This window comes from Saccharopolyspora galaxeae (assembly GCF_016526145.1).
Classification (GTDB): domain Bacteria; phylum Actinomycetota; class Actinomycetes; order Mycobacteriales; family Pseudonocardiaceae; genus Saccharopolyspora_C; species Saccharopolyspora_C galaxeae.
Genome location: NZ_JADDUE010000011.1, coordinates 1 through 55,913, shown reverse-complemented (window position 1 = coordinate 55,913; position 55,913 = coordinate 1). Strand labels below are relative to the sequence as shown.

Sequence of the window (55,913 nt, the reverse complement as noted above, 5' to 3'; positions counted from 1 at the left end):
ACCTGCCGGGCAGCCGGACGGCACCGGGATGCCGAGCGTCTCGGCGAGCCGCCTCGCGCGGATCTTGTCGCCGAGCAGCTCCAGCGTCTCCGGTGCAGGACCGACCCAGGTCAGGCCCGCCCGCAGGCAGGCGCGGGCGAAATCGGCGTTCTCGGCGAGGAATCCGTAACCGGGGTGCACCGCGTCGCAGCCGGTGCGCCGCGCCGCCTCGAGCACCGCCGCGGCGTCGAGGTATCCCGCCGGGCCGCTTCCCGGCAGCGGCACCGAGCGGGCTGCCATGCGCACGTGCAACGCATCGGCATCGTCGGCGGCGTGCACGGCGACCGTGTCGAGCCCCGCCTCGTCGGCGGCGCGCAGCACGCGCACGGCGACCTCACCGCGATTGGCGACCAGCAACCTGTCCATCGACACCTTCCCACCACCCTGTGAGACCGACTGGTCGGTATGCGCGCGACGTTATGATCCGCGCCCCGCAAGGTCAACAGCCGCGCCGCAGCGCCCCACAGGGTTCGGTTCCATGTCGAACCGTCCGCGGCAGCCGCCTCAGCTGATCAGCCCGGCGCAGGTAAGCCAGATGTGTTCGCACGTCTCGGATGCCTTTTGCAGTTCCTCGCGGGATTCCTGCGAGGCGTGGTAAAAGGTCCGCTCGATCATCCAGCACAGGGCGCGCGCCATCGCTGAGGCTTGTTCGGGTTCGCTGCCGGCCTGGACGCCGGCCCGTTCCAGTGCGGCGGTGATGGCCGTGATGAACAAGTCTGCCGTGTGGCTCCACAGCTCGCCGATCTCCGGCACGGTCAACGACAGGTCGATCGCCGTGCGCATGACCAGGCCGTGCTCGTTCCACAGCTCGACGGTGCGCTGCATGGCTGCTGCGATGGCCTGGCGCGGGTCGTCGGCTTCGGCGGTGGCCCGGGACCGCTCCCACAGGTGCGCAACGGTCCGGGCCACGAGTGCCGTGACCACTTCTGGCTTGGAGCCGAAGTAGAAGTACAGGGCGCCGCGTGTGATGCCGGCGCCCTGGGCGATATCGCCGACGGTCATGGCGTCGTAGCCCTTTTGCGCCAGCAGGACTTCGCAGGTGTCCAGAATGGCCCGCTCCCGGACATCGCCCTTGCGTTCGGTGCTGCGCCGACTCCGCGCGGGGTGCTGGCCGGGCATCAGAGCGCAGCGCCCTCGGCGAAGTCGGTCGTACGGGAGAGCGTCTCCCATGCGCGGATGTCCTCATCCACGGCCGTGCGCGCGTCGGCGACCAGCCGCAGCGCGTCCGAGCCCAGGACCAGGTGAGCCGGCGGCTGCTCGACCGAAGCGATGTGCACGACGGCGTCCCCGGCTTTGGCCGGGTTGCCCAGCTGCTTCCCGCTCGCCTTCCGCCGCGCTTGCCGGATGGGGGTGAACAGCTCGTCGTAGTCGTCGACGGACTGCGCGGCGCGTGTCATGGACCGTCCGGCCCAGTCGGTGCGGAAGGAGCCGGGCTCGATCGCCGTCACCTGGATCCCGAACTGCGCGACCTCCTTGCCCAGTGCCTCGATGATGCCTTCCAGGGCGAACTTGCTGCCGCAGTAAGCGGACATGCCGGGCACTGCCATGAGCCCGCCCATGGAGGTGACGGCCATCAGGTGTCCACGGCGTCGCCGGCGCATGTGGGGCAGTGCCGCCTGCAGGGTCGCCACCGCCCCGAAGACGTTGACCTCGAACTGCCGCCGCACCTCGGCCAGTGGGGTTTCCTCGAAAACGCCCTCCAGGCCGTAGCCGGCGTTGGCGACGACGACATCCAACGGGCCGACGCTCTGCTCCACCTCCGCGACCAGGCTCGAGACGGCGTCGCCGTCGGTCACGTCCAGGATCCGGCCGTGCGCGCACCCGGGTTCGAGCCCTTCGAAAGCCTGCAGGTCCTGCTCGGAGCGGACCGTTCCGACGACGATGTGACCGGCGGCCAAGGCGGCCTCGGCGAACGCGCGCCCCAGGCCGGTGCTCACGCCGGTGATGAGCCACTTCTGCTTCTGCATCACTTCTCCACGGATGAGTCGGAAGGAACCGGACCGCTCCCTCACCGCAAACTCTACACCGTGTCGATTTTTATCGTCGCCATGCAGATTATGGTGGTCGGCACGGGCTGCTGCGGCCGGTTCTCCGGAGCCGCGTGGTTGCCGCCCGCGTCGGGGTGGGAACAGTGGTGGTGCAGGTCGGCGGCCTGCCGACGCGGACACGACGCAGACGAGGTGGCGCGATGAGCGAAACGATCGCGGGCGTGCAGATCCCGGACAGCGACTTGGCGCGGGAAGCGACCGAGCTGGTGCGCGAGTCCGCTGCGCCGCTGCTGTTCGACCACTCCCGGCGCGTGTTCCTGTGGGGATCGCTGCGCGGCGAGCAGCAGGGCCTGGGCTACGACCCGGAGCTGCTCTACGTCGGGGCGATGTTCCACGACCTCGGGCTGACCGAGCGGTTCCGGCGCACCGACCAGCGCTTCGAGATCGACGGCGCCGACCAGGCGCACCGTTTCCTGCGGGCGCACGGCATCGCCGACGAGCGGGCCGACCGGGTCTGGACTGGCATCGCCCTGCACACCACACCGGAGATACCGCTGCACATGGCCGCCGAGATCGCGCTGGTGACCCAAGGCGTGGAACTGGACGTGCTGGGCGTGGGCTACCACGCGGTCTCCGAGCAGCAACGCGAAGCCGTCGTGGCGGCTCACCCGCGCCCGGACTTCAAAAACCGCATCCTGGCCGCGTTCACCGAAGGCATCAAGGACCGCCCGGACACGACCTTCGGCAACGTCAAGGCCGACGTGCTCGAGCATTGCCTGCCCGGGTTCGAGCGCGGTGATTTCGTCGAAGTCATCAAAGGCTCCGACTGGCCGGAGTGACCGCGGCGATCATCCGGCTCAGCGCAGGGCGCCCACGCTGACTCGCAGCGGCCAGAAGTCGGCCTCGGCGCGGATCCCGGCCGCGCGGGTGCGCAACTGCTCGGCCTCGGCGGCGTCGGTGGCGCGCCCGGCCAACCGCTCCAGGTAGCCGGCGAAGTCCTGCTGCTGGTCCCGGTACCAGCCGATCTGCTGCTCGTGCAGCACGTCCGGGGCCAGCGTGCCGATGCGCTCCGGGTAGCTCTTGGCCAGCCGCCACGCCAACCTCGCGGCCCCGAGCGCGTCCCCGGCCGAGTCGTGCGCCTGCTCCAGCCGCACCTGGTAGTGCTCGCACAACGCCGCCAGCGTGCGCTTGCCCTTGCGGTACCGGTCGAGGTGCTTGTCCAGGCACATCGGGTCGACCACCGGGCCGGGCAGGGCGAACTCGCGGCCGTGGTGCCGCAACAGCTCGGCCGCCAGCAGCGACAGGTCGAACGAGGCGTTGAACGCGCACAGCGGCGTGCCCGCCGACCACACCTCGTCGAGGTGCTCGGCGATCTCGGCGACCACCTGCTCGGCCGGAATCCCCTTGTCGCGGGCGTGTTCGGTGCTGATGCCGTGCACCTCGGTCGCCGCGGGCGGGATCTCGACGCCGGGATCGGCCAGCCAGTCGCGCGACACCGGTTTCCGGCCGGGCGTGATCGTCACGACCGTGGCGGTCACGATCCGGTCGTTGGCGATGTCGGTGCCGGTGGTTTCCAGGTCGTAGGCCAGCAGCGGCCCGTCGGCCCACGACGGCGCAGGAGCGATCATCCGCGCACGGTATCGATCACGACCGTCGAAGTGGTGCGCGACCGGCCGGGATCAGCCCACTCGGCGCAGTGCCGGGGGCCTGGTTCGGGCGCGAATCCCCCGGTGGCGCAGCGCTATTCGGTGCGCGGAAGCGGTGGCAATGGCAGCGGCAATCCCGGCAGACCGTCGATGCTGGTTGCGATGTGCTCCTTCTTCTGGAAGTAGGTGTCGAGTGACTCGTCGTCGTCGCGCGCGAAGCGCGACGAGTGCAGCGTGCGGTCCTGGTCATAGGTCATGAACGGGACGGCGAACCCGCAGGTGTCGCGGATCTTCTCTGCGGTCACGACGACGATCGCGCGCAGGCCGTGCACGGTGGCGTCGATGTCCGGGAAATACCCCATCAGTTCCGCCCATCGCACGTCATCGCGGAATACCGGCTCTCCGCGGCCGTGCACGCGCACGATGTTGGGCGGACCGTCGAAGGCGCACCACATCAGGGTGATGCGGCCGTTCTCGCGCAGGTGGGCGATCGTCTCGGCGTTGCTGCCTGCGAAATCGAGGTAGGCGATGGTGCGTTCGTCGAGCACGGCGAACGAGCCGCTCAAACCTTTCGGAGAGATGTTGACGGTGCCGTTGCCGTCCAGGGGCGCAGTCGCGGTGAAGAAGATGTGCTGGGCCTCGATGAAGGTACGAACTTTACCGTCTATTCGCTCGTAGCTTTTTCCCATGGCTCGATTATCACGAGTCTTCGGTCCCCCTCCAATGCGATACGAGGCGGCGATCGCGCACCGAGGCGCCCGCGATGAGTTTCGCCCGCGACCGCGGTCCTTCCCGTGGGCCTGCAGGGAGGAGAACACGATGAGACAGATCGTTGCCGCCGAGCAGTGGCGCGCCGCGCACGAACGGCTGCTGGCCGAGGAGAAGGCCGCCACCCGCGCCCGGGACGCGCTGGCCGCCCGGCGCCGCCGGATGCCGATGCTCGAGGTGACCAAGCAGTACCGGCTGCGCGGCCCGGCGGGCATCGTGGGGCTGCCGGAGCTGTTCGACGGGCGGCGGCAGCTGATCGTCTACCGGCACATGCTGCAACCGGGCGATCCCGACCCGTGCTCGGGCTGCTCGATGTTCGCCGACAACATCGGCCACCTCGCGCACCTGCACGCCCGGGACACCTCGCTGGTGCTGGTCTCGGCCGCACCGTTCGACGAGATCGAGCGGTTCCGGACGCGGATGGGCTGGGAGCTGCCGTGGTTTTCGGCCGCCGGCAGCGACTTCGAAGCCGATTTCGACGTCGCCGACGGGTTCGGGCTCAACGTGTTCCTGCGCGAGGGCGAGCGGGTCTTCCGCACCTACTTCACCAGCGGCCGCGGGGTGGAGGCGCTCGGCAGCACCTGGACGTTGCTGGATCTGACCCCGCTGGGCAGGCAGGAGACCTGGGAGGACGCCCCGGAAGGGACGCCGCAGACGCCGCCGTACGAGTGGTGGCGGCTGCACGACGAATACGAGTGATCAGCGCTTTCCGCTCAACAGGCGGGTGAATCGGCGCCACCGGCTCATCGGGCGCGCGGGAGCGGGCTCGGTGGCCGGAGGCGGCGGGGTGCTGCGCTCCCCGCGCCAGCGCTCGACGACGTCGTCGACGCGGACCGTGCTCAGCGGCACCCGTGGCCCGGACGGGCTGCGCAGCCACTCCACGATGCGCCGGTTGAGGTCGCTGACCGTCTCGCGCACGGCCTGTTCGGTGGGCAGCTCCTGCACGGTCTCCGGCAACCGTTCGATCTCCTTGCGCAGCTGCAGCGGCGTCGGCAGCAGCGCCTCGCCGGAGAGCCCTTCGCGATCGATGTAGCCCTTGACCCACCACTGCTCCTCGAGCGGTTTGCCCGCGCCGGGCAGCGGTTCGCCCGCGCCGTCGAGGTCGTCGAACTCGCCGCGCTCGTGTGCGACGCGGATCTGCCGGTCGATCCACGACTCGAAGGTCATGCCGAGCGGTTTGCGTTCGGTCACAGCACGCTCCCCCGGGCGAGGCGGTGCGGCCCGTCGCGAGCAAGGCGCGGGCCCGGGCACTCCGAGGATAGCCGCCCGCCTGGTTCGGCGGACCCGGTGCGCGCCGCGTTTCGAGCCGGCCGCGCTTGGCCCGCGGGCGGCGCCTCGGTGCTGTTTCGCCAAGCGGCGGAGCCGCTCGCTGGTGGGCACCTGAGCGACCGGCTCCGCAACGCTTCCTGCCGGCGGCTCAGCCGCGGGTGCTTGCCAGCAGCTCGATGACCTCGGCGGTGGTGCCGGTTTCGCCGAGCTTCGGGAAGATCCGCCCGACGCTGTTGTCGTGCGCATCCGCGGCGAAGTCGGACATGGCGTCGGTGGCCAGCGTGACGTGGTAGCCGTGCTCGTGCGCGGCGCGGGCGGTGGATTCCACGCCCATGCTGGTGGCGATCCCGCCCAGCACGATCTGGGTGACGCCGCGGCGGCGCAGCTGCACGTCGAGGTCGGTGCCGTGGAACGCGCCCCAGTTGTGCTTGGTCACCACGATGTCCTCGGGGTTGCCCGCCACCTCATCGACGAGCACGTCCCAGCCCTCCGGCGCCGGGTGGGCGGCTCCTTCGGTGCGGCCCGGGGGCGCGTCGGCCCCGTCGGCGGCGAAGCTGACCCGCACCAGCACGACGGGCAGCCGGTTGGCGCGGAAGGCATCGGCGAGTTCGACGGAGCGGGCCACCACCTGCGCCGAGGTGTGCGGCTCGGCGGATCCGCCGACGATGCCGTGCTGCAGGTCGATCAGCACCAGCGCGGTGCGCTGGTCGAGCGTGCTCAAAGCCATGGATATCGCCTTTCTCGCCGGATCGCCGGTGATCGTGCACCCGCGGGGTGCCGCCCGGCGCCGCGGGGGGCACGTTGCGGGTCTGCCCTGCGCTGTCGGACGCGTGAACGGTTCGGCACCCGGAACTGCAAAAGTGATCTCCGCCCGGTACTACGGGTGATCGCGGGCGGGCCGCGCGGCCGGTGATCCACGCCTGTTGATCGTCACCGTCGGCGACCGGGCTCCGGGTGTGTCCGGGAACGCATCCCGCTTCCGGAGGCTTCCCAAGCAGTGATCGTCCCTGTTGAGGGCGCTGATGGTGACGGTGCGCGGTGAGTCGGCCACGTGCCAGGCCCAGCAGGGTGGTGCTTTACCGGTCCGTTACCGGTAGGGTCTGCTCCGCTGGTGGGGTCACCCACTGGTGAAAGTGGCCGTTTGCTCCCCGCAGAGTCGATACGGATGACGATTCAAGACGATCTTGTTCGCCCTTGGTTCCAGCCGGCGGTGCCGCCCGAGCAGCAGCCGGGCCGTCCGCGCCCCGACGCCGGGCCGGTGACCACTCGCTTCGCCGGTGAGCTGCCCCTGGACGCGGCACCGCGCCCGGACACCGGACTCGGGCGAGCCGGTCCGCCCGCACCTGCCGATCGGGTGGAAGTGACCCAGCCCTACATCCCCGCGATCCGCGAGGAACGGCCCGAGTTCGCCAAGCGGCTCAACCCGGACCCGTCCCCCGCACCGGCGCCCGGCGGCGCCCCGCCCGCCCCGCACCGGCCCGAGGCCCCGGCCACCGGCGGCACCGTCGCCGACCTGGCCCCGGTCTCCCCGCCGCAGCAGCCGGTGCGCCCGGAACAGCCCGCCATGCCCACACCGGCTCCCCAGCAGGGGCCGTCCACGCAGCGTGATCCGTCCACGCAGCGGGCTCCGGCGAAGCGCCGCAGCTTGGCCCGCCGCGTGGTGCGCCGCATCATCGGCCCGGACCTGCTGCGCAAGGACCCGCCGAAGAAGAAGGGCTGACCCGGCCCGGATACCGTCTTCGCGTGCCGAACCCCGACGCCGGGCGGCCCGCGGACGGCGTGCTGCCGCGCTCCGAGGTCGTCTCCCGCCTGCGCGCGGCCGGGTGCGTCTTCGCCGAGCAGGAGGCGGAGCTGTTGTGCTCCGCGGCAGGCGACGCAGCCGAGCTCGCCGACCTGCTGCAGCGCCGCGTGGCCGGATTGCCGCTGGAGCACCTGCTGGGCCATGCGCACTTCGCCGGGCGGCGGGTGGTGGTGCGCCCCGGGGTGTTCGTGCCGCGGCGGCGCACCGAGCTGCCCGCCACCCGCGCGCTGGAATTGGCCGGGCAGGCCGGGCAGCACCCGGTCGTGGTCGAGTTGTGCTGCGGCGCCGCGGCGGTGGCGGCCGTGGTCGCGGCGGGCGCACCGCACGCGCTGGTGCACGCGGCCGACATCGACGATGCCGCCGTGCGCTGTGCGCGGGAGAACCTCCCGGGCGGTCACGTGCACCACGGCGACCTCTACGCCGCACTGCCCGACGGTTTGCGCGGCCGGGTCGACGTGCTGGTGGCCAACGCGCCCTACGTGCCGACCGAGCGGATCGCGACCATGCCGCCCGAGGCCCGCGAGCACGAGCCGCGGGTGGCTCTCGACGGCGGCGCCGACGGGCTCTCGGTGCAGCGCCGCGTGGTGGCCGGCGCGCCGGAATGGTTGGCGCCGGGCGGGCACCTGCTCATCGAGACCAGCAGGCACCAGGCACCGCACACCGCCGAATGCGCCACCGCGCACGGTCTGCGTCCCGACATCGAACAGTGCGACGAGCTCGACGCCACCATGGTGCTCGGCCGCGCCTAAGCACCGTCCGCGTGCTCCCGCCGGATCCGCCTACGCTGGCCCTGACAGGCGAAAACATGCGCATGTCCGGGTCTCGCGATCTGGAAGGTGTTGCGGCAACGCAGGCGATGGCGCCTAGCCTGGCCGCAGCGCGGAGCCGATCTTGGCGCGGCCCTGTCCCGCGCCGCCCGACCACCCCTTTGCCGAAGGACACCGATGCCGCTGACCACCCGATCTCCCGCAGCCCCGCTGCTGGCCGACAGCGTGCGACCGGCCGAGGACGGGGTGCACCTGCTGGATCGCCGGGTGTTCCCGTTCGAGCACCGGTGGGTGCACGCCCGCAACCTCGAGCAGGTCGCCTGCGCGATCGAGCAGATGGTCACCCAGTCCAGCGGCCCGTACTTCGCCGCGCTGTGGGGCATGGTGCTGGCCGCCCGCGACGCCGCCGAACACCGTCCGGGCGAGTTCTCCCAGCGCCTGTCCGCCGCCGCCGACCGGCTCATCGCCACCCGGCCCACCAACGACCACCAGCGGCTGGCGGTGGCGTGGGTGCTCGGCGAGATCGACGCGGCCCGCGCCAGGGGCGAAGACTCGCCTGCCGAGCTGGCCGCGGCCGCGCTCGCCGGGGCGCGGGCCGGTGACGCCGACTACCGCGACCGCAGCCGCGCGATGGGCGAGGCGGCCGCGGCGCTGCTGCCCGACGACGGGGCGGTGCTCACGCACTGCTGGGGCGATCTGTACTTGACCGAGACGGTCGCCGCGGCGCAGCGGGCGGGCAAGCAGCTGCGGTTCTTCTGCACCGAAACCCGCCCGTACCTGCAGGGCGCGCGGCTGACCGCCGAGACGCTGGCCGAGATGGGCGTGGCGGCCACGCTGGTCACCGACGGGATGGGCGCGGCGCTGTTCAGCCAGGGCGAGGTCGACGCGCTGGTGACCGCCAGCGACCGGATCACCCTGGACGGACACGTGATCAACAAGGTGGGTACGTTGCAGCTGGCGGTGGCCGCGCACGCCTTCGGGGTACCGTTCCACGCGCTGTGCCACGGCCCGGACCCCGCGGCGGCCACGGGCGCCGACGTGCCGATCGAGCACCGCGACGGCGACGAGGTGCTGCACACCCTCGGGCAGCGCACGGCGAGCCGGCGGGTGCGCGGGCACTACCCGGCGTTCGACGTGACGCCGCCGCGGTTCGTGTCCACCGTGGTCACCGACCGCGGCCCGTTCGCCCCCGGTGAGCTGGCCGCCTACGCCGCGCAGGATCGACAGGAGGTTGTGTGAGCTCGCCGGTACCGGCCCGCTGGGTCGTGCTCGACATCGAAGGCACGCTGACCGCGACCAGCCAGGTTCACGAGGTGCTCTACGACTACGCCCGGCCGCGGCTGGGACCGTGGATCGACGCGCACCCGCAGGACCCGCAGGTGTCCTCGGCGGTGGCTCAGGTGCGCGACGAGGCCGGGCTCGCCGCCGACGCGGGCACGTCGCAGGTCGTGGCGGTGTTGCACGAGTGGATGGACGCCGACCGCAAAGCCACCCCGTTGAAGACGCTGCAGGGTCTGATCTGGCAGCGCGGCTACGCCGACAAGGAACTGCGCACCGAACTGTTCGCGGACGTGCCGGGGGCGTTGCTGCACTACCGCGAGCAGGGCGCGGGCCTGGCGGTGTTCTCGTCGGGTTCGGTGGCCGCGCAGGTCGCGTCGTTCTCCAACACCGATCACGGGGATCTGCGGGAGTTGTTCACCCACCACTTCGACACCGTCAACGCGGGCCCGAAACGCGAAGCCGCCTCGTACCGGGCGATGAGCGACGTGCTCGGCGAGCCGAGGCAGGTGCTGTTCGCCTCCGACGTGCCCGCCGAACTGGACGCGGCCGCCGAAGCCGGATGGCGCACGGTGGGCCTGGCACGGCCCGGCGAGCCCTACGCGGCGGCCGATTTCGGCACGCATCCGGCGGTGGCGACGTTCGGCGACATCAGCATCGAGGTGCCCGCATGAGCCCGGCGACCGCTGCCTCGCAGGTGAGCACGGCCGAGCTGCACCGCGCCGGGCAGGCGCTGGCCGCCGAGTCGGCCAGGTTCGCCGCGCTGGGCTGGATGCGCGGCACCTCCGGGAACCTGTCGGTGCGGCTGCGCGACGACCCGCTGCGGCTGGCGGTGACCACCAGCGGCCGGGACAAGGGCGAACTCGGCGCCGAGGATGTGGTCGTGGTCGATCAGGCCGGTGCGGCCGTACCGGACCAGCCGCGCCCGGACGTGCGCCCCTCGGCCGAAGCCGGGCTGCACGCGCGCATCGCGGCGCGTTCCGGCGCGGGCGCGGTGGTGCACGTGCACGTGCTGGCGCCGGTGCTGGCGGCCGAGCGCTGGCCGGACGGGGTCGTGCTGCGGGACCTGGAGATGCTCAAAGGACTCGGCCGCGCCGCCCACGACGACGAAATGCGGGTGCCGGTGGTGCCCAACAGCCAGGACATGGGGGTATTGGGCGCGGCGTTCGAAGCCGGCTTCGACGCGGCGACCCCGGCGTTGATCGTGGCCCGCCACGGGCTGTACGTGTGGGGCGGCGACCTCGCCGAGGCGCGGCACCGCGCCGAATGCCTGGAATGGCTGGTCTCGTTCGCGCTGGCCGCGGATCGTTGAGCGGCGACGAACGCCGAGCAGACCGGACCGATCGAAGGGAGAGCCGCGATGACGTTGCTGACCGTCTGGAACGACACCGACCCGCAGCAGGAGACCTTGCGCACCGAGGACGCCGGTGAGATCGCCGATGTGCTCAAGCAGCTCGGCGTGCGGTTCAACCGCTGGCAGCTGCAGGACCTGCCGGAGCTGCCGTCCTCCGAACAGGTCCTGGACGCCTACCGCGCCGAGGTGGACCGGGTCATCGACGCGGAGGGCTACATCAAGGTCGACGCGATCTCGATGAAACCCGAAGACACCCAGGAATGGCGGGACAAGGCGCGCGCCGCGCGGGAGAAGTTCCTGTCCGAGCACACCCACGACGATGACGAGGACCGCTTCTTCGCCCGCGGAGCAGGGGTTTTCTACCTGCACGTGGACGGCAAGGTCTACGCGGTGCTGTGCGAGGCCGGCGATCTGCTCAGCGTGCCCGCGTACACCACGCACTGGTTCGACATGGGCACCAGCCCCGACTTCGTCTCGATCCGGTTCTTCCACGACGACGACGGCTGGATCGGCGAATTCCTCAACACCGACACCGCCGAGAAGTTCCCCAGCTTCGACAAGCTGATGGCCTCCCGCGGCTGACACCCCGGGTTCGCCGGTGGCCGCACCCGCGGGTGCGGCCACCTTTTCGCGGGTGTTCGCGTCGCCCGCTACGCCATCGGCAGCCGGTCGCTGCTGGCCGAACCGTCGCGCGCAGCTCGGGATACGGGCAGGGCGGGCTGTGATCGACCGCGCCACCCGGAGACGATCCGGGGCGTACGACGGGTCAGCGTGCTGATTCGTCGAGGGCGAGCAGGGATTCCGCGTCGAGTTCCCAGTCCTCGACGTCGGCGAGCCCGCCGTCGAGTGGGACGAAGCGGTCGTCGAGCGGTGCGCCGGCGCGCACCCGCTCCGGCCAGTTGCGGTTGGCCAGCCCCGACTGTCCGAGCGCGACGAGGTCGGCCGGGCCCTGCTCGAGCAGGACGCCCGCTTCGTCGGGGGTGTCGATGTGGCCGTTGGCGATGACGGTGGCGTCGGTGAACTGGCCGGCCAGCGCCGCCAGCGGCCGCGGATCGTCGGCGAACGCCGGTGCCGAGGCGATGTGCTCGGTGGTGTGGACGTAGTCGAGCCCGGCCCCGTCCAGCTCGGTGAAGATCGCCTCGGCCTCGTCGGCTCCGCCGGCCCACTTGTGCGCGGAGTCGCTGACCTTGCCCTGCGAGATGCGCACGCCGACGACGAAGTCCGCGCCCACGGCCTCGCGGACGGCCCGGCAGACCTCGGCGGTGAGCCGCACCCGGTTGCGCGGCGAGCCGCCGTACTCGTCGTCGCGGTCGTTGAGGTAGTCGGTGAGGAACGCGTCCAGGAGGTAGCCGTTGGCGCCGTGCAGCTCCACGCCGTCGAAGCCGGCCTCGCGGGCGCGCAGCGCCGAGTCGACGAAGGCCTGGCGGACCTCGCCGATGTCGGCGATGGTCATCGCGGACGGGACGGGGAAAGGCCCGGATCCGCGGTAGAACGGCAGCTGTTCGCCGCGCGCGGGCTTGTCGGTGGGGCCGAGCGGCCCCAGTCCGAATGCGTTGCCCTGGACCTGCGGTCCGGCATGCATGAGCTGGGCGATGATGGTCGACCCCTCGCCGCGCACGGCCTCGGTGACCGGGCGCCACGACTGCACGTGCGCGTCGGTGGCGATGCCGGGCTGGCCGAAGTAGCCGGCGCTGTGCGCGGTGTCGATGTAGAGCCCCTCGGTGATCAGCGCGGCGAACCCGCCGGCCGCGAAGATGCGGTAGTACTCCCGGATGCGGTCGGAGACCGTGCCGTCCGGTGCTGCGCTCACCCGCGTCATGGGGGCCAGCGCGGTGCGGTTGCGCAATTCGACGCTGCCGAGCTGGTAAGGCTCGAACAGCCGCGCACGGGTGCTGGTCGACATACCGCCTGCTGTCTCCTTCCCGGGAGGTTCGGGGCCGTCCTGCGGAGCAGGCGCGGACTGGGCATCGTTCGCTTCAGTTCGGCAAAACGCGCCAGCCGCGCCGAGTTGTACGATCGCTGTCGTACCAACCGCGCAACGACGGGACGGCTTGTACGAATTCCGTCGTACAATGTGGGCATGGTCACCACGCGGCACCAGCGCGGCGCTCGAAAGATGCTGCCCCGTCCGGATCTGGGCGAGGTTCGGGTGGATCAGGTGCTGCGCGCGCTCGGCGAACCGGTCCGGTTGGAGATCGTCCGCGCGCTGGCGCGCGCGGAGCAGCCGATGAGCTGCGGGGCTTTCGGGCTCACCGTGTCCAAGTCGACCTCGACGCACCACTTCAAAGTGCTGCGCGACAGCGGCATCATCGCCCAGTACGACGAGGGCACGGCGCGCTACAGCGAACTGCGCACCGCCGAGCTGCAACGACACTTCCCCGGCCTGCTGACTGCCGTGCTCGCGGCCGAGTAGCGCTGCCGGGCGCCGAGACGCCCCGGCAGGCTGCCGCGAACGCACGACCTCGGCTCAGCAACAGACGAGTTCACACGCGCGATGACCGGCATCAACGATCTCGCTGATCCGTTCTCGATCGGCAGCGCCGAGGGCCCACCGGATCGCGCCATGTTCGACGCCGCGAACGCGGCGAACCGGCCGACCGGCGCAGTCGTGCTCGCTGTCGGCCGGCACCGGGCGCCTGCGTCGCCGGTAACCTCGCCCGGGCAGGTCGCGGCGGGACCTGCTGCCGACAAGACCCTCGGTCAGGCGGCTTGGTTCTCGATGATGTCGGCGCCTGCGATGGGGCCGCCCGCGCCGCGCACGTGTTCGCGCATCTCGGCGAGGTTGTCGCGGACCTGCTCGTCGGCGGCGAGCTGCTCGACGGCCGCGCGCAGCCGGTCGGCGTCGAGCAGGTTCTCGTCCAGGCGCTTGCCGAGGCCGAGTTCGGCGACGCGGTCGGCGTTGGCCTCCTGCTCGGGCATTTGCGGCAGCCCGAGCTGCGGCACCCCGTAGTACAGCGCCTCCATCGTCGAGCCCATCCCGTTGTGCGTGATGAACGCCGAAGCGCGCCGCAGCACCCCGGGCTGCGGGAACGACGGGCGGATGTCGATGTTGCCGGGGATGGTGCCCAGCTCGGAGGCCTCGACGGTGCCGCCGATGGACATCGCCACCTGCCAGCGGCTGTCGGCGAACGCCTCCAGGCACAGCCGGTAGAAGTCCGGGCGGTGGTTGAACGCGGTGCCCAGCGAGACGAACAGCAGCGGGGCCTGCTCGTCGGCCGGGTGGTAGTCCTGCTCGGCGCGGCGGCCCAGGCAGGGGCCGATGAAGTGGTAGCGCTCGTCGAAGGTTTCGGCGGCCGGTTGCAGGCGGTTCGGCAGGAACACCAGGTTCACCGGCGCGGGCTCGCTGCGCATCGACATCAGCTCGGTGCGGACCCCGAAGCGCTCGCCCAGCGCGGCGAACTCCTGCTGGCTCTGCTGCATCCGCGGATCGGTGAAGTCGACGTGCTGGGCCATCCGGTCGTGCAAGTCGAAGTGCTCGTTGGCGGCGAAGCTGGGCAGCAGCGCCACGTCGCGGGTGCCGAGCTTGTCGGCGAGCATTCGCCCGACCACGCTCATCATGTCGGTGCAGATCACCTCCGGCGGGTCGGCGCGGAAATGCTCCTGAAGCACCGGGAACGCATCGGTGACCTGGTCGCGCATGAAGCTCATCATCGACAGCAGCGTCTCGATCGACATCGCGCGGTTCTGCACCAGCGAGACGTCCGGCAGCTGCGAAGGCATCCGCACCGGCGCGGCACCGGCGGCCTCGACGGTCTCCAGCATGGTCTCGCCGGTGGCGTAGCTGACCCGGTGCCCGCGCCGGGTGAGTTCGTCGACCAGCGGCAGCGTCGGGTTGATGTGCCCGTGGGCCGGGACCGAGACCATGGCGATGTGCTTTTTCACGACTCCCCTTCGCGCTGTCGATGCGGGACTGCCCTGCCATGATTCTGCCCGCCGCGCGGGGCGCGGTGTGTCCGCGATCCGGTTTTGCGGCGATGCTCACGATCGCGCTGCGGCACTCGACGCACGCGCGGAGCTGCCCTCTCGACGGGGTCCTGATCGCAGCGACGGCACCAGTTCGGGCACAAAGTCCCGAGTCACCGCCCGGCCGCGGCGGGAACGCCCGGTGGCGCAGGCGAGACGTTCGCCTGCGGATGCCCGAGGCAGGAAGGACTCCGACCATGCCGATGATCACCACCCGCGACGGAACCGGCATCTTCTACAAGGATTGGGGAGCCGGCCCGCCGGTCGTGTTCAGCCACGGCTGGCCGCTCAACGCCGACGCGTGGGACGAGCAGCTGAACCTGGTCGCCTCGCACGGATTCCGCGCCATCGCGCACGACCGGCGCGGGCACGGGCGTTCCGGGCAGCCGTGGCGCGGCCACGACATGGACACCTACGCCGACGATCTCTCCGCGCTGCTGGACTCGCTGGATCTGCGGGAAGCGGTGCTGGTCGGGCATTCCACCGGCGGCGGCGAGATCGCCCGCTACATCGGCAGGCACGGCGGTTCCCGGGTGGCCAAGGCGGTGCTGCTGGGTGCGGTGCCGCCGCTGATGCTGCGCACGCCGAACAACCCGGAGGGCACGCCGATGGAGGTCTTCGACGACATCCGCAAGAGCGTGCGCGGGGACCGTTCGCAGTTCCTCTGGGACTTCTCCGCGTCCTTCTACGGCGCCGACCGGGCGGGTTCGACGATCACCCACGGGGCGCGCAGCGCGTTCTGGCTGATGGGGATGCAGGTCGCGATCAACGCGGCGCTGGAGTGCGTGGCGGCGTTCTCCGAGACCGACTTCACCGACGATCTGCGCCGCTTCGAGATGCCCACGCTGGTCGCGCACGGCGACGACGACCAGATCGTGCCGATCCAGGCCGCGGCGAACAAGTCCGCCCAGTTGATCCCGCATGCGACGTTGCAGGTGTATTCCGGGGCGCCGCACGGGCTGGCGGGGTCGTACCGGGACGCGTTCGAGCGCGACCTGCTGAGCTTTTTGACCTCCCGCGTCGCGGAACCGGCCACCACCGGCTGAGCCCGTTGTGCCGTCGGTGAACGCCCACCGGTGCCGCGCGCGTGCCGTGGCAGGGTCGGTTCCATGCGAGTTCTGGTGCTGGGCGGCACGCGGTTCCTCGGCCGCCGGGTGACCGAGCGGCTGCACGCGCGGGGGGACGAGGTGCTGCTGGTGCACCGCGGCAGGCACGAACCGCACCCGTGGCTACCGGTGGCGCACTTGCGCACCGATCGCCGCGAGCTGGCCGCGCGCGCCGAGCGGGTGCGCGAGTTCGCCCCGCAGGCCGTGGTGGACACCAGCGCGCTGACCGGGTCCGATGTGGACGCGGTGCTGCCGGTGCTGCCGCGGGTTCCGGCGGTGGTGCTCTCCAGCCAGGACGTCTACGAAGCGTTCGCGGCGTTGCGGGCCGGTCGCCACCACAGCGACGGGCCGTTGACCGAGGACTCGCCGGTGCGCGCCGAGCGCTACCCGTACCGCGGTCTCGGGTACGACTCGGTGCCCGAGGACTACGAGAAGCTGGATGTGGAGCAGCGGTGGCTGGCCCGCGGCGCGGTGGTGCTGCGGTTGCCGTTGAGCTACGGCCCGCACGATTGGCAGCGCCGCGAGGACGTCGTGCTGCGGCGGCTGCGGGCCGGTCGCCGCAGCATTCCGGTGGGTCCGGGTGAGTTGCTGTGGACGCGAGGTCACGTCGAGGACCTGGCGACCGGTGTGCTCGCGGCGCTGGATCGGCGCGCCGCGGACGGGATGGTGCTCAACCTCGGCGAGACCGGCACGCCGCCGCTGCGGCAGTGGTTCGAGCAGATCGTGGCCGCGGCAGGCTCGGACGCCCGGCTGGTGCGCGTCGCCGACGAGGTGTTGCCGCCGGATGTGGCGCTGACCGCGCAGCAGCCGCAACACCTGCTCGTCTCGGTCGAACGCGCCCGCGCCGTGCTGGGCTGGAACCCGGGTGAACCGGCGACGCGGGTCGCCGAGTCGGTGCGCTGGCACCTGGCGCACCCGCCCGATACGACCTGGACCGACGCCGACACCGCTGCCGACGAGGCCGCGCTGGCGCACCGCTGATCCCGGTTCGGCCCGGAGACGCCAACTCATTGGAGACGCCCCGAGGCGCGGATCAAGATCGTCTCAAATCGAAATCCCCGATGGGCGCTTCGGGCGACGCCGGGCGGCCTGTCGGTCGAGGTGCTCGGCGTCGACGATCCTCGGCGATTTCCTGCAGCAGCTGCACGAGCTGTCCCTGCCCGGTGCCGCCGGAGCGCCACCGGTCGTGCCGGTTCCGCCCGCCTCGCGGGACTGGGGAGGTTCCCTGGGCGAGGAGCAGCGGATCAGCGTGCAGTGCAACGACAGCAGCAACCCCCGCGACCCTGGGCGTGGTCGGACTACGCGCGGCGGGCCGACGGGGTCGGGCGCGGCGCTCGCGGTCACAGCGCCTGCATCGACGGGGCGTTGAACGTCTACTCCAGCGACGGCGCACTGCCCGCCGAGGGCACGGTCTGCGAGCCGGACCGGGGCCCGTTCGACCCGATGCCCTAGGCGGATTGCCGTTCGCCGCCGGCGTTTTCGGCGTCGCTGGTCCGCTTCATCGACCGGGTCAACGCACTGGTCAACGCCTGGTACCCGACCGGGCTCAGCCGGGCGAGCGCGTCGCCGAGGTAGGCGTCGGCTCCGACCAGCACCCTGCCGCGGTCCTTGCGGACCGCGCGCACGACCTTGTCGGCGACCTGCTCCGGGGTGGTGCGCACCCACCGGTCGACGACGTCGCCGAGCGCGGCCGCGTCACCGTCCCCGGCGGCCTGGCCGGAGCGCACGAAGTCGGTGCGCACGAATCCGGGGTGGACCACGGTCGCACCGACGCGGTGCCCGGCCACGCGCATCTCCTGGCGGACCGATTCGGTCAGCGCGCGCACGTAAGCCTTGCCCGCGCAGTAGGCCGATTGGGCCGGTACTCCCAGCAGCCCGAACAGGCTGGAGATGTTGACCAGGTGCCCGTCGCCGGAGTCGACCAGTTCCGGCAGGAACGCCCGGGTGCCGTGCAGCACCCCGTTGACGTTGATGCCGTGGATCCAGTCCAGCTGCTGCCACGACAGGTCGACGAGGTCGCCGATCGCGGCCACCCCGGCATTGTTGATCATGACGTTGGCCGGGCCCAGGTCGGACCGCACCTGCCGCGCGTGCTCGGCGACCGCGTCGCGGTCGGTCACGTCCAGCGCGTAGCAGCGCGCGCCGTCCTCGCCGCACGCCTGCCGGGCGGTCTCCCTGGCGGCCGCGGGGTCCACATCGGACAGCGCGAGCACCGCGCCCGCCGCGGCGAACCGCTGCGCCAGCGCACGGCCGATGCCGCCGCCCGCCCCGGTGATCACGACTACTTTTCCGGTCAGCTGCCGCACGATTCTCGTCGCCTCCTGGTCAGTGGGAACGATCGGGGAGGTCAGGCCGGGGTGCTCGCCCGCTCGCGGCGGCGCAGCGCGACCGGTGCGCCGTCGGTCGGGAACGGCAGCGAGTTGTAGTTCAGCGGCATCTCGTAGGCGGGGTCGACGGTCCAGGTGAACCGGCGCAGCAGCTGCGTCATGATCGCCTTGACCTCCATGGTCCCGAAGTACATGCCGATGCACTTGTGCACGCCGCCGCCGAAGGGCTGCCAGGCGAAGCGGTGGTTGCGGTCCTCCCGCCGCGGTTCGGCGAACCGGTCCGGGTCGAACCGCGCCGGCTCGGTCCAGACCTGCGGATCGTGGTGGACCTGGTGGGAGGCGACCGCGACCGGAGTCCCCGCGGGCAGGTGGTGCCCGCAGACCTCGGTCTCGGCCACGGTCTGGCGCATCAGCGATGGGACCGGGGTCACCAGCCGCAGCGACTCCTTCATCACCAGATCCAGCGCTTCGAGCCCGTCGAGTTCCTCGCGGCTGGGATTGTCCGAGCTGAGCCCGTCGGCCTCGGCGCGGCAGCGCTGCTGCCACTCCGGGTGCCTGCCGAGGAAGCTGACCATGCTGGTCGCGGTGATCGTGGAGGTGTCGTGCGCGGCCATCAGCAGGAACACCATGTGGTCGACGACCTCGTCGTCGGTGAACCGCGCCCCGTCGTCGTCGGAGGCGGTGCACAGCTGGGAGAACAGGTCCTCGCCTGCCGAGTCCTCGGCGCGGCGCCGGGCGACCTGCGGGCGCAGCACCTGTTCCAGCAGCGCCCGCCCGCGCAGGCCGCGCCGCCACCGGGTGCCCGGCAACGGCAGGCGCACCAGCGACGTAGCGGCCTGCACGCAACCGATGAACGCCTGGTTGACCTCCTGCTTGCGCCGTCCGAAGTCCACTCCGCCCATGAAGATGTCGCTGGCGAGGTCGAGCGTGAGCGCTTTCAGCGCGGTGTAGACGGGGAAGTCCGCGCGCGGTGACCACTGCTCGACCCCGCCGGCGATGGCGCCGTGCAGTTCGGCGAGGTAGCTGCGCAGCCGGTCGTTGGTGAACGCCTGCTGCAGGATGCGCCGGTGCGCGAGGTGGTCGTCGAAGTCGCGCAGCATCAGCCCGCCGTCGAAGAACGGCCCGATCAGCCGGCGCCAACCGGGACCGTTGGCGAAGGCCTTGTCCCGGTTCTGCAGCGCGGTGCCGGTCGCCTCCGGCCCGAGCAGCAGCACCGTGCGGGTGCCGAACGCGCTGAACCAGGACACCGGGCCGTACTGCTCGTAGCGCTTGCGGTGGAACGCCAACGGGTCGCTGGTCGCCTGGAGCGCGTAGCCGAGCACGGGCGGTCCCGCATCACCGCGCACGGGTCGCAACCCGGCATCCGCGCGGTCCGCGGGCACCGTGTCGAGCACGCTGCTTCGTCGCTGCATGGCGAGCACCTCTCGTCGTCTTTGACAAGGTTGCTGACAACGTACGTTGTCAAAAATGGGTGCGGCAAGAGCGATCGTCCGGCCGGAGCAGTCCCGGCCCGCACGCCCGGTGGCGGGCGCGATGTTCGCTACCCGGAAGCCACCGGAATGCGCCTGCCGGGTCGCAGTTTCCGGCCGCGGCGGCCTTCGAATATGTCGCGGAGTGCGCCCGAAAAGGCACCACCGATGCGGCGAGCTCGCTGTTAGCATCGCACCATGGAACCCGCGGAAAACGTGTCGGAATCCTGGGAGGAAAACGCCGAAGATTGGATCGCGTGGACCCGCGCTCCGGACAACGACGTGTTCTACCGGCATTTCCAGCAGCCCGCGTTCGCGCGACTCGTGCCGCGGCCGGGCCGGCGCACCGTGGAAATCGGCTGCGGAGAGGGCCGGGTGGGCCGCTGGCTGGCCGGGCGGGGCCACTCGGTCGCAGGCATCGACAGCTCCCCCACCCTCGTGCAAAGCGCGCGCGCCGCCGGCGGCTACGACGAACTGATCTGCGGCGACGCCGCCCACTTGCCCTGGGAGGACGGGTCGTTCGACGCAGCGGTCGCATTCATGGTCCTGCACGACATGCCCGTCATGCCGCAAGCGATCCGCGAACTGGCGCGCGTACTCGAATGCGGTTCGCCGTTGTGCATCGCCATCGTGCATCCGATCAATCGGCCGCCCGAGCAGCTGGCCGACTACTTCACCGAACACCGGATCAGCGACGAGGTCGCCCAGAACGGTCTGCGGATGAACTTCGTCGGAATCAACCGGCCGTTCGAGGACTACGCGCGAGAACTGTGCGAGGCGGGTTTCGTCATCGAAGCGCTGCACGAACCGCGCCCGGATCCGGCCGCGATCGAAGCCGCCCCCGCCCTCGCCGCCGCGACGCGGAGCCCGTTCTTCCTGCACCTGCGCTGCCGCCTCTTCGGGCAACGATAGCGATCAGCGAAGATCCGTGTCGCTGACGCGAGGGATCACTCCGAAGATCCGTTTTTCCGACCGGTGACGAGCGCGAAGGTCAGCAGTTCGCCACGGTCGGTGTCGAGCATGGGTATCTCCGCGCGGGAGTGTTGCCTGACGAGCTCGTCGGGAGAATGTTCGGCACAGACCTCGCACCACAGCTTCCAGTCGAGCCAGCCATCGGATTGCGCGCGGCTTGCAGTGACCTCGACCAGTCCGGTCTGCTCCCACTCGAAGCGCCACCACTCGGGTGTGTGAAAGGCCAGGATCTCCCAGCCCACCCCGGATCGTAGATGCGCCGGGGCACCACCGAGTTCGCGCAATTCGCGGTGCAGTGACGGCACGGCGATCGACAGCTGACCGCCTGGCTTGAGGAACCGGCTGAGGTAGCCGAGGTAGAGATCATCGGTGCCGAAGTAGTGGTAGCTGTCCACGGACAGGACCGCATCGAACTGTTCCGGTTCGAACGGCAGGTCATGCGCTTCGGCACGCACGGCGTGGACCTGGTCGCCGACTCCTGCCTGATCGAATCGCGCGGCGTTGTCCTCGGCCGGGAACCACAGTTCCGATGCCCACACTTCGACGCCGTACTCGCGCGCCAGGAAGATCGAGGTCATGCCCGTTCCACAGCCGAGATCGAGGACCTTCATCCCGGGCCGGAAGGTGCAGTCCCGACTGAGGTCCTCGAGCAGCCACAGCGGGTTCGGACCCATGCAGTTGTCGACCATCCACTGCGGATCGTAGGTCGCCGCACGCGGGTATTTATCAGGTATGACGAGTGCATCCAGCGAAGTCATTGCATCTTGGTAGCAGCCCGCCGCACGACCCGACAACGGAATTTCCCGTGCAGGACCCGGCAACTTGTCGGCTGGGCGAGATGAGGTGTGCGGCTGTTTACCGTCCGCAGCGAATGGCAAGCTGCGCGGCTCTCACCGAACTGTTCTTCCTTTGTCGGCCGGGCAGTTTCTCACGACTTTGCCCCAGCCCCGACGAGGAATCCTTTCTTCCTGCACCCGCGCAGCCGGTTGGCGGTCGATGCTCGCCAACCGTGCAGCCGAGCGCCGTTTCGATCCGCGCCGGTGCACCGCCACCTCCGGCTCGCCGCCCCGGGCGGTCACGCCGCTGCGGCCGCTCTCGGGGAGACTCTGCCCATGAGCACCCAGCGGGTCTGGAAAGGTGAAAGCGTTGCGCAGCGGCGCGCCGATCGGCGCAGCCGCCTGCTGACCGCGGGCACCAGACTGCTCGGCTCCGGCGGCGGTTCGGCCGTGACCGTGCGCGCGGTGTGCCGGGAAGCGGGCCTGACCGAGCGCTACTTCTACGAGGCGTTCACCGACCGCGACGAACTCGTCGTCACCGTCTACGACCGGGTCGCCGCGCAAACCCGCGAAGTCGTCGCCCGAGCCGTCGCCGACGAACCCGGCGACCTCGAAAGCCGCGCCCGCGCCACGGTCCAGGCACTGGTGGACTTCCTGGCCGAGGACCCGCACCGCGCCCGGATCCTGGTGGCCGAAGCCCTCGTCGACCCGGTACTGACCCGCGAAGGCATCCGGGTCGCACCCGAACTGTTCGGCCTGCTCGTCGACGAAGTCCTGCCCGCGCGGACCGCGGACGCGCGCGGGCGCACGCTGCTGGCCACCTCGCTGGCCGGTGGCATCGGCGCGACGATCCTGGCCTGGTGCGCAGGCGAACTCGACATCGGCCGCGACCACATGGTCGAACACGCCGTGACGTTGATCAGCACGATGGTCCGCGGCTCCACGACCGGTGAACATCCCTGATCAAACCCGGCAGCGGGCCGATTCGCCGGGTGTGCCTAGCACCCGCACGAGCGGGCGGCCTGCGACGTGCTGGATGCTCATCGCATGGATCAGCGCATCAGTCTCGTGACGCTCGGCGTGTCCGACCTCGCTCGAGCCCGCTCATTCTACGAGTCGCTCGGCTGGGGCGGGCCGCAGCAACCGAGCGATGAGATCTGCTTTTTTCAGACCGGTGGGATGGTCTTCGCGCTATGGACGGCGCTCGGCGGGCACGGCGCGCCCGGGATCGAACTCGCGCACAACGTCCGCTCGCCCGGGGAAGTCAGCGCCGTACTGGCCGAGGCCGAACGAGCAGGTGCCACCATCGTGCGCCCGGCCGCTCGTGCGGAGTGGGGCGGTACCTCCGGAGCCTTCGCCGACCCCGACGGCTACGTGTGGGAGGTCGCGCACAACCCGCACTGGACGCTCGCCGAAGACGGCAATGTCCACATCTAGCCATCCGGGCCGCGCCGTTTCGTGGATCGAATACCGGGCGAAGCGCGGCGGCGGGCCTCGGGCCAACCGCCATCAGCCCTTCACGCACACCACCTGCTTGAGGTGCGCGACGACCTCGACCAGGTCGGACTGGGCGCGCATCACCGCGTCGAGGTCCTTGTAGGCCGCCGGGATCTCGTCGACGACCCCGGAGTCCTTGCGGCACTCGACCCCGGCGGTCTGCGCGGCCAGGTCCGCCTCGGTGAACGCCTTGCGGGCCTTGTTCCGCGACATTCGCCGCCCGGCGCCGTGCGAGGCCGAGGTGAACGACTCCTGGTTGCCGAGCCCGCGCACGATGAACGAGCCGGTGCCCATGCTGCCCGGGATGATCCCCAGCTCGCCGCTGCCCGCGCGGATCGCGCCCTTGCGGGTCACCAGCACATCCACCCCGCCGTAGGACTCCTCGGCGACGTAGTTGTGGTGGCACGAGATCGGCTCGTCGAACCCGGTGCCCGGCACCACCGACGACAACGCCCGCCGCACCAGCCCGAGCATCACCGCCCGGTTGCGCCGGGCGTACTCCTGGGCCCAGAACAGGTCGCGGCGGTAGGCCGCCATCTGCGGCGTGCCGGAGACGAACACCGCCAGGTCGCGATCGGGCAGATCAGCGTTGTGCGGCAACGACTTCGCCACCTCGATGTGCCGCTCGGCGAGCTCCTTGCCGATGTTGCGCGAACCGGAGTGCAGCATCAGCCACACCCGGCCCGCGTCCGCACCGCCCTGCTCCAGGCACACCTCGATGAAGTGGTTCCCGCCGCCGAGGCTGCCCAGCTGCCGCAGCGCCCGATCGCGCCTGTCCCGCACCCCCTCGTGCAGCTCGTCGAACCGCCGCCAGAACCGTTCGAAACCGGGCTCACCGGCCACCGAGGTGTCCACCGGATCGCCGTGCATCGCGAAACCCACCGGCACCGCCTGCTCGATCCGCCGCCGCAACCGGCCCAGATCGTCCGGCAGGTCCGCCGCCGACAGCGACGTGCGCACCGCGCTCATCCCGCAGCCGATGTCCACGCCCACCGCCGAAGGCGAAACCGCATCCCGCATCGCGATCACGCTGCCGACCGTCGCGCCCTTGCCCAGGTGCACGTCCGGCATCACCGCCAGCCCGTGCACCCACGGCAGGTCCGCGATGTTGCGCAGCTGCGCCATCGCCGCGTCCTCGACCTCGCGCGGGTCCGCCCACATCCGGATGGGCACACCGGCGCCCTCGACGAGCCGATGCACGGGGACCACCTCCTCACCACACGGCGCAGGCCCCCAACCGTGCACCGCGCGACGGCGAAACGCCCGCACCGGCAAACCAGCCTGCACGCACGGGCGTTCATCGACGAGTCCGGCACGTCAGCACACCGGACGGGACGGGCCGTCATCACCGGTGGCGCGGCGCACCCGCCCGCGACCCTCGGCGCTCCCCCGAGCGCGGCCCGACCCAACGATCATGACCGGCGCCCGGCCACCCGGGCAACGGGATTTCCGCGGCTACGGCGATCGCCGGAACCGGGTGGTCAACGTGTGCGCCTTCGCAGGACCCGAGACCCGCCAGCACTGCCACCACCGATCCGGACCCTCGACGCCGAACTCGCCGCGGTAGAGGTCGTCCCGGCAAGGATGGCTCGCCTGCCAACGACCCGTGCGCAGATCCAGGTCGTGGAAGAAATCGCCGTAGTCGAACCACACCTGCGCCTGCCCCGGCCCGATCACCTGGTAGTGCAGCGTGCGCTGCGCAGGCCCGCGATGCGCACCCAGTTCGAGCACCCCGTCCTCGCGGTAGACCAGCAGATCGCCGGGCTCCGCGGTGAACTCCGCCCGGCCGCTGAACTCCCCCAGCCGCCCACCGGCATCATCGGTGATCTCCCGGTGCAGCTCCCACCGGCCACCGAAGTAGGCGGCCACATCGGTGACCGCGAACCCCGGCTCGGTCACGCCGCACCGCCCGGGGCGCCCGTGGAACCGCCGACCACGGCATCCGAGGACTGCTGCTCGGACTCCTTCGGCGGCAGCAACGCCGACACGTCCGAACCGGTGTCGTTGATCTTCACCACGAACGGCCGCGTCTCGGTGTAGCGCACGACGCTCAACGAGCACGGATCCACCACGATCCGCTGGAAACCGTCCAGGTGCAGCCCCAACGCATCGGCCAGCACCGCCTTGATCACGTCCCCGTGCGAGCACGCCACCCACACCGCGTTCGGCCCGTGCTCGGCCGAGACCCGCGCGTCGTGCTCGCGCACCGCGGCCACCGCGCGGGCCTGCACCTGCGCGAGCCCCTCACCGCCCGGGAACACCGCCGCCGACGGGTGCTGCTGCACCACCGACCACAACTTCTCCTGGGTCAGCTCGGAAACCTTCCGGCTCGTCCAATCCCCGTAGTCCACTTCGGACAAGCCAGGTTCGGCGACCGGCGTCAACCCGCGCTCGCCCGCCAGCGCCCGCACGGTGTCCTGGCAGCGCTGCAACGGCGAAGCCACGATCGACGAGATCGGCACCTCGGCCAACCGCTTCGACAGCCCCGCGACCTGCGCGCTGCCCGCATCGTCCAAACCGACCCCGGGACTGCGCCCGGCCAGGATCCCGGAACCGTTCGCCGCCGACCGCGCGTGCCTGAGCAGGATGAGAGTCGCCACGAACGCGAGGGTAAGCCCCGCCGCACCGACCCCGGCACGACGGCCCCGCCGCAGCAGAACGGCCCGGCGCCGAAAAGGCACCGGGCCGTTCTGCAGGAGACCGCGATCAGGGCTGCATCACGCCGAACCCCAGCAGCGCGAACACCGCCAGCCCCAGCACGATCCGGTACCACACGAACAAGTACACGCTGTGCCGCTCCACGAACCGCAGCAGCCACGCGATGCAGGCATAACCGATCACACCCGCCACCAGCGTCGCCACGATCATCTGCGCACCCGTCGGCTGCAACCCCGGACCGCCGCTTTCGAACACCTCCGGGATCTCCGAGAGCCCCGCCGCGAACACCGCCGGAATCGCCAGCAGGAACGAGAACCGCACCGCGGTCGGCCGGGTCAACCCCAGCGCCAGCCCCGCAGTGATCGTCCCACCGGAACGCGACACCCCCGGCACCAGCGCCAACGACTGCGCCAAGCCCATCAGCGCACCATCCCGCAACGTCAACCGGTCCTGCGCGCGCTGCTGGCGCCCGAGCCACTCGGCCAGCCCCAGCAAAATCCCGAACAGCACCAGCGTCGCCCCGGTCACCCACAGGCTCCGCAACGCGCCCCGGATGTAGTCCTGGAACAGCACCCCGAGCACCCCGATCGGAAGGCTGCCCACGATCACGTACCAAGCCAGCCGGTAATCCTGCGTCCGGCGCACCTCGGCATCGACCAGACCGCGGAACCACGTCGCGATCAACCGCACGATGTCGGTGAAGAAATAGATCACCACGGCCAGCTCGGTACCGATCTGGGTCACCGCGGTGAACGACGCACCAGCGTCATCCCCGAAGAACAACTGCGACACGATCCGCAGATGCCCGGACGACGAAATCGGCAGGAACTCCGTGAGCCCCTGCACAACGGCCAACACCATGGCCTGCAACCACGACAACGAAATCCACTCCAGCACGTCGAGAGGTGATCCGGTGCAGCGGCGGCACCGGCGCCTGGCTCCCCCTGTGACCGGAGATCTTGCAGCATCGCCAACCCCCGAACGGTGGCCCCCCGCGCAGTCGCCCCGCGTTCACCACGACGCCGCCGAATCGTGATCAACATCCGCCGCGGAACCGCTCACACCTCCGGATCGGACCGCCGATGCGGACCCCTCGGCGGCTCCGGCACGTTGAGCCCATAACGCACACCGAGCATCCGGATCGCGAAGCACACCGCCGCAGCCCCCAACGCCACACCGATCCCATAAACACCGGTGCGCACCGCCAGCACCGTCAACCCCGCCGCCACCATCGCCGGAATCGCATACAACTCACTGCGCAGCACACTCGGAATCCGGCGGATCAGCACATCCCGGATCGTGCCGCCCCCGACCGCCGTGATCACCCCAAGCAGCACCGCCTGCACACCACCGAACCCCAGCTGCAGCGCCTTGCTCGCCCCCAGCACCGCGAACACGCTCAACCCCACCGCATCCAGCACCGTGATCAACGGCAACAACCGGTGCAACGGCTTGCTCAACCCGAACGCCAACAACCCGCCGCACGCCGCCACCAGCAGGTACCGGCCATCGACGAACGTGGCGGGCGGCAACGAATCCAGGAACACGTCGCGCACCGTCCCGCCACCCATCCCGGTGATCATCCCCAACGTGACCACCCCGACGATGTCCAGCCGCGTCGCCCGCACCGCCGTCAACGCCCCATTCACCGCGAACGCGAACGTGCCGGTCAGGTCCAACGCGAGCAACAGCGGCGATTCGGCGACCATGCCCCATGCATACACAACGACCACCGGGCCGCACGGAGCCGGGACGCACCCGCGTCACCAGCATGATCACCACCGGCCGCGGCGCCGAAGGGAAACGACGCGCACCGCCACCCTGGCCCGCCCCCACCGACCGGTGACATGCTGGACGTTTCCCCATTCCACCAGGGGTGGCCGGTCCGGCAGCCGGAGACATCAGGAATCCTGGAGCGGTCACCGCCCGACAGCGGGCGCACCCACAAGGAGGTCCTCGTTGCGCCGACTGGTCGCCGTCTGCATCGCCGCCACCGCCGCGCTCACCGGCTGCGGCTCGGTCGGCACCGGCGACCCGCTGCAAGTCACCGACAAACTCGTCGCGGCAGGCCCCGCCGACTCACCCCCGCCGACGACCACACCGGCAGGCACCGTGCTGCCCGCACCCGCCAGCACCCACACCACCTTCGTGCCCGGCACGCTGGCCACCGTCCACGAGCGCACCGTGAAACTGCGCGACGTGCGCGAACCCGACCGGCCGCCCCGCACCGTCGAACTGCCCGCGCCGCCCGCCTCCCTGCAACCCACGCCCGACGGCAAACTGCTCGCCGCCGTGCCCGACGCGGACCTCGTCGCACGCATCGACCCGGCCACCGCCACCGCCGAACGGCTGCACTACCCCGGCGGCCCCATCGACGCCACCACCGCCCCCGGCGGCGGACTCGCCGTAGCCCTGCGCAACAGCGTCCTGCTACCCGGCGGAGCCCGCGCCGACGGCTTCCAGTCCCCCGCCCAACTGGTCACCACCGGCGGCCAACTGCACGTGCTCGACACCCTCAGCACCTCGCTGACCCCGCTCGACCCCGCCACCGGCGAAAAACAACCCGCCCTGCGCGCCGGAACCGGCGCCACCCGCGCCGTCGCCGACCGCTACGGACGAGTGCTCTCGCTGGACACCCGCGGCCAAGAGCTGCTGGCCTTCTCCACCAGCCCGCTGATCCTCAAACAGCGCTACCCCGTTCCCGGCACCCCCTACGGCCTGGCCTACGACCCGCACCGCGACCTGGCCTGGGTCACCCTGACCGCCACCAACGAACTCGTCGGCTACGACATCGCAGGCGGCGAACCGCAAGAGAAGCTGCGCCTGCCCACCGTCGACCAACCCGACTCGGTAGCCGTCGACCCCACCAGCGGAAACGTCTTCGTCGCCTCGGCGACCGGAGCAGGAATACAGGTGGTGAAGCCATGATCGAAAGCACCGACCCGGAAAGCGATCCCCGCCGCGCCCGGGCGCGGCAAGTGGCCACCGAAGGCGAATGGCACCGCGAAGGCGACTGGGAATACCGCCCGCTGCGCCTGCCGCCCGGGATCACCCGCCCGAGCGCGACCACCCAGCTGAGCATCCACGCCGAATTCGCCGGATGGGAACTGTCCCGCGTGCTGCTCTACTCCGACGGCACCCGCAAGGTCTGGCTGCGCCGCCGCACCACCACCCCCGGCGTGCCAGGCCTGCTGACCTGACCCGGCACGCCGCCGAAACGCCCGCGCCCGCTCACGGCACCCGGTGCGTCCAGCCCGGAGTGGCGAACTTCGACTCGATCAACCGCTGCGCCGCCGCCTCCTCGTCCTCGGTCACCGCACCGCCGGACAACCCGAACCGGCGCCGGAACCCGCCGGACAACCGCTCGATCACCGTCTCCCGCGCCAGCCCCGTCTGCCTGCGCAGCGGATCCACTCGCCGCACCGCACTGGTGATCCCCTTGTCCGAAAACTTCTCCTGCCCCGTGCGCAGCACCTCGCCCAACTTCGCCGCATCGACGTCGTAGGACATCGTCACGTGGTGCAGCACCGCACCGGCAACCCGCTTCTGCGCCGCACCACCGATCTTCCCGCCATCCGAGGCGATGTCGTTCAACGGCTCGTACCACACGTTCAAGCCCAACTCGCCCAGCACACCCAGCACCCAGTCGTCCAAGAAGGCGTAGGAATCCGCGAACGACATCCCCGCCACCAACGACTCCGGCACGTACAGCGAATACGTCACGGTGTTGCCCGGCTCCACGAACATCGCCCCACCGCCGGTGATCCGCCGCACCACCTGCACCCCGTGCCGATCCGCCCCGGCCAGATCCACCTCGTTGCGCACCGACTGGAAACTCCCGATGATCACCGCCGGATCCGACCACTCCCAGAACCGCAGCGTCGGCGACCGCCTGCCCGCAGCGACCTCCCCGGCCAACACCTCGTCCAACGCCATGTGCTGCAACGGCGTACGCGGACCGTCCCGCACCAGCCACCACTCGTGATCGAGCCAATCGCTCGCCCGAGTCACCGCCCGGCGCACCGCGACACCCACCGCCTCCGGCCCGAAACCGACCATCCGAGCCTCCGCGGGCAAACCGGCGCGCACCGCCACCGCCAGCTGCTCGGCATCGGCCTCCGCGGGCATCCCGGTCAGCGCAGCGTTGATCTCCTCCAACGCCTCATCCGGCTCCAGGAAGAAATCCCCGCTGATCCGGACCTTCACCAACCGTCCGGCCGCAACGTCCACATCGGCCACGACCAGCTTCCCGCCGGGGACCTTGTACTCACCGTGCACCGCGCACTCCCTTCCACACCCGTGCGAACACCGGCCGCCACGACCTATTCCCACCAGCAGGGGCATCGCCGCCACACCCCGCACCGGGCAGGATGATCCCCGGACACCCGACACCGGGAGACCCCGTGACCCCCAACAGCCAGCTGCTCACCGGAGCGCAGCTCGCCGACGGCACCGGCAGCGCCCTGCGCCGAGCCGACGTCCTGATCAGCGACGGCACCATCGCCGCCGTCGAACCACCCGGCACACTGTCGCACCGCCTCGGGCGCGACCTCCCCGGACGCGACCTCACCGGCCTCGTGCTCGCCCCCGGATTCATCGACGCGCACTCGCACGCCGACAACGCCCCGCTGCTCGACGAACCCGACACCACCAAGATCCGGCAAGGCGTCACCACCGAAGTCGTCGGCAACTGCGGCTTCAGCCTCGCCCCGCGCAGCACCGAACACGCCGACACCCTGCCCGCTTTCCTGGAACGGCTGTTCCCGCCGATCAGCTACACCTGGACGAACTTCCACGAGCTGTTCGCCCGCACCGACGCCGCAGGACACGTCACCAACCACTGCCCGCTGGTCGGCCACGGCACGCTGCGCATCGCCGCGATGGGCATGGCCGGGCGAACCGCCGACGACACCGCGCTCGCCGCGATGCGCGCCGCCCTCGACGAAGGCATGGCGGCAGGCGCCTTCGGCCTCTCCAGCGGGCTGATCTACCCGCCCGCGCTGTTCGCCGGCACCGCCGAACTGCGCTCGCTGGCCGAAGTCCTCGGCGGCGACGGCATCTACGCCACGCACCTGCGCGACGAAGGCGACCACCTGCTCGAATCCATCGACGAGGCACTGCGCATCGGCCAGGTCGCCGGCCGCACGCACGTCTCGCACCTGAAAGCCGCAGGCGTTGCCAACTGGGGCAAGATCGGCGACGCGTTGACCCGCATCGCCCGGGCGCGACACCTCGGAACGCCCGCTGCGCAGGACGTCTACCCCTACACCGCCTCCTCGACCATGCTGACCTCGGTGCTGCCCGCCGACTTCCTCGGCGCGGGCGCCGAAACCCTGATCGCGCGGCTGGGCAGCCCCGCGGGCCGCGCCGAGCTGCGCGCCGAGCTCGGCGGCCGGGACGACTGGGACGACATCCGCATCGCCACCACCGCGAGCCACCGGCACGAAGGCAGCACGCTGCACGAGATCGCCGAGTGCACCGGCAGCGAACCGGTCGACGCGCTCGCCGACGTCCTCGTGCAAGAACGCCTGCGGGTGGCGATGGTGCACTTCTCGATGCGCGAAGCCGACCTGGAACTGGCGCTGGCCGACGACCACACGATGATCGGCTCCGACGGGTTGCCTCCCGGAACCGGCGGCAAGCCGCACCCGCGGCTGTACGGGACGTTCCCGCGAGTGCTCGGCCGCTACACCCGCGAACGCGGCCTGCTGCACCTGCCCGACGCGGTCCGCCGGATGACTGCACTGCCCGCCCGTACCTTCCGCATCCCCGGACGCGGCGTGATCGCCCCCGGAAACGCGGCCGACCTGGTCGCGTTCGACCCGGCCGGAGTGCGCGACGTGGGCGACTACGAATCCCCGGCCCGGCGCCCGGAAGGCGTGCGATGGGTCTGCCTCGCCGGACGGACCGTCGTCGAAGACGGCAACTACCTCGGCGGCAAGCACGGTCGGCGGCTCACCCCTGCTCCTTGAGTTCTTGGGTGCCGTACGAGCTTGTGCGGGGCTGAACGGTTGATTTCGGTCAACACTGAACACTTAGAGGTAGTTGACTGATGACCTGGGCGGACGCGCTCGTTCCGGGTGACTGGATGTATCAACCGGGTGGCGCGAGTGCGATCTAAGCCACTCCCCAGCATCATCGGCCGTACCCTCCCGACACCCGATACGACAAAGGAGATGACTTTGGAACGCGCAGACCACGATCCGGACGAGGGCCAGTCCGCGACGGTCAGCACCCTGTCCCCCGATGCGGAGATCCCCGCGCAGCACCGCTACCCGCGCAGCATCGCGCCCGGGTTCGACGGATTCGACATGGACGACGAAAGCCACCTGATTCGCGGCTACGACTGACCCGTCGCCCGCAACCGCAAGAACTCCGGACGCGGTAGCTCCGGAAACGCCGTTTCGATGCAGCACATCCCAGCTCGTCGCCCGCGACAGCACGGGGTCGCCGCGGAACTCGGCCCATCGGCCGAACTGCCGTCCGCGTGCCCGGAAGCCCAGCCGGACCTGATCGGTCCCGCAGCGGCCGTCGCGGGCATCGGTGCCCCCACCGCGCGCCCTCGACGCAGTCGGTGAACGCCGCGGCTTCCCCTATCGGGCCGCACGCCCTTCCGCCAGGCAAGCTCCACTCGCATCCGAGCGAGATCTGTGCAGCGAGTGTCGGAACCGCGATGGGTTCGAGAAATTTCGCTCGTCGCTGAAACGGCGAATATTTTTAAAACGGCAGTTCGGCACCGGTTCGGTGACACTCAGTGCCGCAGAAGGTGCGTTCAGGCGTGCGGAGATTCGCCCGGAAGATCGCGCAGTGCGGTTTCGAGCTGCTTGAACACGGTCGCCGCGGGCGCCCCGGTGCGCACCACGCCGACGACCACGTCCTCCTGCTCGCCCGCACCACCGGCCCACGACTCGGACAGGCCCCGGCGCACCACGCGCAGCGCCGCGCGCAGGCGGTGCATGGCGTCGATCTCGGCACCGCTGCGCAGCCAGTCCCGCAGCACGTGGTTGTGCGCGGCCACGACCGCCGCGGCCGCCACCGCCGCCTGCAGGCCGCCCTCGTCCTGCTCCCGGTAGCGCTCGCGCAGGTAGCGGGCGAACACCCGCTGGTAGCCGTCGATGCTGGCGATCTCCTTGTCCCGCAGCGAGGAAACCTGCCTGGTCAGGGCGAACCGCTGCAGCGAGACCGCGGGCTCGGCCAGGTACGCCGACAGCACGGTTTCGGCGACCCGGCACACCACCAGCAGCGGATCCTCGGCCGGATCGGCTTCCTCCAGCCGTTCGACCACGTCGGCCAGCCGTTCCTCGTGATCGCCGAACACGGCGTCCTCCTTGGACCGGAAGTACCGGAAGAAGGTGCGCCTGCCGACTCCGGCGGCCTCGGCGATCTGATCCACCGTCGTCGCCTCGAAACCCTGCGCGGCGAACAGGTCCAGCGCCGCCAACGACACGGTCCCGCGGACCCTGCGGCGACCCTGCGCGGTGCGGCCTTCGCGCGGCCTCGGCTGCTCGGGCATGGCCGAAATATACCCGGCCGATTGCCGGTGGCACTCCGTGCCGTTAGGATTCTCCGCGACGTGCGCAGCCGGGTCCGTCCGCGGCCGCACCTACCTGGCGATCACGACGAGAAACGGGAGGCACGCGGTGAACCCGGACTTCGACACCTACCGGCTGGCCGACGAGCACGACGCGCTGCGGGAAGCCGTCCGCGCGCTGGCCGAGAAGGAAATCGCACCGCACGCCGCCGAGGTCGACGAGCAGGAGCGCTACCCGCGAGAAGCGCTCGATGCGCTGGTGAAGTCCGGCTTCGCCGCGGTGCACGTGCCCGAGCAGTACGGCGGCGAAGGGGCCGACTCGGTCGCCACCTGCATCGTGATCGAAGAGGTCGCGCGGGTGTGCGCCTCGTCCTCGCTGATCCCGGCGGTGAACAAGCTCGGCACCATGCCGATCCTGCTGTCCGGCTCGGAGGACCTCAAGAGCAAGGTGCTCGGTTCGATCGCCTCCGGCGAGACCACCGCCTCCTACGCGCTGTCCGAACGCGAAGCCGGCTCCGACGCGGGCTCGATGAAGACCCGCGCGCACCGCGACGGCGACGACTGGGTGCTCAACGGCACCAAGTGCTGGATCACCAACGGCGGCGAGTCGAGCTGGTACACCGTCATGGCCGTCACCGACCCGGACCAGGGCGCCAACGGCATCAGCGCGTTCGTGGTGCACAAGGACGACCCGGGATTCGTGGTCGGGCCGAAGGAGAAGAAGCTCGGGATCAAGGGCTCGCCCACGGTGGAGCTGTACTTCGAGGACTGCACCATCCCCGGCGACCGGATCATCGGCGAGCCCGGCACCGGGTTCAAGACCGCGCTCGCCACGCTGGACCACACCCGCCCGACGATCGGCGCGCAGGCCGTGGGCATCGCGCAGGGCGCGCTGGACTCCGCGATCGACTACGTCAAGGAGCGCAAGCAGTTCGGCAAGGCCATCTCGGACTTCCAGGGCGTGCAGTTCATGCTCGCCGACATGGCCATGAAGATCGAGGCCGCCAGGCACATGGTCTACGTGTCCGCGGCGCGCGCCGAGCGCGGTGAGGGCAAGCTCGGGTTCATCTCGGCGGCCGCCAAGTGCTACGCCTCCGACGTGGCCATGGAGGTCACCACCGACGCGGTGCAGCTGTTCGGCGGCGCCGGCTACACCAGGGACTTCCCGGTCGAGCGGATGATGCGCGACGCCAAGATCACCCAGATCTACGAGGGCACCAACCAGATCCAGCGCATGGTGATGGCCCGCGCGCTGCTCAAGGGCTAAAAGCCCGCACGCAGCTCCGGCCCGTTGGCCCCCGGTCGCGCGCACCGGGGGCCAACGGCGTTCCGGCCGGGATGCCCCGCACCGGCCGCGCCCGCACACTGGCCGCACCTCCCCCGACGCCGCAACAGCCGCCGCGAACACCGGGAGAGCGACATGCGCCACCTGCGGGACCTGCTCACCTTCATCGCCCGCCTCGCGATCGGCATCGTGCTGATCGCGCACGGTGCGCAGAAGGTCTTCGGGATCGGCATGCCCACCGTCGTGGACGCGTTCCGGCAGATCGGCATCCCGCTGCCCTCGGTGGCCGCCTGGTTCACCGCGATGGTCGAGCTAGTCGGCGGGTTGCTGCTGATCCTCGGGTTGCTGCTGCCGCTGGTGGGCATCTGCATCGCGATCGTGATGGCCGGAGCGATCTTCTTCGTGCACGCTCCCTACGGGCTGTTCTCCCCGCAGGGGTACGAACTCGTGCTGGTCATCGGGGTTTCCGCGCTGATGCTCGGCTTCAACGGCGGGCGCTGGGCGATCGACCACGGCCTGTTCTCGCAGTACCGCAAGCGCAAGGTCCGCGTGGCCGAGCAGCCGACCACGTCGGAATGACCGCCGAGCGCCCGAGTCGCTCGCTGCGCCGCGGCGCCCGGAGCCGGGTGGTCAGTCTTCGGCGGCGTCGCCGGACCGCTCCCCCTGCCGGGCCAGGTGGTTGCCCGCTTCGGCGTACAGGCTGGTCAGCAACCACGCGCCGACCCCGATGTCGTCGGTGAAGCCCAGCAGCGGCAACAGGTCAGGTACGAAATCGACCGGCCACACGATGTAGATCAACGCCAGCAGCCACAGCACCGTCTGATATCGCGGGACCGCCGCACCGGACCCGCGCCACGGCGCGGCGACCATCGCCGGGACCGCCCGCGCGCGGCTGATCGGGCCACCGCTTTCGGGCGCCGACGTCGCCGCCTTCTTCGCCGCCCGCAGCGGGGCCAGCCTGCGGCGCACGGCCGCGACGACTCCGGCGATCAGCACGCCGATGCCCGCCGCGATCAGACCGCTCGGCAGCAACCACTGCGAGCCGGTCCAGTCCCCGGACACGGCGGTGATCACTCCGGCCACCACGAGCAGCACACCGACGACGAGCACGAACGCCTCCTCCGCTGAGCACGACCAGCCTGCCACGGTCCGGTTTCGGCAACGCAACCCCCGGCCATCCGTGACACAGTCGCCGAGGACGGCGCGCGAGGGGGCATTGAGTTGGTCGAACAGGCCGAACCGACAGCACACCGGCCCTCACTTGCCCGCGCCAGCGGCACGATGGCCGTGGCCACCATCGTCAGCCGCATCACCGGCCTGGGGGCCAAGGTGCTGCTGGTCGGCGTGCTCGGGCTCGGCATGGTCAACGACTCCTACACCGTCGCCAACACGCTGCCCACGGTCATCAACGAGCTGCTGCTCGGCGGAGTGCTCACCAGTGTCGCGGTGCCGCTGCTGGTTCGGGCGCAACAGGAGAGCCATCGCAACGGCGAGTCCTACGCGCAGTGGCTCATCACCACAGGCGGGGTGCTCATGGCCGGGGCCATGCTGGTGTCGGTCGCCGCCGCCCCGCTGCTGACCAACCTCTACCTGGGCTCCAACAGCAGGGCAAACACCGAGCTGACCACCGCGTTCGCCTACCTGCTGCTGCCCGCGATCCTGTTCTACGGCCTCTCGGCGCTGCTCTCGGCGGTGCTCAACGCGCGGCACGTGTTCGGTCCGCCCGCGTGGGCTCCGGTGGTGAACAACCTCGTGGTCATCGCCACCACAGGTGTGTTCGCGCTGCTGCCCGGGACGATCTCGCTCGACCCGGTCCGGATGGGCCAGCCGAAGCTGCTGGTGCTCGGCATCGGCACCGCCCTCGGCATCGTGGCGCAAAGCCTCGTGGTCGCGGTGGCGTTGCGCCGCGTGGGTTTTCGGTTCCGCTGGCGGTGGGGCTGGGACCGCAACCTCGGCGAGTTCGCCGCACTCGCGGGCTGGGTCGTGCTCTACACCGGGATCAGCCAGACCGGCATGATCGTCACCACCCGGGTCAGCGCGCAAGGCACCGAAGGCAGCGTCGCCACCTTCACCTACGCCTGGCTGCTGTCCCAAGTGCCCTACGGCGTGCTCGGGGTCTCCCTGCTGACCGCGCTGATGCCGCGGATCAGCCGCGCCGCCACCGAGCACGACTCAGCGAACTTCGTCGCGGACCTGTCGCTCGGCACCCGGATGAGCGCGGTGCTGCTGCTGCCGATCAGCGCGCTGATGCTGGTCGCGGGCGGTTCGCTGGGTGTCGCCTTCTTCTCGCTGGGCAACAACGGGGTCGCCGCCGCCGACCGGCTCGGCGCCACCATCGGGGTCTGCGCGGCGGGAATCGTGCCGTTCGCGATCACCATGCTGCAGCTTCGCGCGTTCTACGCGATGAAGGACGCGCGCACGCCGACGGTGATCAACGTCGTGATGGTCGGGGTACGGGCCACGTTGTGCTACCTGTTCCTGGCCACCGCCGACCCGCGCGACCTGGTGGTCGGTGTCGCGCTGGCGATGTCGCTGAGCTTCGTGGTCGGCGCGCTGCTCGGGCAGGTGTGGTTGCGCGCCCGCGTCGGCGGGATGCGCAGCGGGCGCATCGGAGTGAGCCTGCTGCGCGCCGTCGTGGTCACCGCGCTCGCCTGCGGTGTCGCGCTCGCCGCGGACGCGGTGCTCAGCGGTGTGTTCGCCGCGGTCGGCGTGGTGGCCGGGGCGTGGCTGCGACTGGCCATCGACGGACTGCTGATCCTGCTGATCAGCTTCGGCGGTCTGCTGCTGGCCCGCGCTCCCGAGCTCGACCCGGTGCGCGCGGTGCTGCGGCGGCGGTTCGCCCGGCGCTGAGCGCCGGGTTGGTCACTTCGCCGCGCGGCTCCGGCTGGTGCGCAGCTGCTCCAGCTCCGGCGGCTCGGCGACCCGCGGCAGCTCGGCACCGATCGCCCACTCCAGCAGCAAGTCCGCCAGCCGCGGGTTGCGCGCCAAGATCGGCCCGTGCAGGTAGGTGCACACGACGTGCCCGCGCACCGCGCCTTCGGCCCGGTCGTGCCCGTTGCCGGTGCCGCGGGACACCCGGCCGAGCGGCCGGCCCGCCGCGCCGAGCCGGGTCCGGCCGAGGTGGTTCTCGAAGCCCGTCAGCATCCCCACTCCGGGCAGTGCGGCATCCGCGACGACCTCGCCGATCGCCCGCTCAGCACCCGGCTCGGTGACCGCGTCGACCAACCCCAGTCCCTCGTGGCGCACCCCGTCCCCGGTGGTGAAAGCGGTGCCCAGCAGTTGCAGGCCGCCGCAGATGCCCAGCACCGCAGCGCCGCGCGCAGCCGCCCGCTGCAACCCCGGTGAACGGGCCAACACGCGCATCGCCGCGGTCTGGGCGACGTCCTCTCCCCCGCCGAGCAGGTACACGTCGCAGGACTCCGGCACCGCGGCCGAGGACGACAGCACGGTGACCGACTCGCACGCGATGTCGCGCCAGCGCAGCCGCTGCTCCAAGACCAGCATGTTCCCGCGGTCCCCGTAGGTGCCCAGCAGGTCCGGCAGCACCAGCGCGATCCGCACGGCGCTCATCGCGGCACGCTCCGGACCAGCAGGTCCCGGAACGCCGTGTAGTTGGCGATCACGTCGGGTTCCTCCCCCGCGTTCGGCAGTGCGTCGCGGACCGTGGGCACGACCTCGCAGCCCACGTCCGCGTAGCGCAGCCGCACCGCCAGGTCCAGACCGCGCTCACCGGTGACGGTGACCGCGCGGCCGCGCAACGACTCGAAGTCCACGTCCCACAGCCAGGACACGTCGTGGCCGTCGGGCTCCCTGCTGTTCACCGCCAGCACCAGGTGCCGGTCGTGCGCAGCGACGAGGTCCAGCATTTCCAGCCAGCTCGCCGGGTTCTTCGCCAGCAGCAACCGCACGGCCCACCCGTCCAGCCGAACCGCGGAGTAGCGGCCGCTGGCGTGGCGCATCGCGGAGATCCGGCGCAGCACCGCGTCCGCGTCGCAGCCGAGTTCGGTGGCCGCGGCCACCGCGAACGCGGCGTTGATGCGGTTGACCTGGCCCGGCAACTGAACGGCGAGCCGGCGGTCCAGCCCGTCCGGGCCGGTGAGCCCGGCACCGGTGACGGTCCAATCAGCCGGTGGGCGCGCCAGCCCGCACCCGCAGCGCCACTCCCCCTCGACGTCGTCCAGGAAGGAACCGCAGCGCGGGCAGTTGAGCGCGTCCCTGGTCCAGCGCGCACCACCGGAAACCCAGGTCACCGCGGGGTGATCGGCGGCGACGGACACGACGTTCGGATCGTCGCGGTTGGCCACGACGCGGGTCTGCGGCGCGCGCGCCAGCGCCCGGCGCAAGCTCTGCTGCACGGTGCGGACCTCGCCGACCCGGTCGAGCTGGTCGCGGCTGAGGTTCAGCAGCACCACCACGGCCGGGGTGAACTCCGTGACGACCCGGTCCAGGTGCAGCTCGTCGACCTCCAACGCCGCGAACGGCGCGGACAGGTCGGTCATCAGCGCCGCGACGTGCCCGTCGAGCATGTTCGCGCCGGTGACGTTGCTGGTGGCCGCGCCGCGGCTGCGCAGCGCCTCGGCGACCAGCTCGGTCGTGGTGGTCTTTCCGTTGGTGCCGGTGATCAGCACGATCCGGCGGCCGGTGGCGAGGGTGCCCAGCAGGCCCGGCTGCAGGCTCTGCGCCAACCTGCCGCCGATCATCCCGCCGCTGCCGAGCCGCAACCGGCGGGACATCCCGGCCACCGCGCGGCCGGCACCGACCGCGAACGAGGTGCGCAGCGGACGTCGGGCGGGTTCGACCGGCGGAGCCACGACGCGCCACGGCGCGGTCACCGGGTTCCCGCGCGCCACCGCGGTCGTCTCGTCGGGCCGGGAATCGGCTTCCTGCTCGGCGCCCGGCCGCGGCTGCGCCGCGTCGTCGATCTCAGTACCGTCCCGGCCGTCCGGGCGCGCGGCCCGGTCGCCGTCTTTCCTGATGCCGGTCATTCGCCACTCCCCCTGGACGAATCACGGTGTGCCGCCTGTCCGCCCGGCGGGCGCTACTGCCGCGGGAACAGCGCGCTGATCTGCGGTCCGCTGCGCATCGGCCGCGCCCGCCGCCGCTTCGCCAGTGTGGCCCGGGCACGGCGATACAGCGCGACGAACCCGAGCAGGCCACCGGCCGCCAAGGTCGTCACACCGACCCACCCCTGAGTGGTCGCCGCCTCCGCCAGCACGGCGTGCTGCACGAGGAACATGGCTGCGCACCACCTCCTTCCTGCTGCCTGCGAAGACGCCAGGGAGATCCGGCCATGGTCGGGGCCGCAGCGGCGCACGGGAGAACGGACATGCCGACGCATCACCCGGCAGGGCGGCGTCGCCGAGCGGCACCGGAGATCACGAAGCAATCGCGCCGCCCGGCGATCAGCGCTCGCGGCACTAGGCTTCGAGGAGTCCGTTCCGGTACCGAGCCGGCGCCGACACCGGACCGTGCGCAACGCGGGAGCCCTGCCATGACCGAATCCGTCGTCCTGTTGCTGCTGGGCGTGCTCGCCATCGGCGGTGTCGCTTGGACGTTGTGGGACATCGGCACGGAACTGCGCCGTCGGAAGCTGAAGTAGCCACTCGCCTTCGCGATCTTCGCCCGCACGTGATCGCTAAGGTTGATTTCGATCGACGCTGAAGTGATCGTGACAACGATAATGCAGAGGTGCGAGCGGGCCGCCCCGACGATCGAGGCGGGAGTTCAGCCCGTGCGCAGCTCCTCCGGGCGCAGGACCCGGGAGATCGTGGACGCCGTCAACGCGGTGACCACCAGCACCAGCACCACGGCCACGCCGATCACCAGCCCCATCCCGGGCAGGTCGATCGCGAGGTCACCGCCCATCGCCCCCGAGGTGATCCAGCCGAGCACCAGGCCGGACGGGACCGCCAATCCGATCGCCAGTGCCAGCGGCACCGCGTTCTGCAGGAACGCCGACCACATCAAGGTGCTGCGCGGTGCACCGACCGCCCCCAGCACAGCCATCGGCCGGGCACCGTCCTGGATCTGCTCGACCGCGCTGACCAGCAGACTGCTGCCGACCAGCAGGACGGTGAGCAGCCCGCCCAGCAAGCTCGCGTAGCGGACGAGGTTCTGGGCCAGCTCTTCGCCGGAAACGCTGCCGTAGGTGTGATAAGCGGTGCTCTCGTCGAACCAGGCCGCGGCGATGGTGCGCACCTGCTCGATCACCTGCGGTGGCGCGTCGGCGGCGACATCTACGTCGATGTTCGCACTGCGCGAGTGCTGCGGTACCTCGGCCGCGGCCGCCGGAGTGGCCAGCAGCGCCGAGCCCGAGGCCAAATTGCGATCCGCGCCGTCCGGCAGCTCGCGCATCGGTCCGAGCGTCCACCTGCCCTCCGGTGCACCCACCGCCGAGTCGCTGACGTCCCAGCTGGTGCCCGGGGCAAGCGCGGCGTCGCGCTCGCCCCGGACGACGAACAGGTCACCGTCACGGCAGTCCCGTACCGGGCTGAGCCGCTCGATCCGCGCGCAATCGGCCACGCTCACCGACACGTTGTCGCCGCCGCGCAGCAGGAAGGACTGCCCGCCGCCCGCGGATTCGACACCGGGCAACGAGGTGATCTCGCCGATCGCCGCCGCCATCGCGGACGGTCCCGATTCCCGCTGCTGCCCGCTGACGCTGAGATCCCGGCGATCGCCGTCGCGCGTCGCAAACCCGCTCACCCCGGGAGCCAGCATTGTCTGCAGCGCGACGACCCCGGTGACCACGACCGCGACCGTGCTGACCGAACGCGCCGCGGCGCCGCCGTTGGCCTGGAGCCTGCGCAGCGCCAGTTGCCACGCGACCGGCCCGCCGGTGGCCTTGCCGCCGGTGATCTCCACCAGCCACGGCAACAGCAGCGGGACCGTCAACAAGGACAGCGCCATGGAACAGCCCAGCAGCACCGTGTAATACACCGAGTCCACCGAGGTGCTGCTGAGCGCACCGGACGCGACGATCCCGGCCACGCCGACGACCGGTGGGACCAAGCGCCACCACAGTCGCCTGCGCTTCGACGGACGGCCGCGCACCACTCCGAGCGGGTCCATGACCGTGCTCCGCAGCGACAGCAGCACGATGCCCACCGTCACCACCGGCACCCCGAGCGTGACCAGCAGCGCGCTCCACCACACCGGTTGCAGGTCGGACGGGAAGTACGTCCCGGTGATCGGCGTGTACCGCACGAGCATGTCGCGGGCGAGCAGGTAGGTCGTCCAGCCGAACAGCACACCCATGACCGCGCCGACCAGGTTCTCGCCGGCCGCGATGCGGCGGACCTGCCGCTTTCCCGCCCCGATCAACCGCAGCGCGGCGAGCCTGCGCTGCCGGGCGACCTCGGCCAGCCGTGCGGTGCTCAGCACGAACACCACGACCGGCAGCAGCAGCACGCAAACGCCAAGCGATATCAGTACCCAGGTGGCATGGGACGCGTCACTGCGGTCCGGCTGCTCGCCGAAGTGGTCGGTGATCGCCTTGACCGAGCCGTTCGGGCTGATCCGGTCGGTCCCGGAGTAGTAGAGCAGCTCCTGCTCGCCGCCCAGTCCCTCCGGGCCGATCACGCCGACCACGTGTCCCGGCATCCGCGCTCGCAGCGAGGCACCTTCGGGGCTTTCCAGGATGTGCCGCAGTGCCGGGGACACGACCAGCTCGCCGGGCGCCGGGATCCGGTCCACGCCGGGTGGCGCCGGAGCGTCCGGGCGCAGCGGTTGCAGCTTCGTGCCGGTGACCGATTCGTCGTAGAAGTTCTCCTGGACGGTCTCCCCCAGCATCGAGACCGACCCCGGCGAACGGTCCCCCAACGCGGGCATCTGCCTGCCCGAGACGCGTTCTTGCAAGGTGGACACCGCATTGGGCACCGTGATGCCTCCCAGCAACACCGCGGTCCCGAGCGCGATCCCCACCGCCATCAGCACCAGCCGGCCCCACGGCGCGTCGCGGTCGCCGAGGACCAGGCGGACCCCCAGCACGAAATCGGCTGCCCGGTTGCGCAGCCCGCTCATCAGCACGTCCCCTCGACGTCGCCGCTTCCGCTGCTTCCGGGCGGCTCGTTGTCACCTGCCGTTGTCCGGCCGCCGGTCACCTTAGCGATCTGCGGTGCGCCGCGGGGCGCGGGCGGGCGGCTCATCCGTCGACGGCGGTGCTGCCGTCGTGGATGGTGACCTCGCGGTCGGCGTAGGCGGCCACCGCCGACTGGTGGGTGACCAGCAGCACCGCGCTGCCCGATTCGCGTGCCGCGGCGGTGAGCAGGCTCATCACGTGCTTGCCGCCGGCGGAGTCCAGCGCGCCGGTCGGCTCGTCGGCGAAGATCACCGCGGGGTCGGCGACCAGCGCGCGGGCCAGCGCCGCCCGCTGGCTCTGGCCGCCGGAGATCTCCCCGGGCCGCTTCTGCCGCTCGCCCGCGACCTCCAGCCGGTCGATCCACTCCAGCGCGCGGGCGTGCGCGCGGCGCCGGGAGACGCCGTTGAGCCGCAGCGGCAGCGCCACGTTCTCCAGCACGCTCAGCTCCGGGACCAGCTGGCCGAACTGGAACACGAACCCGAACTCGGTGCGCCGCAGCGCGCTGCGCTCGTCGTCGGACATCGCGGTGAGCTCGTTGCCGCGGTAGCGCACCTGCCCGGACTCCGGCAGCACGACCCCGGCCAGGCAGTGCAGCAACGTGGACTTCCCGGAGCCGGAAGCGCCGACAACGGCGACCAGCTCGCCGGAATCGACGGTCAGCTCCGCGCCGCGCAACGCCGGGGTCGGGCCGAACGAGCAGACCAGCTCGGTTCCGCTGAGCAACGCTTCGGTGCCGGATCGCGGCGCGGTCATGCGGGCAAACCTCCACTTCGAGCACGTCGCCGGGCGACCGTGCGGCGTGCTCCCGCCGGTCTTGCCCGGGCTCGGCCGTGCGCGGGTCGCCCCTGCGGCCGATCGGCACGCGGGAACCATACCCAGCGCGATCATGGAAAGTTCGACGGGGACCGCGGTCGCGCCCGGATCACCGCGCGGCGGGCGGTTGCGGACGACGTCCGGTCGCGAGCCGCTGCGCACCGGAAACCACCTCGTGCAAGGACGAGGTGTCGATGTCGGCGAGCACCGTGTCGGCGCGAGCTCGCCAGCGCGCGGCCGATGCCGCCGGCCGCTCCCGTCACGGCCGGCGTGGTGCCGTTCACGGGCATGTACCGCCTCCGCCGCGAAGAAACCTCCGCACATTTGGCACGGGCGGCCCGCGCGATCAGCCGGACTTCTGCGCGTCTTGTTCCTTCTCGGCGAGCCGCTGCCGTTGCGGGACGACGGTGTAGCGGGGGTCGCGCGCCGAGACGCGGCCGGCCTCGAAGATGCCGTAGCGGGTGGCCGCACCGGCCGCGCTCAGGCACAGCCCGGCGACGGCGCCGATCGCCCGGTGCCGCCCGGCGAAGACCGACGCCGCGGCTCCGGTCCAGGTCAGCGCTCGTGCGGCGCGAAGCACCCGGCCGGGGCGGCCGGTGCGGTAGACCTCGCCGACCATGCCCGCGGTGTGCTCCATGCGGCGTTCGGCGGCCAGTTCCAGTGCCGAACCCGCGATCGCCATCCGCCGCGCCGGGGCGGTCTGCCCGGTCGGAGTCGTCAGCATCGCCACCGCGCCCGCGCTGGAGACCGCGCTGCCCGCGAACACGAACGGCAGCTCGCGGTACACCTCGTGCCAGCCCGGAACGGCGGTGTCGGCCAGCAGCACGGCGGTGTAGGTCGTCATCGCCGGGGCGAGGACCCCGGCCGCGCCCGCGCTGAGCCTGCCCAGCAGCGGGTACCAGCCGGTGAGCGCGCTCGCCGCGGACGCACCGGTCAGACCCGAGAACGGGGCGAGGATCCAGGAACCCACGCTCAGCGGCGAGGTCGGCTTGAACACCCGCAGCATGTTCAGGAACCGCATCGGGCGCCCGAGGTCGTGGATCAGCGCGACCACGCTGGCGGTGGACCCGGCCGCGGCGGCGATCCGGCCGTTGCGGGCCAGCTCCGGGCGATCGGTCAGCTCCGCCAGCACCGCCATCGTGGCCGAGGCACCCGCCATGCCGCCGAGGTACAGGTAGGCGGGGACGTCCGGGACCTTCCAGGTCGGTTCCTTGATCACCGGTTGGCCGTAGTAGGAGCGGAACTCCTCCGGCGCCTGCCCGTTCGGTACCTGCCCGCCGTTCGGCGCCCGATCGTTCGACACTGCGTCGGCGCTCACCGCGACCTCCTGCCCGCGAAGCAGGCCGCGATCACCGCTGCGGCGGTGCCCGCCGCAGCCGCAGCGTGCTTCCACATGGACGGCAGGTCGCGGGTGGTCACCACCGGGTCCGGCGGCAGGCCGTAGACCTCGGGCTCGTCCAGCAGCAGGAAGAACGCGCCGTCGCCGCCGACCCCGTCGTCGGGTTCGTGGCCGTAGAGCCGGGCCTCCGGCACGCCCTGGGCGTGCAGTTCGTCGACCCGCATGGCGGCCCGCTCGCGCAGTTCGTCGAGCGGGCCGTACTGGATGGACTCGGTCGGGCAAGCCGTGGCGCAGGCGGGCGCGAGCCCGGAACCGAGCCGGTCCTGGCACAGCGTGCACTTGAACGCCCGCCCGTCCCCGGGCCGGATGTCGATCACCCCGTACGGGCAGGCGGGCACGCAGTAGCCGCAGCCGTTGCACACGTCGTCCTGCACCAGCACCGTGCCGTGCTCGGTGCGGATCAGCGCGCCGGTCGGGCACACGTCGAGGCAGGCGGCGTGGGTGCAGTGCTTGCACACGTCCGAGGACATCAGCCAGCGCACGGTGCCGTCGCTGGTCGGCGTGCTCTGCCCGCCGGGCGGTGCCATGCCGGGCATTCCGAGGTCGACCTCGGCGGCGCTGCGTTCCACGTGCTGCTCGATGAACGCCACGTGCCGCCAGGTGCTCGCGCCGAGGTCGCCGGTGTTGTCGTAGGACATGCCGGTCAGTTCCAGGCCGTCCTCGGGCAGCAGGTTCCATTCCTTGCAGGCGACCTCGCACGCCTTGCAGCCGATGCACACGCTGGTGTCGGTGAAGAACCCGACCCGCTCGGGGTGCTCGGCGTAGCCCGCTTCGCCCGCCGGGTCGGCCAGCGGGCCGCTGAGCCGGTTGGCCGGTTCGTCGGCCACGGGTGTCACTCCCCTCGTCCTTGCTCGTCGCCCCTGCTTTCCTGGTCCGGGCTGCTTTCTTGATCCGGGCCGCTTTCCTCGTCCCCGCTGCGCCGCGGATCGTCGGCGTGCTCGGTGCCGGTGAGCTCGGTGATGCCCGCCCGCCGCCGGTACTCGGCCACGTAGACGGCCAGCGAACGGCCGCGCGGGCGCCTGCCGGGATTGATGTCGCAGGTCCCGGCCTTGGTCTCCATGATGTGCACGTTCGGGTCCAGCGCGACGCCGATCAGCTCGTTGGCGGCGTCGCCGGTGCTGAGCCCGTTCGGCCCCCAATGCCACGGGAGGCCGATCTGGTGGATCGTGCGGTCGCCGAACCGCAGCGGCCGCATCCGGCCGGTCACCAGCACCCGGGCCTCGATGGCGCTGCGGGCGGTGACGATGGTGGCCCAGCCGAGGTGCGCCAGCTTCCGCTCGGCGGCCAGTTCCGGCGAGACCTCCACGAACATCGCCGGTGCGAGTTCGGACAGGTGGTGCAGCCAGCGGCTCATGCCGCCCGCAGTGTGGTGCTCGGTGAGCCGGAACGTGGTGAACACGTACGGATAGACCTCGGCACCGCTCTCGTAGCCGCTGGGCTGGTAGCGGTTCTCCGGGCGCGCGAAGACCTGCCGCGCCGGATTGCGCTGCTGATGGTCGTGCAGCGCGTTGGCCAGCGGCGATTCCTGCGGCTCGTAGTGCGCGGGCAGCGGCCCGTCCACCAGCCCGGACGGGACGTAGAGCCAGCCGCGGCCGTCGCTTTGCATGATGAACGGGTCGGTGCCCGCGATGCCCGCGGGCCCGGTCGCGTCCGGGTCCGGTTCGTAGTCGGGGCGCTTCGCCTTGTCGAAATCCGGGATGTCGTGGCCGGTCCACTCGGCCGCGTCCGCGTCCCACCACACGTAAGCCTTGCGCTCGCTCCACGGGCGGCCCTGCGGGTCGGCCGATGCGCGGTTGTAGAGGGTGCGCCGGTTCATCGGCCAGGCCCAGCCCCATTCCGGCGCTACCCAGGTCTGTTCGCTGCCGGGTTTGCGGCGGGCGGCCTGGTTGACCTCCTCGGCGTAGACACCGCAGTAGATCCAGCAGCCGCACGAGGTGGAACCGTCGGAGCGGAGCTTCGAGTAGCCGGGCAGCGCCGCGCCGTGCTCGTCGCTGCCGTTGATCTCGCGAAGCACGGCGTCCGCGCTGGGCTCAGCGATCTCGCCCTCGGTCGGGTAGTCCCAGGTCAGCTCGAGCAGGGCGCGGTCGTTCTCGCGCTGCTGCGCCGTGCGTTCGGTTTGCCGCGCGGCGAGCTTCTCCCGCAGCTTGCGGCCCAGGTGGTAGTAGAACCACAGGTCGCTGCGCTGGTCCTCGCGCGGTTCGACGGCCTTGTGGTGCCACTGCAGCAGCCGCTGGGTGTTGGTGAAGGTGCCGTCCTTCTCGGTGTGCGCGGCGGCGGGCAGGAAGAAGACCTCGGTGCCGATGTCCTCGGTGGCCAGCTCGCCGCTTTCGATCTCGGGGCCGTCCTTCCAGAAGGTGGCCGTTTCGATCATGTTGAGGTCGCGGACCACGAGCCAGTCCAGGTTCGCCAGCCCCATCCGCTGCTGGCGGGCGTTGGCGGTGCCCACCGCGGGGTTCTCGCCGACCACGAAGTAGCCCTTCACCAGCCCGTCGATCTGGTCGGCGACGGTCTGGAAGCTGCCGTGATCGCCGGTGAGCCGCGGCAGTCGCCCGAAGCCGTAGTCGTTGTCGGCGGTGGCGTGCTCGCCCCACCACGACTTGAGCAGGCTGACGATGTAGGAGCGCATGTTGCCCCAGTAGCCGCGGGCGTACTCGTCCTGGGCGACGAACGAGTCCAAGTCGGCGTCGGTGTGCGCGTGCGGCATCGGAATGTAGCCGGGCAGCAGGTTGAACAGCGTCGGGATGTCGGTCGAGCCCTGGATGCTGGCGTGCCCGCGCAACGCCAGGATGCCCGCGCCCGGCCTGCCCACGTTGCCCAGCAGCAACTGCAAGATCGATGCCGCGCGGATGTACTGCACGCCGACGGTGTGGTGGGTCCAGCCCACGGCGTAGGCGATCGTGCTGGTGCGTTCCCGGCCGGAGTTGGCGACCAGCGCCTCGGCCACCCGCCGGAAGTCCTCCTGCGGCACACCGCAGACCTGCTCGACCATCTCGGGGGTGTAGCGGGCGTAGTGCCGTTTGAGGATCTGGAACACGCAGCGCGGGTGCTGCAACGTCGGGTCGGTCTCGGCCTTGCCGTGGTAGACGGGACCGCCGGAACCGCTGCGTTCGGGTTTGCTCGCCGCGCGCTCGCGGCCGTGCCTGGTCGAGTTCCCGTCGACGTCGGAGTTGTCCTCCGGGCCGCCCACGTGGTCGCTGGTGGCACCTTCCGGGCCGTGCCCGCCGACCGACGGCACCGCTTCGGTGCCCTCGTACTGCCACGTGCTCGTGTCGTAGCTGCCCTCTTCGGGATCGAATCCGGAGAAGATGCCCGCCAGATCCTCGGTGTCGGCGAACTCCTCGCCCACGATCATCGCGGCGTTCGTGTAGTTGACCACGTAGTCGTGGAAGTACGCGTCGTTGGCCAGCACGTGGTGGATCAGCCCGCCCAGGAATCCGATGTCCGAACCCGCGCGCAGCGCCACGTGCTGGTCGGCCATCGCCGAGGTGCGGGTGAACCGCGGGTCCGCGTGGATCACCGTGGCGCCGCGGCGCTTGGCCTCCATCACCCACTGGAATCCGACCGGATGCGCCTCGGCCATGTTCGAGCCCTGGATGAGGATGCAGTCGGCGTTCGCCAGATCCTGCTGGAAGGTCGTGGCCCCTCCGCGCCCGAAGGAGGTCCCCAGACCGGGAACCGTGGAGGAGTGTCAAATGCGGGCCTGGTTCTCCACCTGGATCGCGCCCATGGCGGTGTAGAGCTTCTTCATGAGGTAGTTCTCCTCGTTGTCGAGGGTCGCTCCTCCGAGGCTCGCGATGCCCATGGTGCGGTGCAGCAGCCTGCCCTGATCGTCGGACTGCTGCCAGGTGGCGTCGCGCGTGTCCAGCACGCGCTCGGTGATCATGTCGAGTGCGGTCTCGAGGTCGAGGTCCTCCCACTCGGTGCCGTGCGGGCGGCGGTAGCGGACCTTGCGCTGACGTCCGCCGGAGGTCACCAGCTCCCGGCTGGCCGAGCCCTTCGGGCACAACCGCCCGCGGCTGATCGGTGAGTCCGGGTCGCCTTCGATCTGGGTGACCTCGCCGTCGCGGACGAAGACCTGCTGCCCGCAGCCGACCGCGCAGTACGGGCAGATCGAGCGCACCACCTCGTCGGCCTGCTCGGTGCGGGCCTGGATGGCGTCGGTGCCCCGCGAGCGCGCGGCCGCGCCGCGGCCCAGCGGATCGCGGCCGGTGAGCTGCCGCAGGACGGGCCAGCTGAGCCATTGGGGCATCGCGGACCTCCTCGTGCGGCGGGCTTCGGCTCCCACCCGGTACCCGCGATGCGATCACTTGAAACGGGGCGGGGCAAATCTTTCGCCCCGCCCCGGATCCGCGAACTCGCGATCAGGTGTTCTGCGCCTGCGCCTCCTGCTGCTCGGGCTGCGCCTGCGGCTCGGCCGAGGCGGTCGTGCGCGGCAGCCACACCCAGGCGACCACCGCGGCCAGCAGGATCAGCCCGGCACCGGCGAGGTTCGCCACGTGCATGCCACTCATCCACGAGGTCAGCACCTGCTGGGCGAACCCGGCGCCCTGCGGGCCGAGCTGGGCGGCGGCCATCAGCCCGCCGGGCAGCGACTCCTTGGCCATCCCGGCCAGCTGCTCCGGCAGCTGCTGCACCGCCGGGTCCAGGTAGCCCGCGTAGGCGCTGCCCAGCACGCTGCCGAGCACCGCGACGCCGAGCGAAGCACCGACCTCGCGGGTGACGTCGTTGGTGGCCGAGCCCATCCCGGCCCGCTCGCGCGGCACGTTGGCCATCAGCTGGTCGGTGGCCGGTGCCATCGCCAGCGACATGCCGCCCGAGGTCAGCGCCAGCGGGAGCAGGAAGTGCAGGTAGCCGGAGTCGGCGGTCAGCGTGCTCAGACCGGCCATGCCCGCCGCGGCCAGCACCAGCCCGGACGCGATGGTCGCGCGCGGCCCGAACCGCCCGACGATGCCCGCGACCTGCGGGGCGATCAGCACCATCATCACCGACATCGGCAGCATCGCCACCGACGAGCCCAGCGGCGAGTAGCCGAAGACCAGGATCAGCGTCTGGCTCAGCGAGAAGAACACGCCGATCATCGCGAAGAACACCAGCGTGAGCGCGACCGCCGAGGCCGCGAACCCGCGGTTGCGGAACAGGCCCACGTCCAGCATCGGGTCCTTCGCGCGCCGCTCCCAGAGCACGAACAGCGCCACCACGACCAGCCCGATCGCCACCAGGATCCAGGTGCGCGCCGCGGTCCAGCCGACGTGCTGGGCGTCGATCAGGGCGTAGACGACCAGGGTGATGCCGACGGTGGACAGCACCGCGCCGAGGATGTCGATGCCGCCGTGGCCGCCTTCGCTGGTGTCGGCAGCGGAAGCCTGCTGCGGCACGTACCGGATGCTCGCCAGCACGCCGACGATCACGACCGGGATGTTGATCGCGAACACCGCGTGCCAGGAGAAGTACTCCAGCAGCAGTCCGGCCAGCACGGGCCCGAGCGAAGTGCCCGCGCCGGAGACCGCGGCCCAGATGCCGACCGCCCTGGTCCGCTCGGCGCTGGGGAACACGCTGGTCAGGATGGACAGCGTCACCGGCATGATCATCGCGCCGCCGAGGCCGAGCAGCCCGCGCGCGGCGATCAGCTCCGCGTTCGAGTCCACCAGCACCCACACGTAGGCCGAGACCACCCCGAACAGCACCAGCCCGGCCTGCAGCATCGCCTTGCGCCCGTAGCGGTCGGCGATCGTCGAGGTGGTGAACAGCAAGCCCGCGAACACCAGCGCGTAGGCGTTGCTGAACCACTGCTGGTCCGACAGCGAGGAACCGAGTTCCTGCGACAGGAACGGCAGCGCGACGCCGAGCGAGGTGTTGGCCAGCATCGTCGCCGACAGCGCCAGGCACAGCACCACCAGCGTCGCCCAGCGGCGGCGGTAGACCGGTAGCGCGATGCCCTCGGCCGCGGCGCGGCGTTCACCTTCCGTGCGGGGCTGGCCTCCAGCGCGTGGCAGGCCGCCCCCCGCAGCCTTCTCGGTGTCCGACACCGCGTCTCCTCACTTCCCCGTCGTGCGCATCCACCCACCAGGTTATGTCAGCACTGCCAATTGTCACTCGTGACACCTGCCACCGTTGACGTTCCGGTGCGCTGCGACGAACCTGGAGCGCATGACCGCCGCTACCGTGCGTGGGGACTCCGGATCCCGGGGAACCGGGACCGCTTCCGGCGGCCGTCCGGGTGAGCCGGCGGACCGCAGGCGGCGGCGCACCGCGCGGACCCGGGCGAGCATCGAGCAAGCCGCGTTGAAGCTGTTCACCGAGCAGGGCTTCGACGCCACCACGGTCGAGCAGATCGCCGAGGCCGCCGACGTCGCGCCGCGCACGTTCTTCCGCCACTTCCCCAGCAAGGACGCCGTGCTGTTCGGCGACACCACGCACGAGACCGAACGGATGCGGCAGGTGCTGCATTCCCGGCCGATCGGCGAGCACCCGATGCGGTCGCTGACCGCGGTGCTACTGGACACCGCCGAGCGGGTGGAGCTGGATCGCCAGCAGCACCTGCTGCGCGCGCGGCTGCTGGAGTCGCTGGAAGCGACCGGGGACTACGAGTTCCACATGCTGCACCGGCGGTGGGTGCACGACGTCGTCGACGAGCTGATCCAGCACTGCGATGCGGCGGACGGCGCCGATCCGCGGCTCTACACCTGGGCGATCGTGCTGATGAGCTGCTTCGGCTCGGCGATGCGGACGTGGCTGGCGCGCACCGACGGCACGCCGCTGCGCGAGGTGTTCACCGCGCTGCTCGACGAAACCGCGGCCGGGCTGGGCGGGGCGGCCGAACTCGCGGGCGGATGATGCGCGGGAGGCGCAAGAACGCGGGCGGCTGAGCCCGGCGGCCGCCGGGACGCTTCCCGCCGGATGGTCGCCGACCGGGACTGGTCTGCCGGGAATGCCGCCGAGTTGCCCGGGCCGGGCCATCGGCGGCTGAAACGGCGGGAGAACGCCAACCGCCGGCTCGACCCGCCGCTCAGCGCACGGTGATGAGGTGTTCCTCCCGCGGGGCGAGCTCACCGATGACCGGTGCGCCCGGGACCTCTCCGGCCACCAGCAAGCCCCCGGAGGTCTGCGCGTCGGCCAGCAGCAGCGCCTCGTCCTCGGAGATCGCCGAGAGGTCGGCGTGCGGCCGCACCCAGTCCAGGTTGCGCTTCGTGCCGCCGCTGACGAAGCCGTCCCGCAACGCCTCCCTAGCTCCGTCCAGATAGGACACCGCTGCCGGATCGAGGTGCGCGGACACCCCGCTGGCGCGGGCAAGTTTGAGCAGGTGACCGAGCAGGCCGAAACCGGTCACGTCGGTGGCGCACCCGATCCCGGCCCGCACCGCAGCGTCGGCGGCGCCCGCGTTGAGCTCGGTCATCGCCGCCACCGCCTGCGGGAAGACCTCGCCGGTGGCCTTGTGCCGGGTGTTGAGCACCCCGATGCCCAGCGGCTTGGTCAGCGACAGCGGCAGGCCGGCACGCCCGGAGTCGTTGCGCAGCAAGGTATCCGGCGAACCGACGCCGGTGACGGCCATGCCGTACTTCGGTTCCGGGTCGTCCACGCTGTGCCCGCCCGCGACCGGGCAGGCCGCCTGCCTGCCGACGTCCATTCCGCCGCGCAGCACCTCACCGGCCAGTTCCACCGGCAGCAGCTCGCGCGGCCAGCACAGCAGATTCACCGCCACGACCGGCCGTCCGCCCATCGCGTACACATCGGACAGTGCGTTGGCCGCGGCGATCCGGCCCCAGTCGTAGGCGTCGTCCACGACCGGGGTGAAGAAGTCCGCGGTGCTGATCACCGCGCTGCCGCCGTCCAGGCGCACCGCGGCCGCGTCGTCGCCGTCGTCGAGCCCGACGATCAGCTCGCCGTCGGTGCTGCCGCGCAGACCCGCGACCATGGATTCCAGTTCGCCCGGCGGGATTTTGCACGCGCAGCCCCCTCCGTGCGCGTACTGGGTCAGGCGGTGGGCGGAATTCGTCCGAAGCTCGGTCACCCCTGCGAGCGTAGGTCACCGAGCAATGACCGGCCGCCCGCGCGGCGCGGCATCCCCGGTGCGTAATGTTGTTCCGCGCCGTGCGGCGAGGGAGGCGTATGGGTGCCTGGTGGCCCCCGCGGTCTTCAAAACCGACGTGGCCGAGCACCTCGGCCAGGCGGGTTCGATTCCCGTCCGCCTCCGCCGGTCGGTCGAGGCGCACGCCTCCCGATTCATCGGTGACGTGCGAAGTTCCCGAGCACGAGTTCGGTGAACTCGTTGGTCGTCGCGTTCCCACCGAGGTCCGGGGTGCGCGCGTCGTTCGTGGCCAGCGCGCTGGTGAAGGCGTCCGACACTTCCGCAGCCGCTTCCGGATGGCCGAGGTGGTCGAGCATCATCGCGGCCGACCAGATGGCGCCGAGCGGGTTCGCGATGCCCCGCCCGGCGATGTCCGGGGCGGAACCGTGCACCGGTTCGAACATGGACGGGAAGTTGCGGTCGGGGTCGAGGTTCGCGGCGGGAGCGATGCCGATGCTGCCCGACACCGCGGCGGCGAGGTCGCTGAGGATGTCCCCGAACAGGTTCGATCCGACGATGACGTCGAACCGGGCCGGGTCGAGAACGACCTTGGCGACAAGGGCGTCGATGTGCTCCTGGCGCCACGTCACGCCCGGGTGCCGGGCGCCGACTTCCTCGGCGATCTCGTCCCAGAACGGCATCGTGTGGACGATGCCGTTCGACTTCGTCGCCGAGACCAGGTGTCCGCGCCGCTGCTGAGCGGCGTCGAAGGCGTACTGCAGGATGCGCTCGGTGCCCGCTCTGGTGAAGACCGCTTCCTGCACGGCCATCTCCTCGGGGAAGCCCCGGTTCAGCCGGCCTCCGATCTCGGAGTACTCGCCCTCGACGTTCTCCCGCACGACGACGAAGTCGACGTCGCTCGTCGCCTTGGCGACGGGGCTCGGCACGCCATCGAGGACCTTGATCGGCCGCAAGTTCACGTACTGCCGGAACCGGCGCCGGATGGGGATGAGAAGTCCCCACAGCGACACGTGGTCCGGCACCCCCGTCCAGCCGACGGCGCCGAGAAGGATCGCGTCGTGGTCGCGGATGCGGTCCAACCCGTCGGGCGGCATCATCGCGCCCTCGTCCAGGTACCGGCGGCAGGACCAGTCGAAGACGTCGTAGCCGAAGGCGAGGCCGTGCCGGCGGCCGACCGCGTCGAGAACGGCGCAGGCGGGCGGCAGCACCTCGGTGCCGATGCCGTCGCCGGGGATGAGTGCGATGCGGTAGCTGGTCGTCATGCCGTTAATGGAACGAGGCGACGACCGTTAGCGTCCAAGACGAGTTTGCAGGCCGGTCGATAGGCGTTGCTTATCAGGGAGCGGCGGACGTCCCGCTCGCCGGCCCGTCCGTTCCACCGGCCACCGCTACGAATGCCGCAGGCGCCGGGCCGAGCCGGTGGCGCTGCCACACGAGCGCAACGTCGAGCCGGTCTTCCACCGCCAGGCGGCGCACCTGCAGACCGACGGCATCGGCCAGCGGGCGCCACGAGTCGGCGACGACCGCGACTCCGACTCCGCTCAGCACCAGCGGCAGCAGCCCCTCGCGGTGCTCGATCTCCACGGCGATGCGGCAGTCGGTGGCGGCCACGATCGCGTCGGCGACCCGCCGCATGCCGGTGCCCGGCTGACCTGCGATCAGCGGCAGCCCCCGCAGATCGCTCATGCGCAGATCATCAAGACCGGGAGGGAGCAGGGCGTCGTCGCGGGCGACCAGCACGAAGGACTGGACCTCCAGCGGCAGCCGGTCGAGGTCGGCCAGCGCTTCCGCCGTCCCGCCCGTAGCGACGACGCCGATCTCGGCATCCCCGCGGCGCAGGGCCTCCCGCACGTCATCCGGGCGGGCCGCGGCGCGGACACCGACCTGCACACCGGGATACCGGTCCACGAACGCCGCCAGGAGCCCGGTCAGCGGGCTGACCACCTGCGACGGCATGGACGCGATGCTCAATCTGCCGCCTCGCAGCCCGTCGACGGCGACGACGGTCTCCCGTGCCACGTCGAGGGATCGCAGGACCTCCCGAGCCGGCCCGACCAGCGCCGTCCCCGAGGAGCTCAGCACGAGCCCGCGTCCTCGCCGGAGGAAAGCTCCGTGCCCAGCTCGGCTTCGAGCCTGCGGATGGTCTGGGTCACCGACGGTTGAGCCACGAACAGGCACTCGGCCGCCCGATGAACGCTGCCGTGGTCCACCACCGCCAGAAAGTGGCGCAGCTGCCGGACATCCACGAAGACCCCGCTTTCCGCGACGATCGGCGCACGGTGCCCCTTTCCGAATAGCGCAGACCGCGTGCACCGACGCGAAGAAGATAGCTGAAGCCTATCGATCAGCCTGCAAACGCATCTTGGACACAGCAGGGGTGATCGACGTCACGATGAGTCGGTACGAGCACCGGGTGGCCGCCCCGGGCTACCGCCTCTCATCTGGAGCCCCCGTGAGCGACCAAGTCCTGCTGCTAGCCAACACCGCGGTCGCCATCGCGGGCATCGTCCTGGCGATCGTCCGGCTGAAGTTCCCCCCGGTCTTCGCGCTGCTGTTCGGCACCCTCTACCTCGGACTCACCACCAAGGTCGGCGCCGCGGGCACCGTTGAGGCCGTGTCCGGCGGGTTCGCGGACGTGATGGGCGACATCGGCATCCTCGTTGCGCTGGGCGTCATCCTCGGTTCGCTGCTGACCGTCACCGACACGATGCAGCGCCTGGTCGAAGCCACGCTGACGCTGTTCGGCGAACGCAGCGTCCCGTACGTGTTCGCCGCAGCGCTGAGCTCGCTGTTCACGTCGATCTACTCCGATGTGCTGCTGGTCCTCTCGGCGCCACTGGCCCGGCGCCTCGGACCCCGGCTGGGACCTCGCGGACGCGCAGTCATGGGCGGCGCGCTCACCGCCGGCATCGAGGTCGGCCTGGTCTTCGTGGCTCCCGGAGTGGCCGCCGTCGCCATCGCGGGCATCCTCCGAGTTCCGCTAGGTGTAGTGCCTCGGGAGGTTGTGAATTTGGAACATGCGGTTGGATGATCTTGGAATAGGAAGGACCCCCAGGTTCGGTGTGGATCACCACATCACGCACCGAACGATGGAGGTCCTT

Annotated in this window: 57 protein-coding genes and 1 tRNA gene (1 of these 58 running past the window's edge); 25 read left to right on the top strand and 33 right to left on the bottom strand. The window is 71.1% G+C overall.

What is annotated here, in order from left to right:
* The 3 genes from INP57_RS23270 to INP57_RS23260 form a co-directional block, all read right to left on the bottom strand.
* Positions 1 to 405 carry the beginning of an acetyl-CoA carboxylase family protein gene (locus tag INP57_RS23270; RefSeq protein ID WP_200072454.1) on the bottom strand. 2,784 nt of this gene lie to the left of the window's left edge, so the window shows 405 of its 3,189 coding nt (coding positions 1-405); the start codon lies at positions 403 to 405; its stop codon lies beyond the left edge, outside the window.
* A gap of 138 nt (positions 406 to 543) precedes the next feature.
* Entirely contained in the window at positions 544 to 1,158 is a 615-nt protein-coding gene (locus INP57_RS23265; protein ID WP_200072453.1) for a TetR/AcrR family transcriptional regulator, read from the bottom strand.
* Positions 1,158 to 2,006, bottom strand: a complete 849-nt coding sequence (locus INP57_RS23260) for an oxidoreductase (protein ID WP_200072452.1) — start codon at positions 2,004 to 2,006, stop codon at positions 1,158 to 1,160. Before INP57_RS23260 ends, INP57_RS23265 begins: the two co-directional genes overlap by 1 nt.
* A gap of 221 nt (positions 2,007 to 2,227) precedes the next feature.
* On the opposite strand from INP57_RS23260, the gene INP57_RS23255 reads away from it, so the two are divergent.
* Positions 2,228 to 2,866: an HD domain-containing protein gene (locus tag INP57_RS23255; RefSeq protein WP_200072451.1), complete on the top strand. Its 639-nt coding sequence runs from the start codon at positions 2,228 to 2,230 to the stop codon at positions 2,864 to 2,866.
* A gap of 18 nt (positions 2,867 to 2,884) precedes the next feature.
* Here INP57_RS23255 and INP57_RS23250 read toward each other — a convergent pair whose 3' ends face one another.
* Both INP57_RS23250 and INP57_RS23245 read right to left on the bottom strand, forming a co-directional pair.
* Positions 2,885 to 3,655, bottom strand: coding sequence for an exonuclease domain-containing protein (locus INP57_RS23250; protein WP_200072450.1), 771 nt, complete (start codon positions 3,653 to 3,655; stop codon positions 2,885 to 2,887).
* A 113-nt stretch (positions 3,656 to 3,768) separates the two neighbouring features.
* On the bottom strand, positions 3,769 to 4,362 hold the full coding sequence (locus tag INP57_RS23245; protein WP_200072449.1) for a pyridoxamine 5'-phosphate oxidase family protein: 594 nt from the start codon (positions 4,360 to 4,362) through the stop codon (positions 3,769 to 3,771).
* A 130-nt stretch (positions 4,363 to 4,492) separates the two neighbouring features.
* On the opposite strand from INP57_RS23245, the gene INP57_RS23240 reads away from it, so the two are divergent.
* Positions 4,493 to 5,140: a DUF899 domain-containing protein gene (locus INP57_RS23240; RefSeq protein WP_200072448.1), complete on the top strand. Its 648-nt coding sequence runs from the start codon at positions 4,493 to 4,495 to the stop codon at positions 5,138 to 5,140.
* Here INP57_RS23240 and INP57_RS23235 read toward each other — a convergent pair whose 3' ends face one another.
* Together INP57_RS23235 and INP57_RS23230 are read right to left on the bottom strand one after the other, a co-directional pair.
* Complete coding sequence (locus tag INP57_RS23235) at positions 5,141 to 5,632, bottom strand: DnaJ family domain-containing protein (protein WP_200072447.1); 492 nt, start codon at positions 5,630 to 5,632, stop codon at positions 5,141 to 5,143.
* A 226-nt stretch (positions 5,633 to 5,858) separates the two neighbouring features.
* The gene (locus INP57_RS23230) at positions 5,859 to 6,437 is read right to left on the bottom strand and encodes an isochorismatase family protein (protein ID WP_200072446.1); all 579 of its coding nucleotides are present in this window, start codon (positions 6,435 to 6,437) and stop codon (positions 5,859 to 5,861) included.
* Positions 6,438 to 6,875: 438 nt separating this feature from the next.
* Here INP57_RS23230 and INP57_RS23225 point away from each other — a divergent pair, with 438 nt between their 5' ends.
* The 6 genes from INP57_RS23225 (at position 6,876) to INP57_RS23200 (ending at position 11,492) form a co-directional block, all read left to right on the top strand.
* Entirely contained in the window at positions 6,876 to 7,430 is a 555-nt protein-coding gene (locus INP57_RS23225) for a hypothetical protein (protein ID WP_233628140.1), read from the top strand.
* A gap of 23 nt (positions 7,431 to 7,453) precedes the next feature.
* Complete coding sequence (locus tag INP57_RS23220) at positions 7,454 to 8,260, top strand: putative protein N(5)-glutamine methyltransferase (RefSeq protein ID WP_307850236.1); 807 nt, start codon at positions 7,454 to 7,456, stop codon at positions 8,258 to 8,260.
* Between the two features lie 195 nt (positions 8,261 to 8,455).
* Entirely contained in the window at positions 8,456 to 9,517 is a 1,062-nt protein-coding gene (locus tag INP57_RS23215; protein WP_200072445.1) for a s-methyl-5-thioribose-1-phosphate isomerase, read from the top strand.
* Positions 9,514 to 10,230 carry an acireductone synthase gene (mtnC, locus tag INP57_RS23210; RefSeq protein WP_200072444.1) on the top strand — a complete coding sequence of 239 codons (717 nt, stop codon included), beginning with the start codon at positions 9,514 to 9,516 and terminating at the stop codon, positions 10,228 to 10,230. Before INP57_RS23215 ends, mtnC begins: the two co-directional genes overlap by 4 nt.
* Complete coding sequence (gene mtnB, locus INP57_RS23205; RefSeq protein ID WP_233628139.1) at positions 10,227 to 10,868, top strand: methylthioribulose 1-phosphate dehydratase; 642 nt, start codon at positions 10,227 to 10,229, stop codon at positions 10,866 to 10,868. Before mtnC ends, mtnB begins: the two co-directional genes overlap by 4 nt.
* Before the next feature lie 48 nt (positions 10,869 to 10,916).
* Positions 10,917 to 11,492: a 1,2-dihydroxy-3-keto-5-methylthiopentene dioxygenase gene (locus tag INP57_RS23200; protein WP_200072443.1), complete on the top strand. Its 576-nt coding sequence runs from the start codon at positions 10,917 to 10,919 to the stop codon at positions 11,490 to 11,492.
* Between the two features lie 184 nt (positions 11,493 to 11,676).
* Here INP57_RS23200 and INP57_RS23195 read toward each other — a convergent pair whose 3' ends face one another.
* Positions 11,677 to 12,813: an oxidoreductase gene (locus INP57_RS23195; protein ID WP_200072442.1), complete on the bottom strand. Its 1,137-nt coding sequence runs from the start codon at positions 12,811 to 12,813 to the stop codon at positions 11,677 to 11,679.
* Between the two features lie 177 nt (positions 12,814 to 12,990).
* Between INP57_RS23195 and INP57_RS23190 the strand changes: the two genes are divergently transcribed.
* Positions 12,991 to 13,323 carry an ArsR/SmtB family transcription factor gene (locus tag INP57_RS23190; protein WP_233628138.1) on the top strand — a complete coding sequence of 111 codons (333 nt, stop codon included), beginning with the start codon at positions 12,991 to 12,993 and terminating at the stop codon, positions 13,321 to 13,323.
* A gap of 287 nt (positions 13,324 to 13,610) precedes the next feature.
* Here INP57_RS23190 and INP57_RS23185 read toward each other — a convergent pair whose 3' ends face one another.
* Positions 13,611 to 14,792 (bottom strand): macrolide family glycosyltransferase, encoded by a 1,182-nt coding sequence (locus INP57_RS23185; RefSeq protein WP_200072441.1) that lies wholly within the window; start codon positions 14,790 to 14,792, stop codon positions 13,611 to 13,613.
* A 278-nt stretch (positions 14,793 to 15,070) separates the two neighbouring features.
* Between INP57_RS23185 and INP57_RS23180 the strand changes: the two genes are divergently transcribed.
* The 3 genes from INP57_RS23180 (at position 15,071) to INP57_RS23170 (ending at position 17,431) form a co-directional block, all read left to right on the top strand.
* On the top strand, positions 15,071 to 15,919 hold the full coding sequence (locus INP57_RS23180) for an alpha/beta fold hydrolase (RefSeq protein ID WP_200072440.1): 849 nt from the start codon (positions 15,071 to 15,073) through the stop codon (positions 15,917 to 15,919).
* A 63-nt stretch (positions 15,920 to 15,982) separates the two neighbouring features.
* Positions 15,983 to 16,960 (top strand): NAD-dependent epimerase/dehydratase family protein, encoded by a 978-nt coding sequence (locus tag INP57_RS23175; protein WP_200072439.1) that lies wholly within the window; start codon positions 15,983 to 15,985, stop codon positions 16,958 to 16,960.
* A gap of 273 nt (positions 16,961 to 17,233) precedes the next feature.
* Positions 17,234 to 17,431, top strand: a complete 198-nt coding sequence (locus INP57_RS23170; RefSeq protein WP_200072438.1) for a hypothetical protein — start codon at positions 17,234 to 17,236, stop codon at positions 17,429 to 17,431.
* Here INP57_RS23170 and INP57_RS23165 read toward each other — a convergent pair.
* Complete coding sequence (locus tag INP57_RS23165; RefSeq protein WP_200072437.1) at positions 17,428 to 18,285, bottom strand: SDR family NAD(P)-dependent oxidoreductase; 858 nt, start codon at positions 18,283 to 18,285, stop codon at positions 17,428 to 17,430. The genes INP57_RS23170 and INP57_RS23165 overlap by 4 nt on opposite strands.
* 41 nt (positions 18,286 to 18,326) lie before the next feature.
* Entirely contained in the window at positions 18,327 to 19,718 is a 1,392-nt protein-coding gene (locus INP57_RS23160) for a cytochrome P450 (protein WP_200072436.1), read from the bottom strand.
* A gap of 255 nt (positions 19,719 to 19,973) precedes the next feature.
* Between INP57_RS23160 and INP57_RS23155 the strand changes: the two genes are divergently transcribed.
* A complete protein-coding gene (locus tag INP57_RS23155) occupies positions 19,974 to 20,687 on the top strand; it encodes a class I SAM-dependent DNA methyltransferase (protein WP_200072435.1) in 714 nt (237 codons plus the stop codon).
* 35 nt (positions 20,688 to 20,722) lie between these two features.
* Here INP57_RS23155 and INP57_RS23150 read toward each other — a convergent pair whose 3' ends face one another.
* On the bottom strand, positions 20,723 to 21,505 hold the full coding sequence (locus tag INP57_RS23150; protein ID WP_200072434.1) for a class I SAM-dependent methyltransferase: 783 nt from the start codon (positions 21,503 to 21,505) through the stop codon (positions 20,723 to 20,725).
* A 354-nt stretch (positions 21,506 to 21,859) separates the two neighbouring features.
* Here INP57_RS23150 and INP57_RS23145 point away from each other — a divergent pair, with 354 nt between their 5' ends.
* Together INP57_RS23145 and INP57_RS23140 are read left to right on the top strand one after the other, a co-directional pair.
* Positions 21,860 to 22,486 (top strand): TetR/AcrR family transcriptional regulator, encoded by a 627-nt coding sequence (locus tag INP57_RS23145; protein ID WP_200072433.1) that lies wholly within the window; start codon positions 21,860 to 21,862, stop codon positions 22,484 to 22,486.
* An 84-nt stretch (positions 22,487 to 22,570) separates the two neighbouring features.
* Positions 22,571 to 22,960, top strand: a complete 390-nt coding sequence (locus tag INP57_RS23140) for a VOC family protein (RefSeq protein ID WP_200072432.1) — start codon at positions 22,571 to 22,573, stop codon at positions 22,958 to 22,960.
* A 72-nt stretch (positions 22,961 to 23,032) separates the two neighbouring features.
* Here INP57_RS23140 and INP57_RS23135 read toward each other — a convergent pair whose 3' ends face one another.
* From INP57_RS23135 to INP57_RS23115, 5 genes are all read right to left on the bottom strand, one after another.
* On the bottom strand, positions 23,033 to 24,181 hold the full coding sequence (locus INP57_RS23135) for an RtcB family protein (RefSeq protein WP_200072604.1): 1,149 nt from the start codon (positions 24,179 to 24,181) through the stop codon (positions 23,033 to 23,035).
* Positions 24,182 to 24,475: 294 nt separating this feature from the next.
* A complete protein-coding gene (locus tag INP57_RS23130) occupies positions 24,476 to 24,919 on the bottom strand; it encodes a DUF6314 family protein (RefSeq protein WP_200072431.1) in 444 nt (147 codons plus the stop codon).
* Positions 24,916 to 25,620, bottom strand: coding sequence for a histidine phosphatase family protein (locus INP57_RS23125; protein WP_200072430.1), 705 nt, complete (start codon positions 25,618 to 25,620; stop codon positions 24,916 to 24,918). Before INP57_RS23125 ends, INP57_RS23130 begins: the two co-directional genes overlap by 4 nt.
* 106 nt (positions 25,621 to 25,726) lie before the next feature.
* On the bottom strand, positions 25,727 to 26,575 hold the full coding sequence (locus INP57_RS23120) for an undecaprenyl-diphosphate phosphatase (protein WP_307850234.1): 849 nt from the start codon (positions 26,573 to 26,575) through the stop codon (positions 25,727 to 25,729).
* 161 nt (positions 26,576 to 26,736) lie between these two features.
* Entirely contained in the window at positions 26,737 to 27,387 is a 651-nt protein-coding gene (locus INP57_RS23115) for a trimeric intracellular cation channel family protein (protein WP_200072429.1), read from the bottom strand.
* A 250-nt stretch (positions 27,388 to 27,637) separates the two neighbouring features.
* Here INP57_RS23115 and INP57_RS23110 point away from each other — a divergent pair, with 250 nt between their 5' ends.
* Positions 27,638 to 28,606 carry a YncE family protein gene (locus INP57_RS23110; RefSeq protein ID WP_200072428.1) on the top strand — a complete coding sequence of 323 codons (969 nt, stop codon included), beginning with the start codon at positions 27,638 to 27,640 and terminating at the stop codon, positions 28,604 to 28,606.
* A 50-nt stretch (positions 28,607 to 28,656) separates the two neighbouring features.
* Positions 28,657 to 28,878, top strand: a complete 222-nt coding sequence (locus INP57_RS30130; protein WP_200072602.1) for a DUF5703 family protein — start codon at positions 28,657 to 28,659, stop codon at positions 28,876 to 28,878.
* A gap of 31 nt (positions 28,879 to 28,909) precedes the next feature.
* Here the strand turns inward: INP57_RS30130 and lplAB are convergent, their stop codons facing one another.
* Complete coding sequence (gene lplAB / locus INP57_RS23100) at positions 28,910 to 29,956, bottom strand: lipoate-protein ligase LplAB (RefSeq protein WP_200072427.1); 1,047 nt, start codon at positions 29,954 to 29,956, stop codon at positions 28,910 to 28,912.
* A gap of 125 nt (positions 29,957 to 30,081) precedes the next feature.
* On the opposite strand from lplAB, the gene INP57_RS23095 reads away from it, so the two are divergent.
* Complete coding sequence (locus INP57_RS23095; RefSeq protein WP_307850233.1) at positions 30,082 to 31,650, top strand: N-acyl-D-amino-acid deacylase family protein; 1,569 nt, start codon at positions 30,082 to 30,084, stop codon at positions 31,648 to 31,650.
* Between the two features lie 210 nt (positions 31,651 to 31,860).
* On the top strand, positions 31,861 to 32,028 hold the full coding sequence (locus INP57_RS23090; protein WP_200072425.1) for a hypothetical protein: 168 nt from the start codon (positions 31,861 to 31,863) through the stop codon (positions 32,026 to 32,028).
* Positions 32,029 to 32,450: 422 nt separating this feature from the next.
* Here INP57_RS23090 and INP57_RS23085 read toward each other — a convergent pair whose 3' ends face one another.
* On the bottom strand, positions 32,451 to 33,191 hold the full coding sequence (locus tag INP57_RS23085) for a TetR family transcriptional regulator (protein ID WP_200072424.1): 741 nt from the start codon (positions 33,189 to 33,191) through the stop codon (positions 32,451 to 32,453).
* Positions 33,192 to 33,318: 127 nt separating this feature from the next.
* On the opposite strand from INP57_RS23085, the gene INP57_RS23080 reads away from it, so the two are divergent.
* Together INP57_RS23080 and INP57_RS23075 are read left to right on the top strand one after the other, a co-directional pair.
* Positions 33,319 to 34,476, top strand: coding sequence for an acyl-CoA dehydrogenase (locus tag INP57_RS23080; protein WP_200072423.1), 1,158 nt, complete (start codon positions 33,319 to 33,321; stop codon positions 34,474 to 34,476).
* 153 nt (positions 34,477 to 34,629) lie between these two features.
* Positions 34,630 to 35,073, top strand: a complete 444-nt coding sequence (locus INP57_RS23075; protein WP_200072422.1) for a DoxX family protein — start codon at positions 34,630 to 34,632, stop codon at positions 35,071 to 35,073.
* A gap of 51 nt (positions 35,074 to 35,124) precedes the next feature.
* Here the strand turns inward: INP57_RS23075 and INP57_RS23070 are convergent, their stop codons facing one another.
* Positions 35,125 to 35,604, bottom strand: coding sequence for a YkvA family protein (locus INP57_RS23070; protein WP_200072421.1), 480 nt, complete (start codon positions 35,602 to 35,604; stop codon positions 35,125 to 35,127).
* Positions 35,605 to 35,715: 111 nt separating this feature from the next.
* Between INP57_RS23070 and murJ the strand changes: the two genes are divergently transcribed.
* A complete protein-coding gene (murJ, locus tag INP57_RS23065; RefSeq protein ID WP_200072420.1) occupies positions 35,716 to 37,344 on the top strand; it encodes a murein biosynthesis integral membrane protein MurJ in 1,629 nt (542 codons plus the stop codon).
* Between the two features lie 12 nt (positions 37,345 to 37,356).
* Here the strand turns inward: murJ and INP57_RS23060 are convergent, their stop codons facing one another.
* From INP57_RS23060 to INP57_RS23015, 9 genes are all read right to left on the bottom strand, one after another.
* Positions 37,357 to 38,064, bottom strand: coding sequence for a type 1 glutamine amidotransferase (locus INP57_RS23060; RefSeq protein WP_200072419.1), 708 nt, complete (start codon positions 38,062 to 38,064; stop codon positions 37,357 to 37,359).
* Positions 38,061 to 39,479, bottom strand: a complete 1,419-nt coding sequence (locus tag INP57_RS23055; RefSeq protein WP_200072418.1) for a MurT ligase domain-containing protein — start codon at positions 39,477 to 39,479, stop codon at positions 38,061 to 38,063. The genes INP57_RS23060 and INP57_RS23055 overlap by 4 nt, the downstream gene beginning before the upstream one ends.
* A gap of 53 nt (positions 39,480 to 39,532) precedes the next feature.
* Positions 39,533 to 39,730, bottom strand: coding sequence for a hypothetical protein (locus tag INP57_RS23050; RefSeq protein WP_200072417.1), 198 nt, complete (start codon positions 39,728 to 39,730; stop codon positions 39,533 to 39,535).
* A gap of 488 nt (positions 39,731 to 40,218) precedes the next feature.
* On the bottom strand, positions 40,219 to 42,516 hold the full coding sequence (locus tag INP57_RS23045) for an FtsX-like permease family protein (protein ID WP_200072416.1): 2,298 nt from the start codon (positions 42,514 to 42,516) through the stop codon (positions 40,219 to 40,221).
* Between the two features lie 121 nt (positions 42,517 to 42,637).
* Positions 42,638 to 43,327 (bottom strand): ABC transporter ATP-binding protein, encoded by a 690-nt coding sequence (locus tag INP57_RS23040; RefSeq protein ID WP_200072415.1) that lies wholly within the window; start codon positions 43,325 to 43,327, stop codon positions 42,638 to 42,640.
* 406 nt (positions 43,328 to 43,733) lie between these two features.
* Positions 43,734 to 44,705, bottom strand: a complete 972-nt coding sequence (gene nrfD / locus INP57_RS23035; RefSeq protein ID WP_307850230.1) for an NrfD/PsrC family molybdoenzyme membrane anchor subunit — start codon at positions 44,703 to 44,705, stop codon at positions 43,734 to 43,736.
* Entirely contained in the window at positions 44,702 to 45,613 is a 912-nt protein-coding gene (locus INP57_RS23030; RefSeq protein ID WP_200072414.1) for a 4Fe-4S dicluster domain-containing protein, read from the bottom strand. The genes nrfD and INP57_RS23030 overlap by 4 nt, the downstream gene beginning before the upstream one ends.
* A gap of 5 nt (positions 45,614 to 45,618) precedes the next feature.
* Positions 45,619 to 49,035 carry a formate dehydrogenase gene (gene fdh / locus INP57_RS23025; protein WP_233628137.1) on the bottom strand — a complete coding sequence of 1,139 codons (3,417 nt, stop codon included), beginning with the start codon at positions 49,033 to 49,035 and terminating at the stop codon, positions 45,619 to 45,621.
* A gap of 112 nt (positions 49,036 to 49,147) precedes the next feature.
* A complete protein-coding gene (locus tag INP57_RS23015; RefSeq protein WP_307850229.1) occupies positions 49,148 to 50,812 on the bottom strand; it encodes an MFS transporter in 1,665 nt (554 codons plus the stop codon).
* Positions 50,813 to 50,933: 121 nt separating this feature from the next.
* On the opposite strand from INP57_RS23015, the gene INP57_RS23010 reads away from it, so the two are divergent.
* Positions 50,934 to 51,620: a TetR family transcriptional regulator gene (locus INP57_RS23010; RefSeq protein WP_200072411.1), complete on the top strand. Its 687-nt coding sequence runs from the start codon at positions 50,934 to 50,936 to the stop codon at positions 51,618 to 51,620.
* Positions 51,621 to 51,792: 172 nt separating this feature from the next.
* On the opposite strand, the gene selD is transcribed toward INP57_RS23010, so the two are convergent.
* Positions 51,793 to 52,794: a selenide, water dikinase SelD gene (gene selD, locus INP57_RS23005; protein ID WP_200072410.1), complete on the bottom strand. Its 1,002-nt coding sequence runs from the start codon at positions 52,792 to 52,794 to the stop codon at positions 51,793 to 51,795.
* Positions 52,795 to 52,884: 90 nt separating this feature from the next.
* Between selD and INP57_RS23000 the strand changes: the two genes are divergently transcribed.
* Positions 52,885 to 52,977: transfer RNA gene (locus INP57_RS23000), tRNA-Sec, on the top strand.
* 29 nt (positions 52,978 to 53,006) lie between these two features.
* Here INP57_RS23000 and INP57_RS22995 read toward each other — a convergent pair.
* From INP57_RS22995 to INP57_RS29790, 3 genes are all read right to left on the bottom strand, one after another.
* The gene (locus tag INP57_RS22995) at positions 53,007 to 54,074 is read right to left on the bottom strand and encodes a tartrate dehydrogenase (protein WP_200072409.1); all 1,068 of its coding nucleotides are present in this window, start codon (positions 54,072 to 54,074) and stop codon (positions 53,007 to 53,009) included.
* A 73-nt stretch (positions 54,075 to 54,147) separates the two neighbouring features.
* Entirely contained in the window at positions 54,148 to 54,831 is a 684-nt protein-coding gene (locus INP57_RS22990) for a LysR substrate-binding domain-containing protein (protein ID WP_307850228.1), read from the bottom strand.
* A gap of 56 nt (positions 54,832 to 54,887) precedes the next feature.
* Positions 54,888 to 55,058, bottom strand: a complete 171-nt coding sequence (locus tag INP57_RS29790) for a LysR family transcriptional regulator (RefSeq protein ID WP_307850227.1) — start codon at positions 55,056 to 55,058, stop codon at positions 54,888 to 54,890.
* Positions 55,059 to 55,264: 206 nt separating this feature from the next.
* Here INP57_RS29790 and INP57_RS22985 point away from each other — a divergent pair, with 206 nt between their 5' ends.
* Complete coding sequence (locus INP57_RS22985) at positions 55,265 to 55,843, top strand: GntT/GntP/DsdX family permease (protein WP_200072408.1); 579 nt, start codon at positions 55,265 to 55,267, stop codon at positions 55,841 to 55,843.
* Positions 55,844 to 55,913 lie beyond the last annotated feature (70 nt).

What these genes read in the sequence shown, in the direction of transcription:
- INP57_RS23055 (WP_200072418.1), bottom strand. Translation starts at nt 39,479, where the DNA reads ATGACCGGCATCAGGAAAGACGGCGACCGGGCCGCGCGCCCGGACGGC.
- INP57_RS23155 (WP_200072435.1), top strand. Translation starts at nt 19,974, where the DNA reads ATGGAACCCGCGGAAAACGTGTCGGAATCCTGGGAGGAAAACGCCGAA.
- INP57_RS23200 (WP_200072443.1), top strand. Translation starts at nt 10,917, where the DNA reads ATGACGTTGCTGACCGTCTGGAACGACACCGACCCGCAGCAGGAGACC.
- INP57_RS23045 (WP_200072416.1), bottom strand. Translation starts at nt 42,516, where the DNA reads ATGAGCGGGCTGCGCAACCGGGCAGCCGATTTCGTGCTGGGGGTCCGC.
- INP57_RS23240 (WP_200072448.1), top strand. Translation starts at nt 4,493, where the DNA reads ATGAGACAGATCGTTGCCGCCGAGCAGTGGCGCGCCGCGCACGAACGG.
- INP57_RS23140 (WP_200072432.1), top strand. Translation starts at nt 22,571, where the DNA reads ATGGATCAGCGCATCAGTCTCGTGACGCTCGGCGTGTCCGACCTCGCT.
- INP57_RS22995 (WP_200072409.1), bottom strand. Translation starts at nt 54,074, where the DNA reads ATGACGACCAGCTACCGCATCGCACTCATCCCCGGCGACGGCATCGGC.
- INP57_RS23230 (WP_200072446.1), bottom strand. Translation starts at nt 6,437, where the DNA reads ATGGCTTTGAGCACGCTCGACCAGCGCACCGCGCTGGTGCTGATCGAC.
- INP57_RS23195 (WP_200072442.1), bottom strand. Translation starts at nt 12,813, where the DNA reads ATGTCGACCAGCACCCGTGCGCGGCTGTTCGAGCCTTACCAGCTCGGC.
- INP57_RS23145 (WP_200072433.1), top strand. Translation starts at nt 21,860, where the DNA reads ATGAGCACCCAGCGGGTCTGGAAAGGTGAAAGCGTTGCGCAGCGGCGC.
- INP57_RS23215 (WP_200072445.1), top strand. Translation starts at nt 8,456, where the DNA reads ATGCCGCTGACCACCCGATCTCCCGCAGCCCCGCTGCTGGCCGACAGC.
- INP57_RS23225 (WP_233628140.1), top strand. Translation starts at nt 6,876, where the DNA reads ATGACGATTCAAGACGATCTTGTTCGCCCTTGGTTCCAGCCGGCGGTG.
- INP57_RS23265 (WP_200072453.1), bottom strand. Translation starts at nt 1,158, where the DNA reads ATGCCCGGCCAGCACCCCGCGCGGAGTCGGCGCAGCACCGAACGCAAG.
- INP57_RS23135 (WP_200072604.1), bottom strand. Translation starts at nt 24,181, where the DNA reads ATGTGGGCGGACCCGCGCGAGGTCGAGGACGCGGCGATGGCGCAGCTG.
- INP57_RS23085 (WP_200072424.1), bottom strand. Translation starts at nt 33,191, where the DNA reads ATGCCCGAGCAGCCGAGGCCGCGCGAAGGCCGCACCGCGCAGGGTCGC.
- INP57_RS23260 (WP_200072452.1), bottom strand. Translation starts at nt 2,006, where the DNA reads ATGCAGAAGCAGAAGTGGCTCATCACCGGCGTGAGCACCGGCCTGGGG.
- INP57_RS23190 (WP_233628138.1), top strand. Translation starts at nt 12,991, where the DNA reads ATGGTCACCACGCGGCACCAGCGCGGCGCTCGAAAGATGCTGCCCCGT.
- INP57_RS23245 (WP_200072449.1), bottom strand. Translation starts at nt 4,362, where the DNA reads ATGGGAAAAAGCTACGAGCGAATAGACGGTAAAGTTCGTACCTTCATC.
- INP57_RS23060 (WP_200072419.1), bottom strand. Translation starts at nt 38,064, where the DNA reads ATGAGCGCCGTGCGGATCGCGCTGGTGCTGCCGGACCTGCTGGGCACC.
- INP57_RS23075 (WP_200072422.1), top strand. Translation starts at nt 34,630, where the DNA reads ATGCGCCACCTGCGGGACCTGCTCACCTTCATCGCCCGCCTCGCGATC.
- INP57_RS23160 (WP_200072436.1), bottom strand. Translation starts at nt 19,718, where the DNA reads ATGCAGCGACGAAGCAGCGTGCTCGACACGGTGCCCGCGGACCGCGCG.
- INP57_RS23175 (WP_200072439.1), top strand. Translation starts at nt 15,983, where the DNA reads ATGCGAGTTCTGGTGCTGGGCGGCACGCGGTTCCTCGGCCGCCGGGTG.
- INP57_RS23250 (WP_200072450.1), bottom strand. Translation starts at nt 3,655, where the DNA reads ATGATCGCTCCTGCGCCGTCGTGGGCCGACGGGCCGCTGCTGGCCTAC.
- INP57_RS23115 (WP_200072429.1), bottom strand. Translation starts at nt 27,387, where the DNA reads ATGGTCGCCGAATCGCCGCTGTTGCTCGCGTTGGACCTGACCGGCACG.
- INP57_RS23010 (WP_200072411.1), top strand. Translation starts at nt 50,934, where the DNA reads ATGACCGCCGCTACCGTGCGTGGGGACTCCGGATCCCGGGGAACCGGG.
- mtnB (WP_233628139.1), top strand. Translation starts at nt 10,227, where the DNA reads ATGAGCCCGGCGACCGCTGCCTCGCAGGTGAGCACGGCCGAGCTGCAC.
- INP57_RS23180 (WP_200072440.1), top strand. Translation starts at nt 15,071, where the DNA reads ATGCCGATGATCACCACCCGCGACGGAACCGGCATCTTCTACAAGGAT.
- INP57_RS23150 (WP_200072434.1), bottom strand. Translation starts at nt 21,505, where the DNA reads ATGACTTCGCTGGATGCACTCGTCATACCTGATAAATACCCGCGTGCG.
- INP57_RS23040 (WP_200072415.1), bottom strand. Translation starts at nt 43,327, where the DNA reads ATGACCGCGCCGCGATCCGGCACCGAAGCGTTGCTCAGCGGAACCGAG.
- INP57_RS23255 (WP_200072451.1), top strand. Translation starts at nt 2,228, where the DNA reads ATGAGCGAAACGATCGCGGGCGTGCAGATCCCGGACAGCGACTTGGCG.
- INP57_RS23050 (WP_200072417.1), bottom strand. Translation starts at nt 39,730, where the DNA reads ATGTTCCTCGTGCAGCACGCCGTGCTGGCGGAGGCGGCGACCACTCAG.